Source organism: Streptomyces sp. NPDC006314, assembly GCF_040613075.1.
Classification (GTDB): domain Bacteria; phylum Actinomycetota; class Actinomycetes; order Streptomycetales; family Streptomycetaceae; genus Streptomyces.
In genome coordinates, this window is record NZ_JBEXRL010000008.1 from 1 (window position 1) to 55,241 (window position 55,241).

A 55,241-nucleotide genomic window follows, 5' to 3' on the forward strand; every position below is an offset into this window, starting at 1 on the left:
CCACCAGGACCTGCCCTTCGAGTCCCTCGTCGAGGCCGTCAACCCGCAGCGCACCCTCGCCCGCCACCCCCTCTTCCAGGTCATGCTCGCGTACCACAACACCTCGCGGGCCACCCTGGAACTGCCGGGCCTGGAACTCGAAGCCGCGTCCGGCGCCGAGGCTCCCGCGCTGGTCGACCTGGCGTTCAACATCGCCGAGTCCCACCACGACGGCACCGCGCCCGCCGGCATCAGTGGCGGCCTCCACTACGCCACCGACCTGTTCGACCGTGCGACGGCCGAGCGGATCACGACGTACCTCACCCGCCTCGTCACCGCGGCGGCGGAACACCCCGACAGCCCCCTGCACGCCCTCGGGATGGTTCCCGAGGCGGAGTTGGTCCAGCTGACCGGCCTGGGCAGCGGCCGGGCCACGCCCGCCGGTACGGCGGTGCCGCTGCTGGCGGAGGTCTTCGAGGAGCAGGTCCGGCGGACGCCCCACGCGCCGGCCGTGACCTTCGAGGGCGTCACCCTGTCCTTCGCGGAACTGAACGAGCGTGCCAACCGGCTGGCCCACTACCTGATCGGGCGGGGTGCCGCGCCCGAACGGACGGTGGCGCTGAACGTGCCGCGCTCGCTGGACATGGTGGTCGGCCTCCTGGGCACCCTGAAGTCCGGTGCGGCGTACCTGCCGATCGATCCGGACTACCCGGCCGACCGCATCGCGTACATGCTCGCCAACACCGAACCGCTGCTGACGCTGACCTCGCTGCCCGACACCGCCTGTCTGCCGTCCGGAAACCCGCGGGTCCCCGTTCACGCCGACCACCCCGTGTACACCATCTACACGTCGGGTTCGACCGGACGCCCCAAGGGCGTCGTGGTGACGCACGGCTCGCTGGCGAACGTGTTCCACAGCCATCAGGACTACCTGCACACCGAGGAGCACCACCGGCAGCCGGGGCAGGTCAACTCGGCGCTGATCGCGTCGATCTCCTTCGACGCGTCGTGGGATCCGGTGATGTGGCTGTTCAGCGGACACCGGCTGCACGTGCTGAGCACCGACGTCGCCCGGAACGCCAAGAAGCTGGTCGACTACATCGCCGAGGAGTCGGTGCACTTCATCGACGTGACCCCGTCCTACTTCGCCGAGCTGGTGGAGCACGGGTTCCTGGAGGAGGGGCGCACCGAGCTGTCGATGGTGATGGTCGGCGGAGAGGCCATCGGTGACGCCCTGTGGCAGGAGCTGCGGGACAACCCGCGGCTGTGCGGCTGCAATTACTACGCGCCGAGCGAGTGCACGGTGGACTCGCTGGGGCACCACACGTCCGAGGGCGACCGCCCGGTGCTGGGGTCGCCGCTGCGCAATACCGGCGTGTACGTCCTCGACGACCTGCTGTGCCCCGTGCCGGCCGGCGTGGCCGGTGAGCTGTACGTCGCGGGCGAGGGTCTGGCCCGCGGGTACGTGAACCAGCCCGGCCGCACGGCGGAGCGGTTCACCGCCGATCCGTTCGGCGCTCCCGGGGCCCGTATGTACCGGACCGGTGACCTGGTGCGCCGGAACACGGACGGGACCCTGGAGTTCCTGGGCCGGGTCGACGACCAGGTGAAGGTGCGGGGGTTCCGGATCGAGCTCGGTGAGATCGAGGCCGCGCTCGGTGCGCACCCGGCGGTCGCGCAGTGCTCGGTGATCATGCGGGAGGACCGTCCCGGAGACAGGCGGCTGGCCGCGTACGTCGTACCGGCGGACGAGCCGGTGCTCCCGCACCCGGAGGACCTGCGGAGCCTGCTGCGGGAGAGCCTGCCCGACTACATGGTGCCCGCGGCGTTCGTGGTCATGGACCGGCTGCCGCTGACGGCGAACGGGAAGCTGGACCGCAGGGCGCTCCCGGTGCCGGACTACGCGCCCGCGGCCGGTAGCGGCCGGGGGCCGCGGAACGCGCACGAGGAGGTCTTGTGCGGCCTGTTCGCCGAAGTCCTGGGGCTGGAGAAGGTCGGCATCGACGACGACTTCTTCGAGCTGGGCGGGCATTCGCTGCTGGCGACGCGCCTGGTCAGCCGGGTCCGCAGCCGGCTCGGTGCCGAGCTGTCCATCCGGGCCCTGTTCGATGCGCCGACCGTCGCCGGCGTCGCACCCCACACCGCGGCCGCGTCGGCCGGGGCACCGAAGCGCCCCGCGCTCACCCCCCGCCGCAGGCCCACCAACCCGAGTTAAGGAACGACATCAGATGACGACCTCGATACCCGTCCCCGCCCGCGCCGGGGTGCACGAGCTGGATCCGGCGGAGGCCGCGGCGGCGCGCGCGGTGGCGCTGCGCCTGGTCGCCACGGCCGGCGCGGTGGTGGACGATGAGAAGTGGATATCGGCCGCGGGAGCGGCCTGGGAGGAGCTGCCGCTGTCGCTGCGGCACGCCGTGCGGACGTTCCGACGGCATTCGGGGAGCCGCGGCACGCTGCTGCTGCGCGGGCTGCCGGTGGCGGTCGAGGAGCTTCCGGCGACGCCGGGCCATGGCTCGTCGGTGCAGCGGCGGGCGACTGTGCCGGCCGCGCTGGTGATGGCGGTGGCGTCGGGTCTGGGTGATCCGATCGCGTTCGTGCCGGAGAAGTCCGGTGCGATGGTGCAGGACGTCGTCCCGGTGGCCGGCCGGGAGGAGTTCCAGGGGAACGCGGGCTCGGTGCGGTTGTCGTACCACAACGAGAACGCCTTCCATCCGCACCGGCCGGACTACGTGCTGCTGATCTGCCTGCGCCCCGATCACGACCTGGTCGCGGGGACCAGCACGGCGTGTGTCCGCGAGGCGCTGCCGCTGCTGTCCGCGGCGGGCCGTGAGGCACTGCACGCGGCGGAGTTCACGACGGCCGCACCGCCGTCGTTCGGCGGCGGCGGGGAGCGGGCAGGGGCGCACGCCGTACTGACCGGTCCCGTGGAGGATCCGGACCTCCGGGTGGACCTGGCGGCGACCCGGCCGCTGACGGTTCGGGCGGAGCGGGCGCTCGCCGAACTGGCCGACGTGTTCGAGACGGTCGGGCGGACCGAGGTGCTGACCACGGGTGACCTGGTCGTCGTGGACAACCGGGTGGCCGTGCACGGGCGGTCGCGGTTCACGCCGCGGTACGACGGTTCGGACCGGTGGCTCCAGCGCACCTTCGTAGCCGCCGACCTGCGCCGTTCCCGGTCCCATCGGGCCGACGACGGGCACGTGCTGGTCTGAGCGGCCGTACGCGGCCGGGGCTGTCGGTGGCGCCGGCTGGCAGTTTGCTGTCGGCGCCACCCCCTGCCAGCAGGATCCCTTGGACGCCTGGTCGCGGCCTCGCAGAATCCAGGGAGGGGCAAGACGCGGCACGCGTCCCGCGCTCTCTCCCTTCCCCCCTTTCGATTTCCGAGTGACGGAGCATGACATGACGAACCCCTTCGAGGACGACAGCGCCGCCTTCTGCGTCCTCGTCAACGACGAGAACCAGCACTCGCTGTGGCCCGCCTTCCGCGAGGTGCCGGCCGGCTGGACGGTGGTGTTCAGCGCGGACAACCGCAAGGACTGCCTGGACTACGTGAACGAGAACTGGACCGACATGCGGCCGAAGAGCCTCGTGGAAGCGATGCGGGGCTGACGTGCCGCTGCTGCAGAGCAACGGGGTCGTCCTGGAGTACGAGGTCCAGGGCGCCGGTGAGCCGGTCCTGCTGGTCATGGGGACCGGCGCCGACCGGCGGCCGTGGCACCTGCACCAGGTGCCCGAACTCGTCGACGCGGGCTACCGGGTGATCACGTTCAACAACCGGGGCATCGCGCCGAGCAGCGGCGCCGAGGGGCCCTACTCCCTGCGCGATCTCGCCGGGGACGTGGCCGGCCTGCTGGAGCAGCTCGCTCCGGGACCCTGCCGGGTGGTCGGCTTCTCCATGGGGGCCCATGTGGTCCAGCAGCTGCTGCTGGACCGCCCGGAACTGGTGTCCCGGGCGGTGCTCATCGGCACGACGGGCCGTACGGACACGATGCGGCGGGCCATGCGCGAGGCGGAACGCCTCGTGTACGACCGGCAGGTGGACGTGCCGCCGCTGCAGCGGGCCGTCTCCACGGCGCTGGAGAACCTGTCCCGTGCGACGCTCGCCGACGAGTCGGCGGTCCGCGACTGGCTGGACGTCTTCGAGTACGCGATGCCCGCCGGCCCGGGGGTCCGCGCGCAGCTGGACCTGGAGCTGGACGGCGACCACCTCGCCCGGTGCGCCGGGATCGGTACGCCCTGCCACGTGATCGCGTTCTCCGACGACGTCATCGCCCCGCCGCACCTGGGCCGGGAGGTGGCGGAGGCGATCCCCGGCTGCACCTTCGAGGAGGTCGCCGCCTGCGGCCACTTCGGCTACCTGGAGAACCCGGCAGCGGTGAACGCCTCCCTCCTCAAGCACTTCTCCTGACCGGACCGGTCCTCTCCCACCGCCCCGGCACACCCACACACCCGCTCGCACGATTGGACGCAGAACGTGGACGACTCCGCTGCCCCGGCAACCCTCCCGGTGACGGACATACTGGTGGACGGGCACACGCTGTCCCGGGACACGGTGGCCGCCGTGGGACGGGGCGTGCCCGGCCTGCGGGCCTCCGTGCCCGAGGAGGCGGACCGGCGGATGGCTGCCTCGCGGGAGCTGAAGCGGGAGCTGATCGCCACCGGGATCCCCATCTACGGGGTGACCTCCGGGTTCGGCGACAGCAACACCCGCCAGATCTCCGAGGTCAAGACGCAGGAGCTGCAGCGCAACCTGCTGCGGTTCCTCGGCAGCGGGGTGGGCCCGGAGGCCCCGCCGGAGGTGGTGCGGGCCACCCTGCTGATCCGTGCCAACTGCCTGGCGCGGGGGCACTCGGGGGTGCGGCCGGAGGTGGTGCGGCTGCTCCTCGACTGCCTGGCTCAGGACATCCTGCCGGTGATCCCGGAACGGGGTTCGGTGGGTGCCAGTGGGGACCTGGTGCCGCTCAGCTACATCGGCCGCGTGCTGACCGGCGAGGGCGAGGTGCTCCACCGGGGTGAGCGGACGGACGCGGGCACCGCCTTGGCCGCGGCCGGGCTCCGGCCGGTGGTGCTGGAGGCGAAGGAGGGGCTGGCCCTGGTGAACGGCACCTCCTTCATGTCCGGTTTCGCGACGATGGCGATGGACCGGGCGGCGCGGATCGGCTTCGCGGCGGACCTGTGCACGGCCCTGACCAGTCAGGTGCTGCGCGGCAATCCCGCCCACTTCGCGGACTTCCTGTTCGAGCAGAAGGCGCACGCCGGGACCCGGGCCAGTGCGGCGCGGGTCCGGCGACTGCTGAAGGGTTCCCGGTCGTTCGACCAGCTGACCGAGCGGGAGGCCGTCATTCCCGGCGACGTCGACTTCCGGGAACTGGACAAGCCGATCCAGGACCGGTATTCGATCCGCTGCGCGCCGCACGTGAACGGGGTGCTCGCCGACGCGCTGGCGTGGGCGGACGGATGGATGACGACGGAGATCAACTCCTCGAACGACAATCCGCTGTTCGACGTGGACGCCGGGGTGGCCCGCAACGGCGGCAACTTCTACGGCGGCCACGTCGGTGTGGCGATGGACTCGCTGAAGACGGCCCTCGCCAGCGTGGGCGACCTGCTGGACCGCCAGCTGGAGCTCGTGGTGGACGAGAAGTTCAACAACGGGCTCACGCCGAACCTCATCCCGTGGCTCGAGCCCGGCGACGGCATGGCCGGTCTGTTCCACGGCTTCAAGGGCATGCAGATCACGGCGTCGTCACTGGTCGCCGAGGCCCTGAAGAACACCATGCCCGCGACGTCGTTCTCGCGCTCGACCGAGGCGCACAACCAGGACAAGGTCAGCATGGGCACGATCGCTGCCCGGGACGCGTACACGGTGGCCGCGCTGACCGAGCAGGTGACCGCGATCCATCTGCTGGCCCTGTGCCAGGCGGCCGACCTGCGGGGCGCGCACCTGCTGAGCCCGGCGACCCGGGCGGCGCACGACGCGGTCCGCGAGGTCTCCCCCTTCCTCGACTCCGACCGTCCGCTGGCCGGGGACGTCGAGCGGGTGGCCGGGCTGATCTCGTCCGGTCGGCTGCAGGCCGCCGTCACCGACCTTCCGTAACCCACCGGGCGGACGCCCTCGGCGGGAGCCCTCCGCCGGGTACCGCCCCCCTTCCATCGCCTCAGGAGCTCGCGTGCACATCGTCGCGTCCAGACCCGGTACCAGAGCCGATCTCAGTCCCGCCGCGGCCGTCCGCCGCCATGCCGTGCGCCGGGGCGACTCCGTCGCGCTCGCCTACCGGGGGGCCGCCCCCGGCTTCCCCGGATCCCCCACCACCACGGAGGTGTCGTACCGCGAGCTGGACGAACGCAGCGGACGCCTGGCCCGGGCGCTGCTGGACGCCGGTGTCGGGGCCGGCGACCGGGTCGCCTACCTGGGGCTGAACAGTCCGGCGCTGATCGCGACGCTGCTGGCCTGCTCGGCGGTGGGAGCGGTCTTCGTGCCCGTGAACCACCGGCTCGCCGCGGACGAGGTGGCCGACGTGCTGGCCGACTGCGATCCGCGGGTCCTGGTGGCCGAGGCGGGACAGGAGGTTCTCGCGGACGCCGTCGTACGCGGTCTCGCCGTGAAGTCGGTACTGGCCGTCGGCGAGGACGGCCGGGCGCCCGGCGCGCGGCTGCCGCTGGACACCGGGCCCGTCCCGGCCGGGGAGGACGCGCTCGCGGCGCTGCTCTACACCTCGGGCAGCACCGGCCGTCCGAAGGGCGTCATGCTCACGCACGGCAACCTGTGGTGGAACTGCGTGAACGTGTGGTCGCTGCTGGACACGCGCCCGGAGGACGTGGTGCTGGTCGCGGCGCCGATGTTCCACATCGGCGGCCTGAACGCGCTCACCGTGCCAACGCTGCTGCGGGGCGGCACCGTGGTGGTGCACCGGGCGTTCGATCCGCGTGCCTGCCTCGACGCGCTCGTCACCCACGGCGTGACCGGCTTCTTCGGGGTGCCCGCCATGTTCTCGGCGCTGGCCGACCTGCCGGAGTTCCCCGCGGCCGACCTGTCCCGGCTGCGCTGCGCGGTGGTCGCGGGAGCCCCGGTGCCGCCGCGGCTGATCCGCCGGTACGCCGGCCACGGGGTGCTGCTCCAGCAGGCCTGGGGGCTGACGGAGACGGCCCCGTTCGCCACGTACCTGCCGCCCGGGCAGACGGAGGCGCGGGCCGGCTCGGCGGGCGTCGCCATGCCCTACACACAGGTGCGGGTGGCCGACCCCGCCGACCCGGCGCAGCCGGCCGCGCCCCTGGTGCACGGGGAGATCCTGGTCCGGGGCCCGAACGTCACCCCGGGTTACTGGAACAACGCGCAGACAACGGACGCGTCGTTCACCGGGGACGGCTGGTTCCGGACGGGAGACATCGGCCACCTCGACGAGGACGGCTACCTGTGGGTCGTCGACCGGCTCAAGGAAATGATCATCAGCGGTGGCGAGAACATCTACCCCGCCGAGGTCGAACGCCACCTGGTCGAGCTCCCCGGCATCCGGGACGCCGCGGTCATCGGCGTGCCCGACCCCACCTGGGGCGAGACGGTGGCCGCGGTGGTGGTGGCCGAGGACGGCGGGCCCGGACTTGACTCCGTGCGCGAGGCGCTCGCGACCCGCCTCGCCCGCTACAAGCTCCCCCGTGTCCTGGTGACCGTTTCCGCCCTGCCCCGCAACGGCAGCGGGAAGACGGACAAGCCCGCGCTGCGCCGGTGGGCGCACGACGGCACCTGGCCGGCGGGGACCCGCACCGAGACCCCGCCCCTTCCGGCCCCCGCCGAAACCCCCCTCGCCGACGAAAGGAACCCCCATGTCCTCGCTGCGGGCTGAAACCCCCACCACGAACCCCGAGCGGACGGTGCGCGACTACTACCGGCAGGTAGACGCCGGCAACGTCCGCGAGCTCGTCCATCTGTTCGCCCCCGACGCCAGGTACCTCCGCCCCGGCTACGAGCCCATCGTCGGGCACGACGGCCTGGAACGCTTCTACACGGAGGAACGCGTCATCGAGTCCGGTCTGCACAGCCTGGACCAGCTGATCGCCTCCGGGCGGAACGTGGCCGTGCACGGCCAGTTCCGGGGCCGCCTGAAGAACGGTCGGGACGCGTCGCTGCGCTTCGCCGACTTCTTCACGCTGACGGACGGCGGGCTTATCGCGGGCCGCCAAACCTTCTTCGACTCGCCGCTGGTGTGACGCGGATGGACGACAGCGCACGTGCGGTGCTCGCCGCCGCCGAGGCCGCCCTGGGTTCCGGGCTGTCCGCCGCCCGCGACCTGGGCGGGAGTGCGCGCAGCACGGTGCTCCGGTGCCGGTCGCAGGTGCACGGCAGTGTGGTGGTCAAGGCGTACGCCGACGATCCGGCGGCCCTGGGGGCGTTCCCCGCAGAGGCCGCCGGGCTGTCACTAGGACTGGCCGGGCCGCGCCTGCTGGCCGTCGACCCCGGGCATCCGCTGATCGTGATGCGGGACCTGGGCGGCGGGCCGACGCTGGCGGACCTCCTGCTCGGTGCGGACTCCGAGGCGGCGCAGGAGGCGCTGCTCGGCTGGAGCAGGGCGCTGGGCGACCTTGCCGCGCGTTCGCCCGCGTACGCGGTGGAGTTCGGGTCCCGGGTCGAGGAGTACCGGCGCGGGCACACCACCTGGATGGAGGGGACCTCGATCCTGGGCGTCGTGGGCAGGCTGCCCGAGCTGCTGGAGCGGGCCGGGGTGGCGCCCCCGCCCGGTCTCGACGCGGACATCGCCGAGATCCAGGCGCTCGCCGACAGTCCGTACACCGGGCTCACCCCCGGCGACACCTGCCCGGACAACACCATGCTCACCGCGGACGGCATGCAGCTGCTCGACTTCGAGGGGGCCGGGTACCAGCCGGTGTTCCTGACCGCCGCGTACTGCCGGATGCCCTTCGCCACGTGCTGGTGCGCCTTCCGGCTGCCGGGAAACATCGGCCGCCGGGCGGAGGCCGCGTTCCGCCGCAGGCTGCTGCCCGTGTATCCGGGGCTCTCCGACGACGCGGTCTGGGCGCACGGCATGCGCATGGCGATCGCCGCCTGGTCCGTGATGACGCTCGGGGCGCTGCGGTACGCGGCGGAGGAGGACTACCCGCTGCACAGCACGCGCCGGCCGGCCCCCATGTCCCGGCAGCTGCTCGCCTACCGCTGGGAGAGCCTGCTGCGCGAACTCGAATCGGCCCGGGAGCTTCCCGCGTTCGCGGAGCTGCTGCGGGGGTTGCTGGCAGACCGGGCGGCAGTGTGGCGGCCGGATCCGCTGCCGGCGTTCCCGGCCCTGGTGTCGGCTCCGGCGGGCTGAGGCGCCGGAGCGTTTGGTATCAGCGTGGACCCGCCGCGGGAATCAGGGCTGGTCAGCGCCGACGCTTCACCACTTTCCCCACGAAGAAAGCCCTGTTGGAAGCGGTGCTCGTCGGCCGATCGGAGCGGCTGGCCTAAGAGGCGGCGACGGCTGGCAACGAGACCGGCCCGGCGGGCGCTCTGGTCTGCTCGGACGGCAGTGTGGGCGTGGACCACACCCTCCGGACGGCAAGTGTGGTGACGGTGGCCATGTGCCGCTGACCTGGGCGTTCCTATGGTGTGGCGACACGGAAACGTCCCCGTCCCCGTCCGGAAGTGGTACTCATGGCCGCCTCTGTCACACCGTCAGCCAGCCCCGGAAGCATCAGGAGAGTCGTCGCGGCGAGTCTCGTCGGGACCACCATCGAGTGGTACGACTTCTTCCTCTACGGCTCAGCTGCCGCTCTCGTGTTCAACAAGCTGTTCTTTCCGGACTCCGACCCGCTCGTCGGGACGCTGCTGTCCTTTCTGACGTATGCCGTCGGGTTCGCTGCGCGCCCCTTGGGCGCGCTCGTGTTCGGACACTACGGTGACCGCCTGGGGCGGAAGAAGCTTCTGGTGCTCAGCCTCGTGCTGATGGGCGGGGCCACCTTCGCCATCGGACTGCTGCCCACGCACGCGACCGTCGGCTCCGCCGCGCCGGTGCTGCTCACCGCGCTGCGGCTCGTCCAGGGGTTCGCACTCGGTGGCGAGTGGGGCGGTGCCGTCCTGCTGGTGTCGGAGCACGGAGACGCGCGACGGCGCGGCTTCTGGGCCTCGTGGCCGCAGACCGGAGCGCCGGCGGGGCAGTTGCTCGCGACCGGTGTGCTCTCGCTGCTCACCGCCGTACTGTCCGACGACGCGTTCGGCACCTGGGGCTGGCGGATTCCGTTCCTGCTCTCCGGAGTGCTCGTGCTCGTCGGTCTGTGGATTCGGCTGTCCGTCGACGAGTCGCCCGTGTTCAAGGAGGCGTTGAAGCGGGCCGAGTCCCGCCGGGCCGACGAGACGGAGAAGCTGCCGCTCGTCTCCGTGCTGCGCGACCACTGGCGGGACGTGCTCGTGGCGATGGGCGCCCGGATGGCGGAGAACATCAGCTACTACGTGATCACCGCCTTCATCCTCGTCTACGCCACCACTTCGGCGGGCGTCTCCAAGCAGACCGCGCTCAACGCCGTCCTGATCGCCTCCGCCGTGCACTTCGCGGTCATCCCGGCCTGGGGCGCGCTGTCCGACCGGGTCGGGCGGCGGCCGGTGTACCTGCTCGGCGCGGCCGGTGTCGGCCTGTGGATGTTCCCGTTCTTCGCGCTCGTGGACACCGGGTCGTTCGGCTACCTGGTGCTGGCCGTGACCGTCGGGCTCGTGCTGCACGGCGCCATGTACGCGCCCCAGGCCGCCTTCTTCGCCGAGATGTTCGCCACGCGCATGCGCTACTCGGGCGCTTCCATCGGTGCGCAGTTCGCCTCCGTGGCGGCCGGTGCCCCCGCCCCGCTCATCGCGACCGCGCTGCTGTCCGACTACGGCAGTTCCACCCCGATCGCCCTGTACGTGATCGCCGCCGCGGTGCTGACGCTGGTCGCGGTGGGGGTGTCCCGGGAGACGCGGCACCGGGACCTCGCCCGGGTCGAGGGCGAGGAGGGCGAGCTTTCCGACGCGAGCCCGGCCGCCGAGGCGCGGACGGTCTGAGCGAGGCGGCCTCCGCAGCACGCACCCGGCACGACCCCCGTACGGCACGTCCGTACGGGGGTCACCGTCTGTCCGGTGCCGCCAACCGGTGCAGCCGCAGGGCCAGTTGGATCTCCAGGGCGCGGGCAGGGCTCTGCCAGTCCTCGCCGAGCAGCCGGCCCACGCGCTCCAGCCGTTGGGCGACCGTGTTCACGTGCACGTGGAGCGCGTCCTTGGTGCGCGCCGGGCTCATCCCGCCGGCGAAGTACGCGTCCATGGTGCGCAGCAGTTCCGTGCCGCGCCGCTCGTCATAGGAGACGACCGGGCCGATGGTGCGGTCGACGAACCCGGCGACGTCCCGTTCGCCCGCGAGGAGCAGGCCGAGAAAGCCGAAGTCCTCGGCCGCGGCGCCGTCTCCGGCCCGGCCCAGCAGGTGCAGGGCGTCCAGGCAGCGCCGGCCCTCGGCATAGGCCGCGGCGACCTTCTCCGGGTGCGCGGCGAGATCGGTGACGGGGGCGGAGGCGCCGACCGTGACCGGCTGATGGACGGCCGTGCCCAGGTGATGGGCGGTGCGACGGGCCACGTCCGTGGCTATGTCACCGGCACCGAGCGGCAGCAGCAGCACGGTGCCCCCGTCGCGGGCGGCGGCCAGGCCGCGCCGGGTGGCGGCGAGATGGGACGCGGCGGACCACAGACGGCGGCGGGCCGCCGCCTCCTCGTCCGCGTCGGCCGCCGGGCCGTCGAGGCGTGCGGCGAGCACGACATGCGTGGCGTCCAGATCGGCGTGGAGCCGGGCCGCGCGTTCGCGCAGCAGCCGCGGGTCCCGGTCGCGGGCGTCCAGGAGGTCGTCGAGCAGTTCGCCCCGTACGCGCTGCTCGGCCTCGGCGGCGGAGCGGCGGGCGAGCAGGAGCAGCGAGGTCACCATGGCAGCGCGTTCCAGCGTGCGCTGGTCGACGGGGTCCAGAGCCGGATGTCCGCGCAGGACGAGGGCGCCGAGGAGTTCGCCGCCCGCGGTGACCGCCGCGAGCCAGTCGCTGCCGTGCCGTACGGCGTGCCCGTCGGCGCGGGACGCTTCCAGCGCCTCTGCCGGTGCCTCATCGGCCTCGGTGAACTCGACGGTGCCGCTCAGGACCTCGGAGACGGCTGCGGCCACGTCGTGGACTCCGCCGCCGCGCAGGACGAGTTCGGCGAGCCGGTCGTGGACGTCGGAGGCGCGTTCGATGACGGCGCTGCGGTCCCGGATGATGTCGTTGGCGCGCTCGAGCCCGGCCAGCGCCGCACGGGTCTCGGTGAGCAGGTTGGCGGTGTCGATGGCGGCCGCGGCGAGCGCGGCGAAGGAGCCGAGCAGGGCGATCTGCTCGCGCTCGAAGACACGGGCCCTGCGGTCGGCGGCGAAGAGCACGCCGATGACGTGCGGGCTGAGCATCAGGGGGACGCCGAGGATGGCGACCAGGCCCTCGTCGCGGACGCCTGCGTCGATGGACAGGGTGTGCTGGAAGCGGGCGTCCTTGAAGTAGTCGTCGGTGACGTACGGGCGCGTGGTCTGGGCGACCAGTCCGCCGAGCCCCTCCCCCATGCCGAGGCGCAGTTGCTGGAAGCGGGCGGACACGGAGCCCTCCGTCACCCGCATGTAGGTGTCGCCGCGCGCCGGGTCGTTCAGGGTGAGGTAGGCGACGTCCGTCCCGAGCAGGGAGCGTGCGCGCTGCACGATGGCCTGCAGGACGGCGTCCAGGTCCCTCAGCCCCGCGAGGTCGTGGGCTGTCTCGAAGAGTGCGGACAGCTCCGCCTCGCGTCGCCTGCGGCCTTCCAGCTCGGCGCGGACGCGCAGGGCGAGCAGCTTGGCCTGTTCCAGCGCGGCGATCCGGTCGGTGGGCCGGCCCTCGGCGCGGGCGAGCAGCACGGGCTGCTCGTAGGCCTCCACGGAGGCGTCGCGGGCCAGCAGCTCGAGGTACTCCGCCTCGGCACTGCCACCAGGTGCCGTCTGAACGTGATCGCGAGACATGGTCACAGGATTCCGCATCGGCCGCCCGGCCCGTCAGGTCTGTGGAGAACTCCCGGGCCGGAGGCCGCCGGGCCGTTCAGTGGGCCGTCCATCCGCCGTCGAGCACCAGCGAGGTTCCGGTGACGAAGGACGCCTGCGGGCCGCACAGGTAGGCGACGGCCTCGGCGACCTCCTCCGGTTCGATGAGCCGCTGGAGCGCGCTGTCCTTCAGCAGGACCTCGGACAGCACGCGCTCCTCGGGGATGCCGTGCGCCTGTGCCTGGTCGGCGATCTGCTTCTCGACCAGGGGGGTGCGCACGTAGGCCGGGTTCACACAGTTGGAGGTCACGCCATGGGGCGCGCCTTCCAGGGCCGCCGTCTTGGAGAGGCCTTCGAGGCCGTGTTTGGCGGCCACATAGGCGGACTTGAAGGCGGAGGCGCGCAGACCATGGACGGAGGACACATTGACGATCCGACCCCAGCCCTGGGCGTACATGTGCGGGAGGGCGCCGCGGATGAGGCGGAACGGCGCCTCCAGCATCACGGTCAGCACGGTGTGGAAGACCTCGGGCGGGAACTCCTCAATGGGACGCACGAGTTGCAGCCCGGCGTTGTTGACCAGCACGTCGGCCCCGGCGGCGGCGCGCTCGGCGGCGTCGAGGTCGGTGAGGTCCACGACGTGCGGTACGACGGTGCCCGCGGGGTCTCCGGCCGGCCCCGCCTTGTGGGCCAGCTCGGCCAGACCGGCCGCGTCCCGGTCGACGGCGCGTACCTCGGCCCCGGCTGCGGCGAGTCGCAGAGCGCAGGCGCGGCCGATGCCGCTGGCGGCGCCGGTGACGACGACGGTGCGGCCGGCGAGGTCGAGGGCGACGGACCGGACGTGGGGGCCGGGGCCGGGCAGGGGGTTGGGCGAGGTCATGCGCCGACCCTAAGTGGAGCCGACCCCTCACCACATATGGTGTCCACCCATACTTCAGCCGGCAGTCATAGGGTCAAACCATGTGGGTGCCTCGGACATGGCCTGCTTGATGCGGAAGAGACCGAACTCGTTGAGATCGGGCAGCGCGTCCACCGCGAACCACCCCACCTCCAGCGACTCGTCGTCGTTGACCCGGGCCTCGCCGCCCACCGCCCGGCAGCGGATGGTGATGTCCATGTACTGGCAGACGTCCCCGTTGGTGTAGGTCACCGGCTCCAGGGCCTGGACGAGGACGATCCGCTCGGCGACGCAGTGGACCGCCGTCTCCTCGAAGACCTCGCGCACGGCACAGGCTGCAGGCTGCTCGCCCGGCTCCGGGATGCCACCGATGACCGACCACTTGCGAGTGTCGGACCGCCGGCCGAGGAGCACTCTGCCCTCGCCGTCGAAGACGATCGCGGTGACCCCGGGGAGCCAGAGCAACTGCTGATCGATGGAGGCCCGGAGCGTGCGGATGAATTCGGGAGTAGCCATGGCCCGACCCTAGCGGGCCGGTCCGCGGCTCCTCGGCAGGTCCGGGTGGCGTGCGAGGGTCGTACCGCTATGCGCCGCCGGCGCGTCGGCCGCGCAGACCGGAGCCGACGGCCCAGCCGATCCCGCCCGCCGCGACCACGATCAGGGCGATCTCCGGCAGGATGCCCAGCTCGGTCGCCGGGGTCCGGGAGGTGCGCAGCGGCACCTTCTGGACGAGGTACGCGGGCACGAACATGCCGGTCTTCTGGGTGATCCTCCCGTCCGGCAGGATGAACGCGCTGACGCCGCTGGTCACGGGCACGGTCACGGTGCGGCTGTGCTCGACGGCGCGGATCCGGGACATCGCGAGCTGCTGGTAGGTCATCTCGCTGCGGTCGAAGGTCGCGTTGTTGCTCGGCACGGAGATCATCTCCGCGCCGTGCGTGACCGTGTCCCGCACGGCCCAGTCGAAGGCTGCCTCGTAGCAGGTGGCAAGGCCGACCTTGACGCCCGCGATGTCGAACTCGCCCGGCCTGCCGCCCCGGCTGAAGTCCTGGCGGACCATGCCGGTCCAGTCGTTGTTGATCGCGCCGACGAGCCCGCGCAGCGGAAGGTACTCCCCGAACGGCTGGATCTGCCGCTTGTCGTAGGTCTGCGTCGGACCCTTGACCGGGTCCCAAAGGATCTGCTCGTTGAGCAGCTTGCCGTCCTTCTCGACGACCCCGCCGACCGAGATGGGCACGCCGACCGCCTTGGCGGCACCCTCGATGACGGCGGCCGCGTCGGGGTTGGTGAACGGGTCGATGTCGGAGGAGTTCTCCGGCCACAACACGTAGTCGGGCTTCGCGGCCTTGCCCGCCCTGATGTCGGCGGCGAGTTTGAGCGTCTCGCGCACGTGGTGGTCGAGGACGGCCCGCCGCTGGGCGCTGAACTCCAGCCCGGAGCGCGGCACGTTGCCCTGGATGAGCGCCACCGTCGCGGTGCCGTTCTCGGCCTTGTCGGTCACCAGCGCGCGGGCCGCGACCGCGCCCGCCACCGGCACGGCCACGCTCAGCAGCGCGGCGGCCGCCGCCCCGCGCCGCACGGCCCGGGTACGGCGCCCCTCGACGATCAGGCGCCCGGCCTCGTACAGGCCGAATCCGCACAGCACCACTGCGAAGCCGAGCACAGGAGTGCCGCCCAGCGCGGCGAGCGGCAGGAAGACGCCGTCCGCCTGACCGAACGCGATCTTGCCCCAGGGGAATCCCCGGAAGGGCACGCGCGCGCGTACCGCTTCGCCCGCGATCCAGAGGGCGGCGGCCCACACCGGCCATGCGGGCAGCCTGGAGACGGCGGCGACGCCCACGCCGACCAGGGCGATGAAGACCGCCTCGATGGCCACCAGGGCGAGCCAGGGACCGGGACCGACCTCCACGCCGGTCCACACCAGCAGCGGCAGCAGGAAACCGAGCCCGAACAGGTAGCCGAGACCGTGGGCCGCCTTCCAGCCACGGCCGCGCAGTACCCAGCCGAAACCGGCGAAAGCGGGCAGGGCCAGCCACCACAGGGTGCGCGGCGGGAAGCTGACGTAGAGCAGCACTCCGCAGAGCGCGGAGGCGGCGGCCGGGACCAGGCGCAGCAGCCGGCCGCCCAGCGCGCCGGGCGCGGGGGACGGCTGGAGCTGATCCGGCTGGTCCACGGAGGTTGCGGTGACGGTCACCCGGGTGAGTGTACGGCGGGCGACCTGGCCGCCGACAGCGCGGTCGGCACCGGAACCGACCGCGGCGAACCACGGTCGTCGCTGGTCGGCGCCCGTTCCGGCCGACCGTGAGGGTCGCTGACACACGCCCACTCCCACCGACGCTGGTGGTCGCTGATCTACGCCCGCTCCCACCGGCCGAGGTCGTCCCTGATCCACACCCGCCCCCACCGACCGAGGTCGTCGCCGGCCGGCGCCCGCTCCGACCCGCGGCGGCCCGCTGCCCGGGTCCGTGGCTTCGGGCCACGCATCCGGGCGGCGCGGGCCGCGGCGTCCGGCCGCAAGCACGTTCGGGCGGAGGCGCCGGAACCCGGCGGATATCACGATGTTCTCCGTAGCTCGTCCACAAACAAGCCATCAGCCGTTACGGTGTGCCCAGCCTCGGCGGTGCGGCCGGACCCGGCGCACGGCCTTGGCCTGCCACAGGTCGGGGGACCGGGTGCGAGGGGCGACGGGTGGGGTCGACGGGGATGCGGTCCGCGACCGGTGTGGACGCGGAGAACGCCAGACGAAACGTTTCTGACGGTGCGGGCATGGTTCTGCTCGGGGCCTGCGCCGGATGGTCGCTGATCACCGCGGCGGCCCACGACGGGCGGCCCGAGGGCATGCTGCTCGCGGTGCTCGCGGTGGCCGCCGGCTATGCCGCGGGCCGGGTCACCGGGACGCTGCTGCCGGTGGCCGCGCCCTGCGCCGGCGCGGCGACCGGGCTCGCGCTCGCCGTAGCGCTGCCCGCCCTCTCCCCCGGCCCCCGGTACGCCGCCCCGCTCGGGCACGCCGGGGCCACGGCCGCCCTGCTGGCGCTGGCCGCAGGAGCCGCCTGCTGTGCCGCCTGGGCGACGCCCGTGCCGGCACTCCGACTGGGGCTGCGGGCGCTGGCCGTCGCGACCGTGCTGACCGGAGCCGCCCTGGGCTCGGCGGCCGGTTGCGTGGCCGGCGCGGCCGTCCTGCTGTGCTCGCTCGCCGCGGGCTCGATGCCCCACCGCGGCGTGGGTCTCGCGGCTCTGGCCGTCGCGGCCGCCCTGGTGGCGGGGGCGACCTGGGTGGTCGCCGCGGACTGGTTGCCCGACGGCCCCGCCGGGGCGCTCGCCGGCCGATTCACCCCGCACCGGGTCCGGCTGTGGCAGGACGCCCTCCGGCTGGCCGGCCGGCACAACGGCCTGGGCGTCGGCCCCGGCCGGTTCGGCGAGCTGAGCGACGCGACGCCGCGCACGCTGCTGTCCGACGGCAAACCGCACTCCGCCCCGCTGCAGCAGGCGGCGGAGCAGGGCTTCGTCGGGGTGTTCCTGTTGGCGGCCGCTTTCTGCTGGGTTCTGCACGCGCTGTGGCGCACCCCTCGTTCCACCCCGGTCGCGCTCACCGCCGGCGCCGCCCTGACGGCGCTGGCCTGCCTGGCCTCGGTGGGCAACGCGCTGAGCTTCACCACGGTGACCGTCGGCGCGGGACTGCTGGCCGGATGGGCGACGGCACGGCCGTGGGCGGGCGACGGCACGGAGCCACGGCTCTGAGCACGCCGGCACGCCCGATCCGGCGAGTGCGTCTTCACGCGGTCCGACCGCGCCCGGCCTGGGTGCCAGCCGTTTCCCGCTGTTTGCCCGCCGCTCGTCCGCCGCTTGGACACCTCATCCGGCCGGGGCGTCCGGCTCGGCGAGCCGGCCCGTGCCGGGTGTCCGGGCTCAGCGACCCGACCCCGGTGTGGTCGTTCGCAACCGGTCCCTGATGACCCGGACCGCCGTCTCCGCGTTGTCGACGGTGACCGTGAAGGTGTGGCCGTCCCACAGGCGCAGCACGATGCCCTCGCCACGGCGTACGACGACCGCGGTGCCCTTCTCGGGGCGCCAGCGGTAGCCCCATCCGCCCCAGTGCCTGGGGGTGACGAGGGCGGCGAAGTCGGCGCCCGCCACCTGGGAGAGCGGGATGCGGCGGCGCGGCAGTCCGATGTGCCCGCAGCGCACTTCGAGGCACTCCCTGTCGAGTCTGAGGTCGACGTGCACGAAGGCGAGCGTGCCGAAGAGAACCAGCAGACCGGCCGCGATGCAGCCCACGACGGACATCACCAGCGGGGCGGTGCCGGAATGCCAGGCCGAGTCCACGGCCAGCTCGATGCCGAGCGCCATGCAGGCGGCGCCGACCAGCGCCAGAAGCCACTGGACCCGGTTGGTGGCACGCCCGGTCCAGACGTCCGGGTGCGGGCTGTCGTCGGCGGGGGAATGGGGGTGGGGGTGATCCCTCATAGGCATGAGGTTACTCAGGTTTCGCTGCGCGGGTACCCGCTCGCGGAGAGTGACTGCTCCGAGCGGCTCAGACGGCTGCCGGCACCTGTGCGGGCTCGTCCAAGGGACAAGGCCGCCGTCCCGTCACCTGCGGTCGGCGAGCGGGCCGACGGCGGGCAGCAGCCGCCCTTCGGCGTAGTGCAGCGCGGGTGGGGGCAGCTCACCCTCGCGGCCGCTGAGCAGCACCGTCAGAGTCCCCTCCGCGGAGGCGTCGGGGGCAGGCTGCTCGCCGAGGCGGCGCAGGGCCTGCGCGGCCACCGCCCCGGCCGAACCGTGCAGGACGAGCGGAGCGGCGCCGGGACGCTGGAGGGCGGCGCGGATACGTTCCGTCACCAGCTCGTAGTGGGTGCAGCCCAGGACGACGGTCGTCACATCGTCCGGCGTCAGTGCGGCCGCGGCGGCTACAGCCGCTTCGATGGCCGACTCTTCCGCGTGTTCGACCGCCTCGGCGAGACCCCAGCAGGGCACCTCGGTGACCGGCACGCCGTCGGCGAAGTCCCGGATGAGACCGCGCTGGTAGGCGCTGCCGGTGGTGGCAGGGGTCGCCCAGATAGCGATCCGGCCGCCGCCCGCCGCGGCCGGCTTGATAGCCGGGACCGTGCCGATCACCGGGATACCGGGCTCCAGACGGGCACGCACAGCGGGCAGCGCGTGCACGGTGGCCGTGTTGCAGCCGATGATCAGCGCGTCGGGCCGGCGGGCCGCCGCCGCCTCGGCGACGGCCAGCGCGCGCTGGGTGAGGTCCTTGGGCGTGCGCGGCCCCCAGGGCATACCGTCGGGGTCGAGGGAGAGGACGAGATCCGCGTCGGGCCGCAGGCGCCGTACCGCGGCGGTGGCCGCCAACAGGCCGATTCCGGAGTCCATGAGCGCGATCTTCACCCGGCCACGATAGACGATGCGTTCTTGTGACCCGGTCCGGTGGGGCAGACTGCGGCCGTGAGCGCCGTCCTGTGGATCACCGCCGTATCACTTGCCGCCTGGTGCTGGCTGCTGCTGTGCCAGGGCTTCTTCTGGCGCACGGATGTCCGGCTGCCGCCGCGCCGGGATCCGGAGGCGTGGCCGTCCGTCTGCGTGGTCGTACCAGCGCGTGACGAGGCCGCCGTGCTGGCGGCGAGCCTGCCGTCGCTGCTGGCGCAGGACTATCCGGGGCGGGCGCAGGTCTTCCTGGTGGACGACGGGAGTACGGACGGCACCGGGGAGCTGGCCCGCGAGCTGTCCCGGCGGCACGGCGGGCTGCCACTCACGGTGGGCTCGCCCGGCGAGCCGCCGGCGGGCTGGACGGGCAAGCTGTGGGCGGTGCGACACGGCATCGGTCTGGCACGCGCGCGTGATCCCGAGTACCTGCTGCTGACGGACGCCGACATCGCGCACGCGCCGGACAGCCTGCGCGAGCTGGTGGCGGCGGCCCGCACCGGGGGCTTCGACGTGGTGTCGCAGATGGCGCGGCTGCGGGTGGAGAGCCTGTGGGAGCGGCTCGTGGTCCCGGCGTTCGTGTACTTCTTCGCGCAGCTGTATCCCTTCCGCCGGATCGGCCGGAAGGGATCGCGTACGGCCGCCGCGGCGGGCGGCTGCGTCCTGCTGCGCGCCGATACGGCGGAGAAGGCCCGTATCCCGGACTCCATCCGGCACGCCGTCATCGACGACGTGGCGCTCGCGCGCGCGGTGAAGGACGTCGGCGGCCAGGTGTGGCTGGGGCTGGCCGACCGGGTGGACAGCGTGCGGCCCTACCCGCGGCTGCACGACCTGTGGCGGATGGTCTCGCGCAGCGCCTACGCCCAGCTGCGGCACAACCCGCCGCTGCTCCTCGGTACGGTCGCCGGGCTCGCGCTGGTGTACCTGGTGCCGCCCGCCGCGGTGGTCGTGGGCGCGGCCGGCGGCAGCACGGCGACGGCGGTCCTCGGCGCACTGGCGTGGGCGGTGATGGCGGGCACCTACGTGCCGATGCTGCGCTACTACCGGCAGCCCCTGTGGCCGGCTCCGCTGCTGCCGTTCACCGCGTTCCTGTACCTCCTGATGACGGTCGACTCGGCCGTACAGCATTACCGGGGGCGCGGGGCGGCCTGGAAGGGCCGCACCTACGCCCGTCCCGGCGCGGTGACGGACGAGGGCTGAGCCCGGTCACTTGCGGCCGGGTGTCCAGTTCATGCCCCAGCCGTAGGCCCGGTCCATGGTCCGCTGCGGGCTCACTCCGCGCTCCGGCACCAGATACCGCGCCTCTCGCTGGACGACGAGGTCGCCGCCCGTGTTGGTGATCAGGGCGAGCGCGCACACCGTCGAGGGCACGGTGCACTCGTCGAGCGAGAAGTCGATGGGGGCGCCGTGCTGCGGCTGGAGGGTGACGGTGGCGTGCAGGTCGGCGAAGGAGCTGGCGCCTTCGTAGACGGTGACGAAGACGAGGATGCGCCGGAAGTCCTGCTTGTGGTCGAGGTTGACGGTGAGGTTCTCGCCGTCGGCGACGGCTCCGGTGCGGTCGTCGCCGTCGAGGTGGATGTACGGCGGCCGGTTCAGGGAGCCGAAGGCGTTGCCTAGGGCCTGTACGACGCCCTTGCGGCCGTCGGCGAGTTCGTACAGGGCGCCAAGGTCGAGGTCGAGGTCCGCCTGTCCGCCGCCCCACCGGCCGCCCCAGCGCGGAAGCTGCCTGCGCACCTGCCAGTTGAGGTTCACCCGCATGGTTCCGGAGGTGCCGCCCTGCTTGGCCAGCGACACGGAGGGGGCCGCCTTGGTGAGGGTGACCTTGGACAGGCGCACCGGCTGGAGCACGGGCGCCGGAGGGGCCGCGGGAGGGGGTGGCACCGTCACGGGCGGCGGCACCGGGGGCGCGGCCGGAGGCGGGGGCACGGTCGCCGGGGCGCTCGCCATGGGCGGCGCGGTGTGCTGGGGTTCGTCCACGGTGATGCCGAAGTCCGTCGCCAGGCCTTCGAGTCCGCTGCTGTAGCCCTGGCCGACGGCGCGGAACTTCCAGCCGTCCTGACGGCGGTAGAACTCGCCCAGTACGAAGGCCGTCTCCACGGTCGCGCCGGGGTTGTCGAAGCGGGCGGCCACCTGACCGGTCGCCGGGTCGGTCACCTCGATGTAGAGGTCCGGGACCTGCCCGAACGTGCCGCCGTCCGCGGAGGCGGCGAGGACGATCCGCTCGATCGTGCCCTCCACGCGCGCGAGGTCGACGAAAAGGGTGTCGGTGACGTGTCCGCCGGCATTCCGCTTGCCTTCGTGGCGGACCGCGCCGGAGGGGTGGGCGGGCTGGTTGTAGAAGACGAAGTCTCCGTCCGAGCGGACTTTCCCGGCGGCGAGCAGCAGCGCCGAGGCGTCGGCTTCGGGCACGCCGGGTCCGGGACGCCAGCCCAGTTCGACGCGCAGGGCCGTGGTCGGCACCGGCGTGTTCGATCCCTTCGGCATTGACATGTCCGCCCCCATCCCGTGTCGGTTTCCCGGCGTCCCCGGTTGGCCCGGTCCCTGCCTACCCGCACAACCTATGCGCCTGGACGGCGAACACCCATGAGCGGCACAGGAAGATCGCCGGTCAACCGCCGGTAACCCAGCAGGAACTCGGTCTTTGCACGATCGAAACGTTGATCGGCGTCCTTTTTTTGCCGAGTTCGCTCGGATTGGGGATCCCGGGTCACTGGCGACACCGAAAACAACCCTCTTATCGGTCTCCCCAACGACCACATCGTGGGCTTACCTTATGTGCCATGACCTCCCCCCGCTCCACTTATGGTGGCGGCTACTACTCCGCCTCCTTCCCGGACACCCCGATCTACGACTCGCTCGTGGCCGAGCGGGGCACCCCGCAGATCGCCCCGATCCGGGTCCCCGCCGCCTACGACACGGGCGGCGGCCTGCCCGCCCTGCCGTCGGCACTGCCCGCCCTCCCTGCAGCCCCGTCCCCGCAGGGCCACGGCTACGGCTACGGCTACCCGCAGACGCAGCAGCCCGCCCCGCTGCAGCAGGCGCCCACGGCGTACATCCCGCAGCAGGCGAGCGCCCCGCGGGGGTACCCCGGTCCACAGGCCCCGCAGCAGCAGCGCCCGATGGCGGCCGGCACAGCGTACGAGGCCATGCGCCCGGCCGCGCCGCGGCCCGCGCAGGGCCCCTACCAGGACCCGTACAACAACCAGCAGTACCGCGGGTACTGACCGGCGCTCCCCGCGCTGTCGGTGTCGCCTGGCACGATGGCGTGATGGGAAACGCCGAAGTGCAGTCGATCCACGTCCATCCGGTCAAGGCGTTCCGGGGCCTGTCGCCCCGGGAGGCGCTGGTGGAGCCCTGGGGCCTGGCCGGTGACCGGCGCTGGACACTGATCGACGACGGGGGAAAGGTCGTCACACAGCGAGAGCAGCCGCGTCTCGCGCTGGCCGCCGCCGAGCCTCTGGCCGGCGGCGGCGTTCGTCTGTCGGTACCCGGTCGGGCGCCGCTGACGGTGCCGGTGCCGGAGCCCGCGACGACGGTGCCGGTGAACGTCTTCGGCACGAAGGTCGAGGCGGTCCCGGCAGCGGCGGCCGCGCACGCCTGGTGCAGCGCCTATCTGAAGGCCGAGGTCCGCCTGGTCCACATGGACGATCCGGCCACGCGCCGCGCGGTCGACCCCGAGTACGCCCTGCCCGGCGAGACGGTGAGCTTCGCCGACGGTTATCCCCTTCTGGTCACCACGGCGGCCTCCCTCGACGCCCTGAACTCCCTGATAGCCGAGGGCGACCACGCCCACGAGGGCCCGTTGCCCATGAACCGCTTCCGGCCCAACGTCGTCGTGGCGGGCACCGAGGCCTGGGCCGAGGACCACTGGTCGAGGATCTCCATCGGCGAGGTGGTCTTCCGGGTCCCTAAGCCCAGCGGACGGTGCGTCGTGACCACCACCGACCAGGACACCGCCGTACGCGGCAGGGAACCGCTGCGCACTCTGGCACGTCATCGCAAGGTCGGCGGCAGGCTGCTCTTCGGCCAGAACCTCGTGCCTCTCTCGACCGGCACGATCAGGATCGGGGACCCGGTCCGGATGCTGGAGTAGCACGCGGCGGTGGCTCGCCCATCGGTCCGGCGACCGGCAACCCGGGGCCGGGCCCCGGTCGTTCGGAGCATGGGAGATTTCGTGAGAGGCGGCGTACGTCACCAGTCGCGGCGGACGTGATGTCGCTCTCTCTTGGCGCGGACGGGGGGTGAGCGCCTGCGCGGGGGGCTATGACGGTGCGACAGGGGGTGGTGAGATGCTGGCACTGAGGGGGCTGTGGCGCTGGCGGCACAATCCGCTGTGCCGTCCGACCGATCTGGCCGAGGCGTGGGTGGCCCTCGTGGCGCTGCTGCTGATCGCCGTGGCCGCACCGGTGACCGGTTGTCTGGTCGGTGCCGCCGCCCAGGACTCGCTGCAGCGGTCCGTGCGGGAGCAGCAGCACACCCGCCGCCTCGTCACGGCCACCGTGGTCCGTGACCTGGGCGAAGCCCCGCTGGAAACGGATCCCGACACCACCTCCGCGCACGTGGCCCGCAGCCGCGTCGTCGCCGGCTGGACCGCCCCGGACGGCACCCGGCTGCACGGCCCGGTCCTCGCGGACCTCAAGTCCCCCCGCCCCGGGGATCACTTCGGGCTCTGGACGGACCCGCACGGGCGAATAACGACCCGCCCGCTGGACTCCCCGACGGCGACGACACACGCGGTGCTCGCCGGGATCGGCGCGGCCCTCGTGACCGCGGCCCTGGTCGAGGGCGGGCGGCGCCTGACCGTCTGGCACATGGTCCGCGGCCGGTACGCACGCTGGGACCAGGCCTGGGACCGGGCAGGCCCGGACTGGGGCAAGGCGGGCACCGGCAGCTGACGGGCTTCCGGCTCTGGTCAACCCACCGTGCACGCACACGCTACGGTGGACCGGCCGAAGCGCTTTCGGCGACGACCCGCGGGTGAGCGAATTCCAGGGGCGTGCGGGTTCTCGAGGGCGCGAACGCGCCCGCGCCCTCAGAGCCGGGCACGCTCGCGGTCCCGGCACCGGCGTGACGCCCCGACGGGAGCGAGCCATCAGTACGACGAGGTGGGGGCACGGCAACGCCATGGCACAGGGCACGGTCCAGGTGACGCACACCGGTACTTCGCGGTGGCGGCGCCGCACGGGTGAGTACGCCTCGCTCGCCGCCGCCCTGGAGGCCGCCACCGACGGCGACGTCCTCACGATCGCCCCCGGCACGTACCGGGAGAACCTCATCGTCCAGCGGGCGGTGACCCTCCGTGGTCCCGAGGGCTCCCCCGGCTCGGTGCGGATCGCGCCCTTGGACGGGGTGCCGCTGACCGTGCGGGCATCGGCCGTCTTGCAGGACCTCCATGTGGAGGGCCAGGACGCGGCCGCGCCGGCGCTGTTGGTCGAGGAGGGCACCCCCGAGCTGATGGACGTACGGATCGTCACACGGTCCGCCGTCGGCATCGAGGTACGCGGCGGCGCCCGTCCGACCGTGCGCCGCTGCACCGTCGACAACCCGGCCGGCATCGGCATCGCCGTACTCGACGGCGGGGGCGGGGTGTTCGAGGAGTGCGAGGTCGTCGCGGCCGGGCAGGCGGGGGTGGCGGTCCGTGGCGGCGCCCATCCACGCCTGGAGCGTTGCCGCGTGCACCACGCCTCCGGCACCGGGCTGACCGCGACCGGCGAGAACTCCGCGCTGGAGGCGGTCGGTTGCGAGATCTACGAGGTCGGCTCCGGGGTGCAGGTCACCCAGCGGGCCACGGCGCATCTGACCGACTGCGATGTGCACCGCACCATCGCCGACGGTGTCACGCTGGACATGGACGCGGTACTCACGCTCGCCGACTGCCACATTCACGACATCCCGGAGAACGCGGTCGATCTGCGCTCCCGTTCGGTGCTCACGCTGACCCGGACGACGGTCCGTCAGTTCGGGCGCAACGGCCTGTCGGTGTGGGACCCGGGCACCCGGGTGGACGCCAACCAGTGCGAGATCTTCGACAGCACCGGCGACTACCCGGCGGTGTGGGTGAGCGACGGCGCCACCGCGGTCCTCGACTCCTGCCGGGTGCATGACGTCCCGGACGCGCTGTTCGTGCTGGACCGCGGTTCCCGCGCGGACGTCGTGGACAGCGACCTGTCCCAGGTGCGCAACACGGCCGTGTCGGTGAGCGACGGGGCGACCGCGCAGCTCGACGACTGCCGGATCAGGGACGCGGCCACCGGCGCGTGGTTCCGCGACCACGGCAGCGGCGGCACCCTCAACAACTGCACGCTGGACGGCACCCAGACGGGAGTGATCGTCACCAAGGGCGCCGACCCGATCATCGAGCGCTGCACGGTGGACTCCCCCGCCGAGGCCGGCTTCTACGTGTCGGCGGGCGGTCGCGGCAGCTTCCTGAACTGCCGGGTCAGCGGCAGCGGCGGCTACGGCTTCCATGTGATCGACGGCTGCCGTACGACGCTGCGGAAGTGCCGCACGGAGCGGTGCGCGCGCGGTGGTTACGAGTTCGCCGACGCCGGGCCGGACGCCGGGTCCGGGACGGGCCCGGTCGTGGAGGACTGCACCAGCGACGAGAGCGGCAGTCTGAGGCCTCCCGCGATCCGTGAGGCGGCCGTGCAGACGGTGACGCAGTCCCCCGGCCTGCTCGGCTCGTTCCCCGGGCAGCGCACCAGCGAGCAGGAGCCGCTGGTCACCGCCGCGGAGCCGGCGAAGCCGGTGCGGGCGTCGAAGGACGTACTGGGGGAACTCGACGCGCTCGTGGGCCTGGAGAGCGTCAAGCGCGAGGTGCGGGCGCTGACCGACATGATCGAGGTGGGCCGGCGGCGGCAGCGGGCAGGACTGAAGGCGGCCTCGGTCAAGCGGCATCTGGTCTTCACCGGCTCCCCCGGCACCGGCAAGACGACGGTCGCCCGGCTCTACGGCGAGATCCTCGCCTCTCTCGGTGTGCTGGAGAAGGGCCATCTGGTCGAGGTCTCCCGGGTCGACCTGGTCGGCGAGCACATCGGGTCCACGGCGATCCGCACCCAGGAGGCCTTCCAACGGGCGCGCGGTGGTGTGTTGTTCATCGACGAGGCGTACGCGCTGTCCCCGGAGGACGCAGGGCGTGACTTCGGCAAGGAGGCCATCGACACGCTGGTGAAGCTGATGGAGGACCAGCGGGACGCGGTGGTGGTGATCGTCGCCGGTTACACCGCGGAGATGGAGCGCTTTCTCTCCGTCAACCCGGGTGTCGCGTCCCGCTTCTCGCGCACCATCACCTTCGGCGACTACGGCCCCGAGGAGCTGCTGCGGATCGTGGAGCAGCAGGCCGACGAGCACGAGTACCGGCTGGCGCCGGGGGCGTCCGAGGGGCTGCTGAAGTACTTCACGCAGATCCCGAAGGGACCCGCGTTCGGCAACGGCCGTACCGCCCGCCAGACGTTCGAGGCGATGGTGGAACGGCACGCGAGCCGCGTCGCCCAGCTCGCCGACCCGACCACCGACGACCTGACCCTGCTGTACGCGGAAGACCTGCCGGAGCTGCCGTGAGCCGCCCGGCGGCCATGTCCGCTCCAGGAGGATTTCGCGATGAAGGCGCCGGCGACCCTCGCCCGGCTCCCGTGGACGACCTTGACGCGGCGCTGCCCGCCCTGCGCGAGCTGACGGGCCAGGACGGCCGGCGGGTTCCCGCTCGTCGCGGGAAACGAGCAGGCCCTCGCCCCGTACCGGAACGTGCGCGGCACCGATGTCGTCGGCGGCCCGGACCAGGTACCCACCGGTCGGAACGCCACGGTGCGGCAGCCGGGCCGGGTCGTCGTGGAGACGTGGCGCACGCGGCCTAGCCGCGGCCTCGCCCCGGGGCTCCCGGATCAGGGCGCTGCCCCGGCAGGTCCGGGCACAGGCGGTTCAGCAGCCGGGCCCGTTCGCGGGTGAAGGCCGGGTCCGCCTGGTAGTCGGAGTGGCCGAGGATCGGGGCCGGCAGTGGGTGGTCGGAGCTGCGGCCGTAGACGAGGGGGTCCTCGAGAGCCTCGTGGTCCACCGGCGGGGCGCTGTCGCCGGGGACACGGACGGGGCCGCCGATGGGGTCGGTCAGGCGGTGGAGGTTGCGCCAGCAGGCGACATCGCGGTGCAGCGCGGCGAGCGCCGGCGGGCCGAAGTGAGCCGGGAACCAGCGGCCGTACAGGCGCTCCAGGGGGGAGCCGTAGGTCAGCAGGGCGACGCGTCCGCGTACCGGCGGGCTCAGCTGCCAGGCCGCCGCGGCGGCGAGGACACTGCCCTGGGAGTGCCCGGAGAGAACCAGCCGGCCTCCGGTGCGCTGGGTCCAGGCCGCCATCCGCCAGGTCAGGTCCGGCACCGCGCGCTCGGCGTAGCAGGGCGGTGCGAAGGGGTGGGCGGCGCGCGGCCAGAAGGTGCCGACGTCCCAGAGGATGCCGATGGTGCGGCGGGCCGAGGCGTCCTTGTAGGCGCGCCTGCCCCAGGTGACGAACAGCAGGAAACCGAGCCCGATCAGCCAGGAGCCCAGTGCCTGCGAGGTCTCGGCCAGGGCCTGTACGGCGTCGTGGGTGCGACGGGCCGCGGCGGCGGGCGTCTTCCCGGTGGCCAGGGCACCGGCCAGCCCGGCGGCTCCCAGCAGCAGCGTGGTGGCGGTGAGCACGGCGAGGACGAGCGGGGCCCGGTCGGTGAGGGTGGCCATGGCCCGGGCGTGGGCGATGGCACGGGTGCGGGCCGGGTCCTCGGGTTCGCCGGGATGCTCACGGCGGACCCGGTCGCGTTCGGCGCGGGCGAGCCGGGCGGTGCTCAGGGCGAGCCGGGCGGCCAGGAGCAGCAGGACGGCGAGCAGGGCAGGGATCGCGGACGCCTGCCAGGTGAGCAGGACGGGTGGCCCCGGCAGCAGGGCGCGGGTGCCGTCCAGCCAGTCGGCGACGCGCTGGGCGACCCCGCCGGAGATCACTCCGCCCAGCGCACAGGCGAGCAGGGCGACGGCGGGACCGCCGAGTCCGCGCATTCCGGCGCGCGGGTCGGGGCGGCGCCGGTACAGGTACCCGGCCACGGCGGCGAGGGCGACCACGAGCAGTCCCTGGGTCAGCATCAGGGCACCGAACGCCGGGTCCCCGGGCAGCCGGCCCGCGGACCGCCAGCCCGGCCGGGCCCAGCCGGCGTACAGCAGGGTGAGGAACAGCAGGGTGAGCGCGCCGAGCGGCAGGCATCGTACGAGGTGCCGGTCGAGCCGCTGGTCGAGGCGGTTCTCGCTGCGGCCCCGGCGGCAGACCACGCCCACCGCCGCACCCGCCCAGGCCGGCAGGGCCGCGGTCAGCAGCCAGCTCAGGGCGTCCAGGGCGGCGGGGCCGCCGGGGCGGTGGTCGAAGCGGACCGCGGGGATGGCGACGGCGGCGGCCACGGTCAGCAGGCCGGCCGCGGTATGGGCGGCGCGCAGCCGGGCCACGAGGCGGCGCCCGTACCAGAAGCCGGGCCGGGCCAGGGCGCTGCCGTCGGTGGCCGGGTCGGGGTCGTGGGAGAGGGGCTGGTGGGACTCGTACGCGTTCCAGGTGCGGTGGGAGAGGTACCAGAGCAGGCCGGTGAGCGCGGCCGGGACCAGTGCGGCGAGGGCGAGCCGGCGACCGGGCGTACTCCACCATCCGCCGGCGGCCGGGCCGGGTGCCAGGAAGCCCAGCCAGGAGTGGCGGCGGGCGCAGGCACGGTCACCGGCGCACTGCCAGGCCACCAGGTCCAGGGCCACCTCGCAGGCGGCGGCCACCAGCAGCACGGTCAGGGTGAGGGCGGCCAGGCGTACGAGGAGGCCGTAGAGCCGGACGGTGCGCTGCCGGCCCGGTGCGGCGGGGCGCATCCAGTGGGCGAGGTTGACCACCATGAACGGCAGCAGTAACAGCCACAGGGCGCGGCTGCCGTCACCGGAGGTCAGCTTGCACCAGACGTACGCCTCCCGGACGGGCCGGTGCCGCGGAGGGCTCCCGGCCTCGGCGTCCGCGGCGCGGCGGAACACGGCGGCCGTGTCGTCGCCGGTGATCCGGACCGTGCGCGGATCACCGAGCATCTTCTCGGGTGTGGTGCCGCCGACTCCGTGCACGAGAAGTTCCAGGTCGGTGTCCGGCTCGTGCCGCGGCTCGGTCGGTTGCCGCCCGGCGGGGCGTTCCTGCGCACGTTCCACTGTTATCGCACTTCCCCCATGACGCCCTGAAGGACTGTGTCGGTGCGGGCTCAGGATCTCCGGTTCCGCGGCGTTGTACACATGTCGTCACGGAATCTCCCCGATCCGTGTGACGGGGCGGGACAGCCGCGACCGGAGTGGCATGTGCGCGTCGTGTCAGGCGGTGGCGCAACCGGTACCGACCCGTGAAAGGATGGGACGCCCGCGCATCTCCGGACAGCTGGTACGTCCTGGTCGTAGCAGGTGCGCCGGGCGTGTCGGACGGTTGGCGGCGAAAGGACCGGAGCGTACGTGAGCGAGAATCAGAACCTCCTCGCGGAGCAGCGCCGCGCCCTGATCCTGGACGAGGTCCGGCGCCGGGGCGGTGTGCGGGTCAACGAACTGACCCGCAAGCTCGGTGTGTCCGACATGACGGTGCGCCGCGATCTTGACGCGCTCGCCCGCCAGGGGGTGCTGGAGAAGGTGCACGGCGGCGCGGTGCCGGTGGTCGAGCCCAGCACCCACGAGCCGGGGTTCGAGGTGAAGTCGGGACTCGAACTGACCGCCAAGGAGGACATCGCGCGCGCCGCCGCGCGACTGGTCGCCCCGGGCACGGCGATCGCTCTGTCCGGCGGTACGACGACGTACGCGCTCGCGCAGCATCTGCTGGAGGTGCCCGACCTTACCGTGGTGACGAACTCGGTGCGGGTCGCGGATGTCTTCCACGCGGCGCAGCGGACCTCGGGGCAGCGGCAGGGCGCGGCCACGGTCGTGTTGACCGGAGGTGTGCGCACCCCGTCCGACTCACTGGTGGGTCCGGTGGCCGACCAGGCGATCGCCGCGCTCCATTTCGACCTGCTCTTCCTCGGGGTGCACGGCATATCGGTGGAGGCCGGACTGTCCACGCCGAACCTCGCGGAGGCCGAGACCAACCGACGGCTTGTGCACTCCGCGCGCCAGGTCGTGGTGGTCGCCGACCACACCAAGTGGGGCACGGTGGGCTTGAGTTCGTTCGCCGCGCTGGAGCAGGTGGACACGCTGGTCACGGACGCGGGGCTGCCCGCCGACGCACGCGAGGAGATCTCGGAGCGTCTGCCGCGGCTGATCGTCGCGGGCGAGCCGGAGCCGGACGACGACATCTGACGGCACGTCAACTAAGCTGATGGTCAGCGCCCCGTATACGCGGGGGACGCACGAGGGGGTCGTGGCCATGGCTCAGCGTCTGCGCCCGGTCGGTCCGGAGTTCGTGCAGACCGCGCCCCTACGACTGGCGTTCACCCGGGACATGGCCGCCGCACCGGACGTGGTCTTCCGAGCCCTCGCCGAGGACGTGGCGGGCTGGCCGGAGTGGTTCTCGGCGGTGTCCTCGGCCCGGCCGACGGAGGGCGGGCGCGAGGTCCGGCTGCGGGGCGGTACCCGCTTCGAGGAGACAGTGCTGCTGGCCGAGGGGCCCGAGGTGTACGCCTACCGGGTCGACGTGACCAACGCACCGGGAGCCCGCGCGTGGGTCGAGGAGTGGCGCCTGGCTCCGGCCGGCACCGGGACCCGTGTGCGGATGACCTTCGCGCTCGACGGTACGGCCGCGTTCCGCCTGGTGTGCCGCCTGGTCCGGCCGGGCGCCGGCCGCGCCTTCCGCGACGCGGTCGCGGCACTGGACCGGCGGCTCGGGTAGCCGGCATACAGGCTCGGCCCGCCCCGGCTCCGGCCGGCCCCAGGCGCGGTCGGCCTCCTCGGGCTTCGGCCGGACCACAGGCGTCCGACAGGTCTCGGACTTCAGCCGGCCGCGGGCTTCCGCGGCTTCAGCGGGGCCAGACGCCCGTCGCCAGCAGGGTCTCGATCGCCGTCGTGTACGGCGCGATCTCCAGGCCCTGCTCCGCGAGCCACGCGTCCGAGTAGTACTTGTCGAGGTACCGGTCGCCGGGGTCGCACAGCAGGGTGACGACGCTGCCCCGGCGCCCCTCGGCCACCATCTCGGAGACGATCTTCAGCGCGCTCCACAGCCCGGTGCCCGTCGAGCCGCCCGCCTTGCGGCCGATGACCCGCTCCAGGGCGCGTACGGCGGCCACGCTGGCCGCGTCCGGGACCTTCATCATCCGGTCGATCGCACCGGGCACGAAGCTCGGCTCCATACGCGGCCGGCCGATGCCCTCGATCCGGGAGCCGCAGTCGCAGGTGACGTCCGGATCGCCGGTGGTCCAGCCCTCGAAGAAGCAGGAGTTCTCCGGGTCGGCCACACAGATCCGGGTGTCGTACTGCATGTAGTGGACGTAGCGGGCGAGCGTCGCCGACGTACCGCCGGTGCCGGCGGTGGCGACGATCCACGTCGGCTCCGGGAACCGTTCCAGCTCCAGCTGCCGGAAGATCGATTCGGCGATGTTGTTGTTGCCGCGCCAGTCGGTGGCCCGCTCGGCGTAGGTGAACTGGTCCATGTAGTGACCGCCGGTCTCCACCGCGAGGCGGGCGGACTCCTCGTACATTTTCCGGGAGTCGTCCACGAAGTGACATCGGCCGCCGTGGAACTCGATGAGGCGGCACTTCTCGGCGCTCGTCGTGCGCGGCATGACCGCGATGAAGGGCACGCCGATCAGCTTCGCGAAGTACGCCTCGGAGACGGCGGTCGAGCCGCTGGACGCCTCGATCACGGGACGGTCCGGGCGGATCCAGCCATTGCAGAGGCCGTAGAGAAACAGGGAACGGGCGAGCCGGTGCTTGAGGCTGCCGGTGGGGTGCGTCGACTCGTCCTTCAGATAGAGGTCGATGCCCCACCGCTCGGGCAGCGGGAAGCGCAGCAGGTGTGTGTCCGCCGAGCGGTTGGCGTCGGCCTGGACCTTGCGTACGGCTTCTTTCAGCCACTCGCGGTAGGCGGCGTCACTACGGTCGACGTCGAGGGTGGCGCCGGTCCGGACCTGGGGGACGATGCTCACGGCGGTGCTCCTTACGCTGGGCGCCGACGGCGCTGCGTGCGGCCGACACCTTGAGCATAGGCATCTTTCAGACAGCTTCCCACCTGCATAAACGCATCTTTGAGCACCCCAAAGACGCCCTGGGGACCGGGCGTGCGAGGCAACCGGGGGGCGCATTGACGGGAGTGCTCCGCCCGTCCGTCGCACGCGCCCCGTGTGCGTACTGGTGCTCCAGGCCGCATCGGGGCAGACTGCACGCGTCGGGACGATCGTCCCGTACGGGGGCGCACACAGGACCACCGGAACACGCGCAAGGGGGCGGCGAAGGATGGCGGAGCCGGAGTTCACGGCCACGGGCGTGCGGATCGGCAAGCGGCTGCGTTCACTCACCCGCGCCGGGCAGGTCCGGATCAGCGGCGGCAGGCTGGAGCTGCTCACCAGCTACGGCAGCGAGATCGACAGCGCGCCGGTACAGGCGGTACGGGCGTCCAAGCCGTGGTTCGCGCCGGACGACCGGGCGCTGGCCGACCTCAACGGCAAGCGATACCTGCTGACGCTGGGCGGGCACGACCCCGCACCGGGCGAGCCGGGGCCGCCTGCGGCGCGGCGGTTCATCGAGGCGGTGCGCCGGGCGGGCGGACGCGACGGCTGACGAACGCACGGTCGCGCACTCCCCGCAGCGGCTCGTCGCGGCGAGTTGCACCAGCGCACCTGCTGCGTCACGCTGGTCTCACGTCACTCTGGGTTTACCGGCGATAACACTGCGAACCAGCCGCCGGCCACGACAGCAGGCGGACGTTTGGACGCAAGCACCCTGCTGGATCCGTTCTTCTCCGTGTTTTTCCGGTTCCTCCGGACCTCTACATCGGGGAGTCGCAGCCGTGATCAGTCACCCAAGCAGGCACTGCACGGTGGAGCTCCAAGCCCTGCCGTCGCGGATCGGCCAGGTCCGCAGAATCGTATCTGCGCAGTTGCGCTACTGGCATCTGGACCCGTTGATAGACCGGGCCGCGCTCGGCGTGACGGAGCTGCTGAGCAACGTGCACCGGCACGCCAGACCCGACAAGTCGTGCACCGTCGAGCTGGAGTTGCTGCCGGACCGGCTCACCGTCTCGGTGCGCGATCACGATCCGCGTCTTCCCGTGCTGGCCGACACCGCGTCCGTGCCGGACGCCGGCCCGCTGGCCACCTGCGGGCGGGGCCTGGCGATGGTCGCCGCGATGAGCGAGAGCTGGGGTGCGCGGCCGGACGGCGAGAACGGCAAGGTCGTGTGGTTCACGCTGCCCGCCCCGACGGTGCTCCGCACCCACGCGGCCCGCGCGCCGCACCGCGCGGCGGGGCGACAGCCCGCGGCGGCCCGACCGGCCGAGGTGCGACCCGCACCGGCCCCTGCCCCCGTCCGGGCCGGGACTCCGGTCGGTACGGGGACACCGGTCGATGCGGCGACTCCCGTCGGCGCGGGGACACCGGTCGCCGCCGGGGCACCGGTCGGCCCACGTGCGGGGACTCCGGTCACCGCGGCGGCTCCGGTCGGGGCAAGGACTCCGGTCGCCGCCGGCGCACCGGTCGGCCCACGTGCGGGGGCTTCGGTCACCACGGCGGCTCCCGCTCCGGCCGGGACTTCCACGCCCACCGCGGCCCGCGCCTCGGATTGATCACTCTTCGAGATCCACCGCAGGACGCCAGGCGGGCCGCGCGTCGGGCCGGGCTCGGGCCGACGAGGGCACCGGCCGTGACACCGGCGCCACCACCGCGAGCCGCGCGGGGTCATGCCGCACCGCCCTTGCCGAGGCCGCCGAAGCGCTCCTCCAGGACGGACAGGCGGCGCCAGCACTCGTCCTCGTCGATCTCGCCGGACGCCAAGCGGCGGCCGAGGACCGCGAGCGGCGAGTCACCCGCCGGACGGCCGCCGTCCAAGCGCCGCCAGGGTCCGCCGCGGCCGCGCCCGCCGGTGCGACGCAGGACGGTGACGGCGCCTGCGGACTGCGGACTGGCGGACTGGCGGACTGGCGGACTGGTGGACTGGTGGACTGGTGGACTGCGTGCTACTCGGACTGCCGGCCAGCGCGTTGTAACTACTAGTATGTACAGTAGCTGTATGAGCACCCCGGAACGACTGATCGAGTCCACCCGTGAGCTGCTGTGGGAGCGCGGGTACGTGGGCACCAGCCCCAAGGCGATCCTGGAGCGCGCGGGCGCCGGCCAGGGCAGCATGTACCACCACTTCAAGGGCAAGCCGGACCTCGCCCTGGCGGCGATCCGGCGGACCGCCGAGGAACTGCGGGCCACCGCCGAGCGCGCCCTGAGGGGGCCGGGCACGCCGTACGAGCGGATCGAGGCCTATCTGACGCGCGAGCGCGACGTACTGCGCGGCTGCCCGGTCGGCCGGCTGACCATGGACCCGGACGTGATCGCGAGCGACGAGCTGCGGGCACCGGTGGACGAGACCATCGCGCGGATCAGGGAGCTGATCGCCGAGATCGTCGAAGAGGGCAAACGGCAGGGTCAGTTCGCGCCGGAGCTGGACGGCGAGGAGATCGGCGCGGCCGTCGTCGCGACCGTCCAGGGCGGCTACGTCCTCGCCCGGGCGTCCGGCTCCCCCGCCGCCTTCGACGCCGGCGTCCGGGGCCTGCTCTCCCTGCTCACTCCCCGAACTCCCGGACCGGAGAACTGAGTCCGAGAACGGCACCACCACGGAGTGGGACGTCCATGTGCCGACGGCCGAATACCCCTGCTGAGCACGCCGGATACCAAGGAAGGGCTGCCTCATGCACGCCATGCAGTACGAGTTGACTCTCCCCGCCGACTACGACACGGACATCATCCGCGCGCGCGTCGCCCGCATCGGACACCTGCTCGACGACTGGGACGGCCTCGGATTCAAGACCTATCTGCTGCGCGAACGCGGGCAGTACGGCTCGCCGGTCAACCAGTACGCGCCGTTCTACCTGTGGAACACCGTGGAGGGCATGAACCGCTTCCTGTGGGGCGGCGCCTTCCAGGGGCTGGTCGACGACTTCGGGCGGCCCGCCGTGCGGCAGTGGACCGGGCTCGCCTACACCGAAGGCGCGGGCTCGCGCGCCGCGTTCGCCGTACGGCGGCGGGTGCCGGTGCCGGACGGCGTCGAACTGTCCGCGCTGATGGAGGACGCGGCCGGTACGACGGAGCGGCTGGCCGGTGAGGACGGGGCCGTGCTCGCGGCGGCGGCCGTGGATCCGCACCGCTGGGAGCTGGTGCACTTCTCCCTCTGGGAGCACGACGCCCCCAAGGCCGACGGGGACGTCTTCCAGGTGCTGCACCTGTCCGCGCCCGGCCGGGACCGGCTCCCGCGCGGCAGGCGGTGGTGAGCCGCGTCCGTACGGCCCTCGGCGACATCGACCCCGCTGAGCTGGGGGTGTGCGACGCGCACGATCATCTCTTCCTGCGTAGCCCGCAGCTGCCGGGGCGGGAACTCGACGACGTCCGCGCCGCGCGGGCCGAACTGGCCGCGTTCCGCGCGGCAGGCGGGGCGGCCGTAGTCCAGTGGACGCCGTACGGGATGGGACGGCGGGCGGCGGACCTGCCGGAGCTGTCCAGGGCCACCGGGGTGCGGGTGGTCTGCGCCACGGGGCTTCACCAAGCCGCCCATTATTCCCGGGAGTTGCTCGGCGGGCTGCGCGACCGGCTGGCGGACGTGTTCGTGTCCGAGCTGACCGAGGGCATCGGCAGGTCGGGGGTGCGGGCCGGGCTGATCAAGGTGGCGGGCGGTTTCCACGGCCTCGACGCACACGCCCGCTGGACCATGACGGCGGCGGCTGAGGCGCACCACGCCACCGGCGCCGCGATCGCCGTCCACCTGGAGCTGGGCACGGGCGCGCTCGACGTACTCGACCTGCTGTGCGGCGAGTTGGGAGTGCCCGGTGACCGGGTGATCCTGGGGCACCTGAACCGCTTTCCCGACCCGGTGGTGCAGCGGCAGGCCGCCGAGTCGGGCTGCTGGCTGGCGTTCGACGGACCGTCCCTCGCCCATCACGTCACCGACTGGCGGATGCCCGAGGCGGTCCGGGCGCTGGCGGAGGCCGGATTCGGGAACCGGCTGCTGCTCGGCGGGGACACGGTGGTCGCCGGGGCGCGCTCGGTCGACGGCGGCCCCGGGATGCCGTACCTGCTGCGCCGGGTGCGGCCGAGGCTGGCGGAGGCGGTGGGGGCGGAGCTGGTGGACCGCATCCTCACGGAGCATCCCGGGCGGGCGTTCGCGGCCGACTGGAAGTGAGGGGGCGTGGCCCGATCGTGGGGATCCCTGTCCCTCCGGACGGTTTCGGCGCCGGGCGCCGTCCGGAGGATGGGAAGGAACAACCACTGACCCGAGGCGGACACCGCCGGACCCGGCCCGAGGAGACGAGACCACATGTCCCTGGAGATGCGTGACCACTGCGAGCGCTGTACGACCACGGCCTTGCCGGCGGACGGTCCGGCCCGCATCTGCTCGTACGAGTGCACGTTCTGCGTGCCGTGCGCCGAGGTCATCGGGCAGACCTGTCCCAACTGCGGCGGCGAACTCGTCGCCCGGCCGCGCCGCGTGGCCGTCGCGCCGGCGTACCACGAGCCGGGGCGGGCCGCCCCGGCCTCACGGTCCTGATGCCGTCGGCCCCGCCCGGGGGCAGACGGCGGCGCCGCTGACAGGAACCGGCCGGCTGCCGTCAGGTGTCCGTGGAGTCCGACGGCCGGGCAGGCGATCTGCTCGCAGGTGGCCTGGCATCGGTGCCGTCGAGCGTGATGGCTCAGATGCCGGTGTAATGGCGTACGACCGGTCGCAGATAGTCGACGTGGGGTCCCTCGAGGGCCGCCAGGTCGGCGGATGAGTGGATCAGCTCGATGCGGTCGAACTCGGAGTCGGCGCCGCGTGCCGTCTCCGCCCGTACCAGCGCCGCGTACCGGTCGCGCAGCTCCCGCGTGGGACGCGGCGGGGCGACGAAGAGGACGCCGACGTTGCCTCGGTCGCCTCGGGTGGTCAGCCACCGGGTGAGGGCGTCGGCCGGGGTGTCGGACCCGGTCTCCTCGGCCAGTTCGCGGGCCGCGTGCGCGCGCAGGTCGGCCAGGGTCAACTCTCCCCCGTCCAGCGGTGGTTCCACGGTGCCGCCGGGCAGCTGCCAGCGGCCCGGAGCCGCGGTCGAGGGAGACATCCGGCCGATCAGCAGACGCCCGTCGTCGGTGGGCTGGAGCACGGAGACGAACAGGGAGGAGCACACGGCCGCGCCGGGCACCTGGCGCAGCGCCCGATACCGGTAGGTGGCCCGCGCCCAGGACAGGACCAGCCCGCCCCGCCCGTCCGCCTCCAGGCCGGTCAGTGCGGCCACCGGGCCGTCGAACAACGCCGGGTTGGCCCGGACCGCCGCCTCCCAGACGCGGTCCATCGCCGAGCGGTGCCGCGGCGCGAGTTCCGGTACGGCCGTCTCCACGAGCCGGATGCGCGTGGCGGGCAGGAGTTCCACCTCGGAAGCCTCGGAGACCGCGGGAACCTCGGCGACTGGGGAACCCTCGGCGACCGGGGAACCCTGGGGAGCCGTCACGGCAGCGCCCCCAGTGGGTCGTCCAGTACCGGCTGCCATGCCAACTCCGCCGCGCCGACCAGGCTGTTGTGGTCCAGGGTGCACGGCAGGATCGGTACGCCACCGCTCTGCCCCCACAGGCTGCGGTCGGCGACGACAGCTCGCAGACGGCCGGGGTCGGCGGCCAGGAGGGTGCGGTGCAGACCGCCGAGGATGATGCGGTCGGGGTTGAGGATGTTGACCAGCCCGGCGAGCCCGAGTCCGAGGCGGTCGATCAGTGCCTCGGCGGCCGTGCGGACGGCCGGGTCGGCGTACTGGGTGCGCAGCAGGTCGTTGGCCTGCTGGAGCAGGGACACCTCGGGGCCCGGCGCACGCCCCGCCTCGATCAGCAGGGCGAGCGGGTCGGCCTCGACGTCCAGACAGCCCCGGCTGCCGCAGTGGCAGGGGCGCCCCTCCGGGTTCACGGTGAGGTGGCCGACCTCCAGGGCGAGGCCCGAACTACCGCTGTGCAGGCGGCCGTCCAGGACCAGGGCGCCGCCGACGCCCCGGTGCCCGGTGGCCACGCACAGCAGATCCCGGGCGCCCCGGCCGGCGCCGTGCCGGTGTTCGGCGAGCGCGGCGAGATTGACGTCGTTGGCCGCGAAGGCGGGGCCGGTGATGCCGGCGGCGCGCACGCACTCCGCGAAGATCCGCCGGACGGGGGCGCCGACGGGCCAGGCCAGGTGCAGGGGGTTCAGGGCCAGGCCGTCGGGTTCGGCGACGGCCGACGGTACGGCGAGCCCGGCGCCGACACAGCGCCGGCCGGTCGTGCGCAGGAGTTCGGCACCCGCCTCCACGACCGAGCCCAACACCTTCGCCGGGTCGGCGTCGACGGTCTCACAGCCCGGCGCTGTCGCCACGATCCGCCCGCCGAGACCGACCAGCGCGGCCCGGAAGCCGTCTGCGTGGACCTGCGCCGCCAAGGCGACCGGCCCGTCGTCGGCGATCTCCAGCCGGTGCGACGGGCGGCCCTGGGAGCCGGCCGCGGCGCCCGGCCGGGCGTCCACCCGGATCAGGCCCAGCGCCTCCAGCTCGGCGGCCACCGCGCCGGCGGTGGCGCGAGTGACGCCGAGTTCGGCGGTGAGTACGGCCCGGGTCGGCGCCCGCCCGGTGTGCACCAGCTCCAGCGCAGGTCCGAGCGCACCGCGCCCCCGGTCCAGCCGCGCCCTCGAGGTGGTCCTCTCCCCCGCTGTCCGGGGATCCGCCTTGCCGCTCATGAGGGCGAGTCTCCCATGATCCGCACCCGTGGTCGCCGGCGCCGCCGGTTACAGGCCGCTGACCCGCAGGGTGATGTTCAGCCGGCCGGCGAGGCCCAGCCAGGGCGGGGCCGTACCCGGGTGCACGCGCGGTACGCCGTGGTAGGCGAGCCGGGAGGGTCCGCCGAAGACGAACAGGTCTCCGCTGCGCAGCTCCACGTCGGTGTAGGGCCTGGCGCGCGTCTCGGCGTTGCCGAAGCGGAACGCACACGTGTCGCCGAGGCTCAGCGAGACCACCGGCGCGTCCGCCTCCTCGTCGCTGTCGCGGTGCATGCCCATGCGGGCTTCGCCGTCGTAGAAGTTGATCAGGGCGATGTCGTACGGTCCGGCCGGGACGGCCTGCGGGCCGAGTGCCTCGGCCACCGCACGGCGGGCCAGCTCGGCCAGCCAGTCCGGGAACGGCTTCACGGGCGCTCCGTCGCCGTCCACGGCCGTGCGGGCGTAGGCGTACGGGTACCAGTGCCAGCCCAGGCACACCTGGCGCGCGGTCATCGTGCCGCCGCCCGGGGTACGGACCGTGCGGAGGCCGGCCGGAGGCCGCGCCCACCCCCGGCAGGCGGCGAGCAGCTCGCGCTGCCGTTCGGCGTCCAGCCAGTCCGGGACGTGCACGGCGCCCGGCGCGACCTCCGCGCGCTCCCTGGGAAACAGCTCCACGTCCACGCGCTCCATCCTGCCGCATGCCCGCCCCACCGTCCCTGATCTGCGGCTCCGCTAGCCTGGACGGACGATGAGCGACCGTATGACGACACCGTGGGGCGAGGTCGAGCTGACCCGCTTCCCCGAGGATCCGCGCGACCGGCTTCGTGCCTGGGACGCCTCCGACGCGTATCTGCTGCGCCACCTGGCCGAGCAGCAGGTGCCGCTCACGGGGACGGTCGTGGTGGTCGGGGACCGCTGGGGCGCGCTGGTCACGGCGCTGGCGGAGCACGGGCCGACGCAGATCACCGACTCCTTCCTGGGCCAGGAGGCGACCCGGGCCAACCTGGCGCGGGCCGGCGTCGAGCCCGGCGCCGTACGGCTCCTCACGACGCAGGATCCGCCCCCGGAGCGCGTGGACGTGCTGCTCGTGCGGGTGCCCAAGAGTCTGGCTCTGCTGGAGGACCAGCTGTCGCGGCTGGCGCCCGCCGTGCACGCTGGGACGGTCGTCGTCGGCACCGGGATGGTGAAGGAGATCCACACCTCCACGCTCCAGCTGTTCGAGCGGATCCTCGGCCCAACCCGGACCTCGCCGGCCCGGCAGAAGGCACGGCTGATCTTCTGCACCCCGGATCCGGCGCTGGAGCGGCCCGCCAACCCGTGGCCGTACTGCTACGCCCTCCCGGGCGGCGTCGGCGCGGTGTCGGGCCGCACGGTCGTGAATCACGCGGGTGTCTTCTGCGCCGACCGGCTCGACATCGGCACCCGCTTCTTCCTCCAGCACCTGCCCGGTCCGGGCGCGGGTCGTGTGGTGGACCTCGGGTGCGGCAACGGCGTCGTCGGTACGGCGGTGGCGCTGGCCGACCCGGCGGCCGAGGTGCTGTTCGTCGACGAGTCGTTCCAGGCGGTGGCCTCGGCGGAGGCGACGTACAAGGCGAACGGGGTGCCCGGGCACGCCGAGTTCCGGGTCGGGGACGGGTTGGCCGGGGTGGCGCCCGGCAGTGTGGACCTCGTACTGAACAACCCGCCGTTCCACTCCCACCAGGCGACGACCGATGCGACGGCCTGGCGGATGTTCACCGGGGCGAAGCGCGCGCTGCGGCCGGGCGGCGAGCTGTGGGTGATCGGCAACCGGCACCTCGGCTACCACGTCAAGCTCAAGCGGCTTTTCGGGAACAGCGAACTGGTTGCCAGTGACCCGAAGTTCGTGGTGCTGAAGGCCGTCAGGAAGAGCTAGCGCGCACGGCTCGCGGGGAGGCGCCGAGCCCGCGGTGGCAGGCTTCGCCGAAGGTCTGGGGATCGGGGATGCCGATGGCGGCCGCGATCGCCGGGACGGCCAGGGGCCGGGTGTGCAGCAGGTGGGCGCGGCCGAGTCCGCGGCGGCGGACGTAGGCGGTCAGCGTGTCCCGGTCGCCGCTCGGAAGAGGCGGATCAGGTGGTGGTGCGAGACGCTCGCCGCCCCGGGCGATCTCCGGCACGGTGAGCGGGTCGGCCGGATGTGCCTCGTTGCGGGCGACGGCCGCGCGGAACGCCGGGTGCGGGCCTGACCGTTCGCCGGCGCGGGCGTCAGCCGGGCGATGCGCCACAACGCGGCCCATACCTCGGCGCGGGTCTCCTCGGGCGAGCCGGGCACGGCGGCCACCGGCTGCCGCAACGCGGCGGTGAGGGCGAGTTCGGGTCCGGTGTCCTGCACGACGGGGAGCGTGCGGAGCGGTCCGGCGGCCGGGATGCGCAGGTGTGCGTACGGGTGCTCGGAGGACCCCGGTAGGGGTGGTGGACGGACGTGCCGGGCGGTACGAGGCTCACCCGGCCCGGCCGCAGGACGTGCGGGGTGCCGTCCACGGTCGGCTCGGCGGCGTGGCCGTACGGGTGCTGCTGCCACGGCTCGGGGAGCCGGAAGACGTCCGCCGGCTCGCGACGCCGCGCAAACCGACGCCGGCGGCGACCACGTCCGGCGGCTCCCCGAGGCGCAGGCTCGTCCGGCGCGTGATCAGCCGGTGGCGCGGGAGAGGACGTGGATGATCCGGGCCACCTCGCGGGCCATCGCCTCCCGGCCCACGCTGAGGTATTTCCGGGAGTCGACGGCCTCCGGGTGCTCGGCGAGGAACTCCCGGATCGCCGCGGTCATGGCGGCGTTGAGGGCGGTGCCGACGTTGACCTTGGCGATGCCGCCGACGACCGCCGCGGCCAGTCCGTCGTCCGGCACTCCGGAGGAACCGTGCAGCACGAGCGGGACGGCCAGCGCGGCGGCCAGCCGCTTGAGCAGGCCGTGGTCGAGGGTGGCGGTGCGGGTGGTCATGGCGTGCACGCTGCCGATGGCGACGGCCAGGGCGTCGGCTCCCGTCCTGGTGATGAAGTCCCGGGCCTGGTCGGGGTCGGTACGGGCGCCCGGGGCGTGCGCGTCCAGCGCAGGCCGTCCGTCCTTGCCGCCGACCTGGCCCAACTCGGCCTCGATCCAGAGCTCTCGGGCATGTGCCCAGTCGGCGGCGGCCCGGGTCGCGGCAAGATTTTCGGTGTAGGGGAGGCGGGCCGCGTCGTACATCACCGAGCTGAAGCCCGCGTCGGCTGCCTGGCGCAGCAGGTCGTCGCTCTGTACGTGGTCCAGGTGCAAGGCGACGGGTACGGCGGCCCGTTCCGCGGCAACGACGGCCGCGCGGGCCAGCGGCAACAGCCGACCGTAGCGGAATTTGACGGCGTTCTCGCTGACTTGGAGGACGACGGGTGCGCCCGCCGACTCGGCGCCGGCGATGACGGCTTCGATGTGTTCCAGGGTGATGACGTTGAACGCGGCGACGGCCGAGCGGGCTTCGGCGGCACGGGTGACCAGCTCGCCGGTTGACGCGAGAGGCACGTGAGGTGTCCTTTCGGGACGCGGGGTGGCAGGCTCAGGGGGCGAGGATCACGGACCGGGTGAGGTGGCGCGGCTGGTCGGGGTCGAGGCCGCGCGCGGCGGCGACGGCGACGGCGAGCCGCTGGACGCGGACGAGTTCGGCGAGCGGATCGAGCCGGCCCTCGACCCACAACCCGCCGGTGGCGCGGACCTGTTCGGCGAGCCCGTCGGGTGCCTCGCCGAGCATCCAGGTGGCCGTGCCCTCGGTGGTGACGCTGATCGGGCCGTGCCGGTACTCCATCGCCGGGTAGGCCTCGGTCCAGGACAGGGAGGCCTCGCGCATCTTCAGGCCGGCCTCGTTGGCGAGTCCGACGGTCCAGCCACGTCCCAGAAAGGTGAACTGGGCGCAGGCGACCAGCTCGTGCGGCAGAGGAGTGGAGAGGGCGGTACGCGCGTCGGTGACGACGGTGTCGGCGTGCAGGCCGAGGTGGGCGCGTAGGAGGGTGAGGGCGGTGGTCGCGAACCGGGTCTGGACGACGGAGCGTTCGTCGGCGAAGTCCAGGACGACGAGGTCGTCGGCGGCCGTCATGACGGGGGTCTCGGGGTCGGCGGTGACGGCCGTGGTGCGCGTGCTCCCCTTCAACTCGCCGAGCAGGTGAAGCACTTCGGTGGTGGTGCCGGAGCGGGTGAGGGCGAGCACCCGGTCGTACGGTCGCCCGTGCGGGAACTCGGAGGCGGCGAACGCGTCGGTCTCGCCCTGCCCGGCGCCCTCGCGCAGGGCGGCCACCGCCTGTGCCATGAAGTACGAGGTCCCGCACCCCACGACGGCGACCCGTTCCCCCGGCCGCGGCAGCGCGTCGCGGTGCCGCCCCGTCTCCTCGGCCGCCCGTATCCAGCACTCCGGCTGGCTGTTCAGCTCGTCCTCGACATGGGTCATGCCCGCACCCTCCCCTTGCTGATTGTTCCTGCAAGATATAGCGAGGTTTCGAGCACAATCAAGCATTGGGGCTAAGGCAGGGTGCGCTAGGGTCGCCGAGAGACGCTGAGAACGATCGGGGGATGATCGGAGAGCGTTCGGAGACCGACCGGAGAACGGAGGCCGCGGATGTCCCGGGACGCCCGCTGGAAGGCGCTGCTGGAACTGCTCGTCGAGCGCGGCCGGCTGGATGTCGAGGAGGCGGCCACCGAGCTGCAGGTGTCGGCGGCCACGATCCGGCGGGACTTCGACCAGCTCGCCGAACAGCAGATGCTGGTGCGCACCCGGGGCGGAGCGGTGGTGCACGGGGTGTCGTACGAACTCCCCCTGCGCTACAAGACGGCCCGCCGCGCCTCCGAGAAGCAGCGCATCGCCAAGGCGGTGGCCGACCTCGTCGCACCGGGTGAGGCGGTGGGACTGACCGGTGGTACGACCACGACGGAGGTGGCCCGCGCGCTCGCCGTACGCGGCGACCTGTCCACGGCCTCGCCGGCGCTGACCGTCGTCACCAACGCGCTCAACATCGCCAACGAGCTTGCCGTACGGCCCCAGTTCAAGATCGTGGTGACGGGCGGGGTGGCGCGTCCGCAGTCGTACGAACTCATCGGTCCGCTCGCGGACGGGGTGCTCGGCCAGATCACGCTGGATGTGGCGGTACTGGGGGTCGTCGCCTTCGACGTCACGCACGGCGCGGCGGCGCACGACGAGGCGGAGGCCGCGATCAACCGGCTGCTGTGCGAGCGCGCCGAGCGGGTGGTGGTCGCCGCCGACTCCAGCAAGCTGGGCCAGCGGGCGTTCGCCCGGATCTGCGGGGCGGAGCTGGTGAACACGCTGGTGACGGACACGGCGGTGGGGCAGGAGACGGTGCGCCGCTTCGAGGACGCGGGCGTCCGGGTCCTGGCGGTGTGACGCCCGGCGGCCTCAGAGCGCCTTGGCCCTGATGGTGTGACGGCAGCCTCAGAACGCGCCGAGGTCCGCCTTCACGAACCCCGCGCCCCGCTGATCGTTGCAGCCGGCCAAGGGCCGGTCGGCGGGGTCAGGCCAGCTCTGCTGGGCCTGAAGCGCCACGCTCACCAGGGTCAGCAGCAGGTCGACGTCGCTCGCGGCGTCGAGGCGCAGGGTCACCCACTGTGAGCCGGGCACGATCCGGATCGCCCCCGAGTCCTTGAGGTCCTTGGCGAACCGCCGGATGGCCCGGTCGGTCAGCCGTAGGTCGACATCCCGGCCCGAGTGGAAGTGGGCGATCTCGCCCTGGGCCGAACTCACCGCCTCTCCCAGGCCGCAGCTCGGGACGGCCTGTCTCAGGTCCGGCCAGGTCGCCAGTTGCGCGAGCGCGCGCGAGGCCAACGTCATGGGCCCATCATGGCGCGCTCACCCGCCCGCAACCAGCTCGTGGGCCAGCATTAACCGACCTGTATCCGCCACGGACTCCCGGCCCACAGACGCGTACACCCTCCGAACAGGCAAGTCCTTCCCTGCGGCCGAAGTCCGACGGCGCTCGCGGGAAACAAGTCCTCGGCCCGCCGGGGCCCGGACCGGGAACCGCCCTGACAGTCAACGGTCCTGAGACCCCACCTCGGGGCGTGGTCGTCGTCTTCGGACTGGTCGCGTTGTGCACCGCCTACGGCGAAGGCGCCATGGCCGACTGGGGTGCGCTCCACCTCCGGCAGGACCTGGCCGCGTCCTCGGGCACGGCGGCCGCCGGGTACGCGTCTTTCGCGCTGGCCATGACCATCGGCCGGCTGACGGGGTCGGCTCCGCTGGCGCGCCTCGGCCGGGCACGTACCGTGATCGCCGGCACGGACATGCTCGGTGCCCTACGCGCCGAGGACGTTCCCGTACACGCCGGTGGTGTACTGCCACGGGGCGCCGGCGAACAGCCCTCCCTGGAGCGCACTCCATCCGGCACACTCACCCTATGGAGACTGCCGAGTTGCTCAAGACCCTGGACCGGGAGGGCCGGTCGCTGGCCGCGGCCGCCGCGGAGGCCGGACCCGACGCCAAGGTGCCGACCTGCCCGGAGTGGCAGGTGCGCGACCTGCTGCGGCACACCGGGGCGGTGCACCGGTGGGCCGCCGCGTTCGTCGCCGACGCGCACACCGCGCCCCGGCCCCTGGGCGATCCGCCGGACCTGGACGGCGCCGAGCTGGTGGCCTGGTACCGGGACAGCCACCGCCTCCTGGTCGACACCCTGGCCGATGCGCCGGCCGACGTGGAGTGCTGGACCTTCCTTCCGGAGTCCAGCCCCTCACCGCTGGCGTTCTGGACCCGGCGGCAGGCACACGAGACGACCGTGCACCGCTACGACGCGGAGGCGGCGCGCGGCGGTACGGCCTCCCCGATCGCACCGGACTTCGCGGCGGACGGCATCGACGAGTTGCTGCGCGGCTTCCACGCCCGCTCCAGGAGCCGGGTCCGCACCGAGGAGCCGCGCGTGCTGCGCGTGCGGGCGGTGGACGCGGGGGCGGACGCGGTGTGGACCGTACGGCTCACCTCCGAGCCGCCGGTGACCGTGCGGGAGGCGGCCGGGGAGGCCGAGGCCGAACTGTCCGGCCCCGCCGACCAGTTGTACCTGGCGCTGTGGAACCGGGCGCCGGTGCCGAGCGTGACCGGTGATCGCTCTCTCGCCGACCTGTGGCGGGACACGTCCGTGATCTGACGCCCGGTCAATCGATCTCGTCCAGCATCCGGGACAACACCGCGCGCTGCACCGGCCGCACCTCGCCGTGCAGCGCGCGCCCCTTCGCCGTGAGGGCCACGCGCACCCCGCGCCGATCCTCGGAGCACATGGCCCGCTCGACGAGGCCGTCCTTCTCCAGGCGGCCGATGAGCCGGGACAGCGCGCTCTGACTGAGATGGACCCGGTCGGAGATCTCCTGCACGCGATAGGCGCAGCCGCCGTCGGCCGCCGTTCCCTCGGACAGCAGGTCGAGGACCTCGAAGTCGCTGGCACACAGGCCGTGTCCGTGCAGCGCCCGGTCCAGCTCGCACTGGGTGCGGGCGTGCAGGGCCAGGATGTCCCGCCATTGCTCCACGAGTGCCTGCTCGGCCTTCTTCGCCGCCATGAGCGCACCGTAGCAGAGAACACGGTTTGTTGCATCGTAATTAAATGCATTTGCATTGGATGCGTGCGCATGTAGTGTCGTCGGCATGACCTCTCCGCTCACCACCCCCGCGGCGCCGTCCTCCGCTGTTCGCTGGACTCCCCGGCTGTGGGGCACCCTGCTGGTGCTGTGCGCCGCGATGTTCCTGGATGCGCTGGACGTGTCGATGGTCGGCGTCGCGCTGCCGTCCATCGGCTCCGATCTCCACCTGTCCACGTCGACGCTGCAATGGATCGTCAGCGGCTACATCCTGGGATACGGCGGGCTGCTCCTCCTCGGCGGCCGCACCGCCGACCTGCTCGGCCGGCGCCGGGTATTCCTGGTGGCGCTCGGCGTCTTCGCACTCGCCTCGCTGCTCGGCGGGCTCGTGGACTCGGGCCCGCTGCTGATCGCCAGCCGCTTCATCAAGGGCCTGAGCGCGGCCTTCACCGCGCCGGCGGGCCTGTCGATCATCACCACCACGTTCCCCGAGGGCCCGTTGCGCAACCGCGCGCTCTCCATCTACACCACCTGCGCGGCCACCGGCTTCTCCATGGGCCTGGTGCTGTCCGGTCTGCTCACCGAGGCCAGCTGGCGCCTCACGATGCTGCTGCCCGCACCGATCGCGCTGATGGCCCTCGCGGCCGGCCTCAGGCTGCTGCCGCACAGCGCCCGCGAGGAGAACCATGACGGCTACGACATTCCCGGCGCCGTCCTGGGCACCGCGTCGATGCTGCTGCTGGTCTTCACCGTCGTCCAGGCACCCGAGGCGGGCTGGGTCTCGGCCCGCACACTGCTGTCCTTCCTGGCCGTCGCCGTGCTGCTGACCGTCTTCGTCCTGGTCGAGCGGCGCGCCCCGAGCCCGCTGATCCGGCTTGGGGTGCTGCGGTCGGGCAGCCAGGTCCGGGCCCAGCTCGGCGCGGTGGCCTTCTTCGGGTCGTACGTCGGTTTCCAGTTCCTGACCACGCTCTACATGCAGTCGCTGCTCGGCTGGTCGGCGCTGCACACGGCGCTCGCGTTCCTGCCGGCGGGCGCGCTGGTGGCGGTGTCCTCGACCAAGGTCGGCGCGATCGTCGACCGGTTCGGCACCCCGCGGTTGATCGCGACCGGCTTCGCGCTGATGGTCCTCGGGTACGCGCTGTTCCTGCGCGTCGACCTGGACCCGGTGTACGCGGCCGTCATCCTGCCGTCGATGCTGCTGATCGGCGCGGCCTGCGCACTGGTCTTCCCCTCGCTCAACATCCAGGCCACCAACGGCGTCGAGGACCACGAACAGGGCATGGTCTCCGGGCTGCTCAACACCTCGGTGCAGGTGGGCGGGGCGATCTTCCTGGCCGTCGTGACGGCCGTGGTGACAGCGGCCGCTCCCGTCCACGCCACCCCGCAGGCCGTTCTCGACAGCTACCGGCCCGGGTTCGCGGTCGTCACGTGCGTCGCCCTGGCCGGCCTGCTGATCACCCTCACCGGGCTCCGGGGCCGTCGTACCCAGCCGTCGATCGTGGTCGCCGGGTCCACCGTGGAGGAGGCGTACGCGGAGCGCGTGGCGGTCCGCGACTAGGGGGTACGCCTCCACCTGCGCCCGGCGGGAGTTGTTGCCCCGCCGGGCGCAGGCTGTGACACTGGCCGGATGGACGAGCATGGGGGCCGACGCAACAAGGCCGAGCAGGACGCGGCCACGGTGGAGATCGGATATGCGCTGGTCAGCGCCGCCTTCGCCGCGGCCGTGCTGTTCGGGGCCGTTGCCGGCCCCGCGCTCCTCTTCGATCTTCCGCCGCTACTCCGGACCCTGTCGCTGCGGCTCGGGCTGACGGTCGCTCCGGTGGTCTTCGCGGCCCGGGTGGTGAGCGTGCTGGTGCGCTTCCGGCGTGCGGCTCAGCCCAGCCAGCCCGGCCGTACCAGCCACGACTCATAGGCCAGCGCGACGAGTTGCGCGGTCGCGGATGCCCGGTTTCACCATTGTGCGGCTCACATGGGTTTTGGCCGTGAGTGGGCTGGCCACCAGGCGGCGGGCGATCTCCTCGTTCGGGAGGCCGATGCCGACCAGCGCTTCACCTCCGCTCCCGCTCGGTGAGCCGGGAGAGCGCGTCGGCGGCGGCCGGCTCCTCGGAGCGGGCCGCGAACTCGGCGATCAGGCGGCGGGTGACGCCCGGCGACAGCAGCGCGTCACCCTCGACCACCGCCCGTACGGCGCGCACGAGTTCGTCGGGCTGGGTGCCCTTCACCAGGAACCCGGAGGCGTCCGCGCGGATCGCCTCGAAGACGTACTCGTCCAGTTCGAAGGTGGTGAGCATGACCACCTTCACGTCCTTCGTCTCCGCGTTCCCGGTGATGCGCCGGGTCGCGGCCTGGCCGTCAAGGACGGGGCATGCGGATGTCCATCAGCACGGCGTCCGGCCGGAGTTCGCGTACCAGCCGCAGCGCCTCCTCCCCGTCGGCCGCCTCTCCGGCCACCCCGATGTCCGGCTGGGCGTCGAGCAGCGCCCTGAAACCGGCCCGCACCAGAGACTGGTCGTCGGCGAGCAGTACCCGGATCACCGGTCCCCCCTGAGGTCCGTCGGCGGTACGGCGAGCACCCGGAAACCGCCGTCCGGGCGCGGGCCCGCCTCGATGGCGCCACCCAGCGCGGCCGCCCCCTCCCGCATGCCGGGGCCAGCCCGTTCCCGCCACCCCCGGCGTCCGCGCCGGTCACGGGGTCGTCGTCGTCGACGCGACTCAGGCCCGTCCCAGACCCACCCCGCCCGCCAGCTGCGCGACCGCGTGCCGGAAGAACGGTTCACGGTCCTCCACCACCCGGTTGAACTGCCCGAACAGTTCGAATCCGATCAGCCCGAACAGCTGCGCCCAGGCCGCCACCAGCGGCGCGGCCACCGCGGGCGGCAGCTCGGGAGCGAGGTCGGCGGCCATCCGCTCGGCCTCGGGGAGCAGGTCGGTGGGGAGCGGCGGTGCGGTGAGCCCGGGGCCCTGGTGGGCGTCGCGGACGATACCGATGAGGACCAGGCCGACGCGGGACGCGGCCCGGACGGTGGTCTCGGGGGCGGAGTAGCCGGGCACGGGCGAGCCGTAGATCAGCGCGTACTCGTGCGGGTGGGAGAGCGCCCAGCCGCGCACCGCCTCGCAGACGGCCGTCCAGCGCTCCACGGGCGCGGCGTCGGATGCGGTGTCCCGCGCCTGCTCCGCCGCCTCCCCGAGGGAGTCGTAGGCGTCGATGATCAGCGCGGTCAGCAGCTCGTCACGGCTCGGGAAGTAGCGGTACACGGCCGACGACACCATGCCCAGCTCGCGGGCGACGGCCCGCAGCGAGAGCTTGGCCGCGCCTTCGGCCGCCAGCTGCCTGCGGGCGGCCTCCTTGATGGCCGCGGTGACTTCGGCCCTGGCCCGCGCGCGGGCGCCCTGTGCGGTGCTCATACCAGCAGTGTGCCACGACCGAGAGCGGTGCACACGATGGTGAGCTGCGCCCCGAAAAGTGAGCGGCGCACAAAAAGGAGAGCGCCGCTCTTGCTATGGAGCACCCGTCTGCTCCACACTGAAGATCGAGCGAGAGCACCGCTCTCCCGAATCATGGAGGTCACCATGCCGGCGTCTTCGTACTACCTCAAAGCCAGCCCGCTGACCGTCCGTGTGAACAGCATGATCGGCTGGCTCGCCCGGCACGGACTCAGCCTCGCGGGCGCCGCCGAGATGTCCGTGCCCGGCCGCAAGAGCGGCAAGATGCAGCGCGTCCCGGTCAACCCGCACATCTATGGCGGCGGGCAGTACCTGGTCTCGGCGCGCGGTCACTCCCAGTGGGTGCGCAACATGCGGGCTGCCGGTGGCGGCGAACTACGCATCGGGCGCAAGGTGCGCACCTTCACCGCGGTGGAGCTTCCCGACGCCGAGAAGCTCCCCGTCCTGCGGACCTACCTGGAGAAGTGGGGCTGGGAGGTCAACCAGTACTTCGACGGGGTCACCGCCGAGTCCTCCGACGAGGAGATCGTCGCCTGCGCCGGCGACCACCCCGTCTTCCGGATCACCGTCACGAACTGACGGGCTCCTCCGCCGGGGCGGCCTGCCCCCGGTCCAGTGCGGTCAGGGCGCGCTGGGCGAGTGGGTGGGCACGGACGATCTCACCCAGCGAGGTAGAGCCCCGCGTGATGTCCCTGAACACCCGCCACGCCGGACGGAAGCCGGTGAGGGCCGCGTGGAAGAACCCGGGACGCTTCTCGAACGCGGCCAGCATCCGCTTGCCGACGCTCATCTCGACGCCGAGTCCCGCCTTGATCGCGAACGCGTAGTTCAGGGCCTGGCGCCGGGTGTCGACGGCGTCGTGGGCCTCGGCGATGCGGACCGCCCACTCCCCCGCCAGCCGGCCGGAACGCAGCGCGAAGGAGATGCCCTCACGGGTCCACGGCTCCAGCAGGCCGGCCGCGTCCCCGCAGACCAGCACCCGGCCGCGGGAGAGCGGCGAGTCGTCGGCGCGGCAGCGGGTCAAGTGGCCGGAGGAGATGGCCGGTTCGAAGCCGGCCAGGCCGAGGCGGGCGATGAAGTCCTCCAAGTAGCGCTTGGTGGCGGCGCCTTCACCGCGCGCGGAGATCACCCCGACTGTCAGCGTGTCACCCTTCGGGAACACCCAGCCGTAACTGCCGGGCATCGGGCCCCAGTCGATCAGGACCCGCCCCTTCCAGTCCGTGGCGACCGGCTCCGGCACCGGGATCTCCGCCTCCAGGCCGAGGTCCACCTGGTCCAGCTTCACACCGACGTGGGCTCCTATGCGGCTGGCACTCCCGTCGGCGCCGACGACCGCGCGGGCCAGCACCGTCTCCCCGCCCTGCAGGACGACCGCGACCGTGCGCCGGTCCGGCACCGCCGAGCCGTGCTGCTCGACCCGCTGCACCGTGACGCCGGTACGCAGTTCGGCACCCGCCTTCTGGGCGTGCTCGACCAGCTGCTGGTCGAACTCGGGCCGGTTGATCAGCCCGAACAGCATCTGCTTGGAGCGGCGGGTGCGGGTGAAGCGGCCGTTGTTCGAGAAGGTGACCGCGTGCACCCGGTCCCGGAAGGGCAGTTCGAAGCCGGGCGGCAGCGCGTCACGCGAGGGTCCGATGATGCCGCCGCCACATGTTTTGTAGCGGGGCAGCTCGGCCTTCTCCAGCAACAGCACGCGCCGCCCCGCGACCGCCGCCGCATAGGCGGCCGAGGCCCCCGCGGGTCCCGCGCCCACCACGACGACGTCCCACACCCGCTGCACGTCGTCCGCCGAAGAGTTCTCGCCGCTCACGATGGTCTACCGCTCCGATCAAGCCGCTGCCGTGGTGTCCCTCGCATCCTACGGCGGCCGTCGTCGCAGGCCGCTGTGGGAGTATCGGGGGTACTCACCCTGTTCAACGTCGCACCCACGAGGAGCGTGCCCATGTCGTCGAATCCGGTCGCCGAGACCGTAGCCTCGCTGCTGCCCCGGGCGAAGGCGGAGCTGACCGAGCTGGTCGCCTTCAAGTCGGTGGCGGACTTCGCGCAGTTCCCGAAGAGCGAGAGCGAGGCCGCCGCGAGCTGGATCGCCGACGCGCTGCGCGCCGAGGGCTTCGTCGACGTGGCCCTGCTGGACACCCCGGACGGCACGCAGTCGGTGTACGGCCACCTGCCGGGTCCGGAGGGCGCGAAAACGGTTCTCCTCTACGCACACTACGACGTGCAGCCGCCGCTGGACGAGGCCGGCTGGACCACCCCGCCGTTCGAACTGACCGAGCGCGACGGCCGCTGGTACGGCCGCGGGACCGCCGACTGCAAGGGCGGCCTGATCATGCACCTGCTCGCACTGCGCGCCCTGAAGGCGAACGGCGGCGTCCCGGTGCACGTGAAGGTGATCGTGGAGGGCTCGGAGGAGCAGGGCACGGGCGGCCTGGAGCGGTACGCCGAGGAGCACCCCGAGCTGCTGGCGGCCGACACGATCGTCATCGGCGACGCGGGCAACTTCCGTGTCGGCCTGCCGACGGTCACGACCACCCTGCGCGGCATGACCCTGGTCCGGGTGCAACTCGACACCCTGGGCGGCAACCTGCACTCCGGCCAGTTCGGCGGTGCCGCCCCGGACGCGCTCGCCGCGCTGATCCGCGTCCTCGACTCGCTGCGCGCCGAGGACGGCTCGACCACGGTCGACGGGCTGGACGCCACGGCGAAGTGGGACGGTCTGGAGTACACCGAGGAGCAGTTCCGTACGGACGCCAAGGTGCTGGACGGCGTCGAGCTGATCGGTGACGGCTCGGTCGCCGACCGGATCTGGGCCCGCCCGGCGGTCACCGTCCTCGGCATCGACTGCCCGCCGGTCGTCGGCGCCACCCCCTCCGTGCAGTCCACCGCCCGCGCTCTGATCAGCCTGCGGGTGCCGCCGGGCGTGGACGCGGTGGAGGCGACCAAGCTGCTGCAGGCGCACCTCGAGGCGCACACCCCGTGGGGCGCCCGGGTCACCACCGAGCAGACCGGCCAGGGCCAGGCGTTCCGCGCCGACACCTCCAGCCCGGCCTACCAGGCGATGGCCGACGCGATGGCGGTGGCCTACCCGGGCGAGACGATGCAGTACGCCGGTCAGGGCGGCTCCATCCCGCTGTGCAACACGCTCGCCGGCCTGTATCCGCAGGCGGAGATCCTGCTCATCGGCCTGAGCGAGCCGGAGGCGCAGATCCACGCGGTCGACGAGAGCGTGTCGCCCGAGGAGCTGGAGCGGCTGTCGGTCGCCGAGGCGCACTTCCTGCGCAACTACGCGGCGGGCTGACTCCTTCTGCCGATGGCAGAGGGGCCTCGTCTCCTGGCGGGGCACCGCCTACGGTCGGCGCATGGACGTCATCGCACTGCTCCCCCGCCTCCACCTCCTTCGCTTCCCGGTCGGCCAGGCCTATCTCTGGCGGGACGACGACGAGCTGACGCTGATCGACGCGGGCGCGCTCGGCGCCGGCCGGGCGATCGCTCAGGCGGTCACGGCGTTGGGGCGCGCCCCCGAGGACGTACGGCGGATCGTGCTGACCCATTTCCACGAGGACCACGCGGGCGGGGCGGGCGAGTTGGCCGCCCTGAGCGGGGCGGAGGTGCTGGCGCACCAGCTGGACGCGCCGTTCGTCATCGGTGAACTCCCGGGTCCGCCGCCGCGCTTCGAGGAGTGGGAGCTGCCGGTCCACGCGGAGGCGGCCAGGCACCTGCCCAAGGGCACGCCCTTCCCCCCGGCCGTGGTCACCGGCCTGTCGGACGGCGACGTGCTGGACTTCGGCGGCGGCGCCCGGGTGCTCCACGTCCCCGGCCACACGGACGGCAGTATCGCGCTGTTCCTGCCCGCCGAGGGCGTGCTGTTCACCGGGGACACGGTGGCGGCCTCACCGGTCGACGGGTCGGTGATGCCCGGGGTGTTCAACCTCGATCGCCCCCGACTCCTCGCCTCGGTCGGCCGGTTGGCGGAACTCGACGCGGAGGTGGCCTGCTTCGGGCACGGCGACCCGGTGATGGGCGATGCCGCAGCCGTTCTTCGCAGCGCGACGGCCGCACCCTGACCGCGCCGCCTCGCCCCGGCAGGTCAGCCGAGCGGCACACCGGCCTCCAGATAGAGCGCGGTCCCCCGCTCGCGGGCCCGCAGGGCCCAGCGGAGCCGCTCGTAGCGGACCGGTGGGAGCATCCCGGCGGCCTCCTGCTCGGTGGCGAAGCGCCAGGCCCGCAGCTCCGGCCCCGGCAGCAGCACCCTGGACGCCTCGCCGGGTTCCAGCCGGCCGCCGTCGAACAGCAGCCGCAGCCCGCCGAAGCCGGGCGGCGCGGGCCGCTCCCAGTCCACGACGAGCAGCCGGGGCACCTCCCGCAGCTGTATCCCGGTCTCCTCGGCGACCTCGCGCATGCCGGCCCGGGCCGGGGCCTCACCGCGCTCCACCACACCGCCGGGGAACTCCCAGCCGGGCTTGTAGGTGGGGTCCACGAGGAGCACCCGGTCCTGCTCGTCGAAGAGCAGAACCCCGGCGGCGAGGGTCTCGGCGGTCGGCTCGGGGGTCTGCACGATGTCACAGGCGGGTACGGCACCGCTGCCGACGGACTCGGCGATGTGCGCGGCGGTCTCGTACGGGGTGAGGGCGCTGGTGTCCACGAGGTGGGCGTCGGCGGTGAGCCAGGAGGCGAGGGCGGAGCGGTAGGGCTCGATGTGGTCGTACGCCCACTGGCGTACCCGCAGGTCGCCGTCGGGCAGGTCCGGTGGGACCTCCCGATCGGCCATGCGCGCGCGCAGGATCGTTTCGGCCGGGGCGAGGAGCATGTGGTGCACGCGGATTCTGCGGGCGGCGAGACCACCGAAGATCTCGTCGCGGTACTCCTGGCGGAGCAGGGTCATGGGCACCACGAGGGTGCCGCCCAGCTCGGCGAGCATCCCGGCCGCCGTGTCGACCACGAGCCGGCGCCACATCGGCAGGTCCTGGAGGTCACCGACCTCGGCCAGGCGTTTGGCCGGCAGCAGGTGCGTGAGCGCCGCGCCGACGACCTCGGGGTCGAAGAGCGTGCTGTTCGGGATCAGTTCGATCAGTTCCCGTGCGG

General features: G+C 73.0%; 50 protein-coding genes and 5 pseudogenes (1 of these 55 running past the window's edge). 32 read left to right on the forward strand and 23 right to left on the reverse strand.

Features of this window, described 5'->3' with window-relative positions:
• The 9 genes from ABZ079_RS16225 to ABZ079_RS16265 form a co-directional block, all read left to right on the forward strand.
• Nucleotides 1–2,194: amino acid adenylation domain-containing protein (locus ABZ079_RS16225; protein WP_356940085.1), on the forward strand; the 2,194-nt coding region annotated here is incomplete at its 5' end.
• A gap of 13 nt (nt 2,195–2,207) precedes the next feature.
• On the forward strand, nt 2,208–3,191 hold the full coding sequence (locus ABZ079_RS16230) for a TauD/TfdA family dioxygenase (RefSeq protein ID WP_356940086.1): 984 nt from the start codon (nt 2,208–2,210) through the stop codon (nt 3,189–3,191).
• 187 nt (nt 3,192–3,378) lie between these two features.
• Entirely contained in the window at nt 3,379–3,588 is a 210-nt protein-coding gene (locus ABZ079_RS16235) for an MbtH family protein (protein ID WP_356940087.1), read from the forward strand.
• A gap of 1 nt (nt 3,589) precedes the next feature.
• Nucleotides 3,590–4,387, forward strand: a complete 798-nt coding sequence (locus ABZ079_RS16240) for an alpha/beta hydrolase (RefSeq protein WP_356940088.1) — start codon at nt 3,590–3,592, stop codon at nt 4,385–4,387.
• Nucleotides 4,388–4,486: 99 nt separating this feature from the next.
• Nucleotides 4,487–6,076 carry an aromatic amino acid ammonia-lyase gene (locus tag ABZ079_RS16245; protein ID WP_356940089.1) on the forward strand — a complete coding sequence of 530 codons (1,590 nt, stop codon included), beginning with the start codon at nt 4,487–4,489 and terminating at the stop codon, nt 6,074–6,076.
• Nucleotides 6,077–6,149: 73 nt separating this feature from the next.
• Nucleotides 6,150–7,820 (forward strand): long-chain fatty acid--CoA ligase, encoded by a 1,671-nt coding sequence (locus tag ABZ079_RS16250; RefSeq protein ID WP_356940090.1) that lies wholly within the window; start codon nt 6,150–6,152, stop codon nt 7,818–7,820.
• The gene (locus ABZ079_RS16255) at nt 7,801–8,184 is read left to right on the forward strand and encodes a nuclear transport factor 2 family protein (protein ID WP_356940091.1); all 384 of its coding nucleotides are present in this window, start codon (nt 7,801–7,803) and stop codon (nt 8,182–8,184) included. The genes ABZ079_RS16250 and ABZ079_RS16255 overlap by 20 nt, the downstream gene beginning before the upstream one ends.
• A 5-nt stretch (nt 8,185–8,189) precedes the next feature.
• Nucleotides 8,190–9,296, forward strand: a complete 1,107-nt coding sequence (locus tag ABZ079_RS16260; RefSeq protein ID WP_356940092.1) for a hypothetical protein — start codon at nt 8,190–8,192, stop codon at nt 9,294–9,296.
• Nucleotides 9,297–9,619: 323 nt separating this feature from the next.
• Entirely contained in the window at nt 9,620–10,996 is a 1,377-nt protein-coding gene (locus tag ABZ079_RS16265) for an MFS transporter (protein WP_356940093.1), read from the forward strand.
• A gap of 61 nt (nt 10,997–11,057) precedes the next feature.
• Here ABZ079_RS16265 and ABZ079_RS16270 read toward each other — a convergent pair whose 3' ends face one another.
• From ABZ079_RS16270 to lnt, 4 genes are all read right to left on the reverse strand, one after another.
• Complete coding sequence (locus tag ABZ079_RS16270) at nt 11,058–12,977, reverse strand: GAF domain-containing protein (RefSeq protein WP_356940094.1); 1,920 nt, start codon at nt 12,975–12,977, stop codon at nt 11,058–11,060.
• Between the two features lie 76 nt (nt 12,978–13,053).
• Complete coding sequence (locus ABZ079_RS16275) at nt 13,054–13,875, reverse strand: 3-hydroxybutyrate dehydrogenase (protein ID WP_356940095.1); 822 nt, start codon at nt 13,873–13,875, stop codon at nt 13,054–13,056.
• A 54-nt stretch (nt 13,876–13,929) separates the two neighbouring features.
• A complete protein-coding gene (locus ABZ079_RS16280) occupies nt 13,930–14,409 on the reverse strand; it encodes an NUDIX domain-containing protein (RefSeq protein WP_356940096.1) in 480 nt (159 codons plus the stop codon).
• A 67-nt stretch (nt 14,410–14,476) separates the two neighbouring features.
• A complete protein-coding gene (gene lnt, locus ABZ079_RS16285; protein WP_356940097.1) occupies nt 14,477–16,087 on the reverse strand; it encodes an apolipoprotein N-acyltransferase in 1,611 nt (536 codons plus the stop codon).
• 572 nt (nt 16,088–16,659) lie between these two features.
• On the opposite strand from lnt, the gene ABZ079_RS16290 reads away from it, so the two are divergent.
• Nucleotides 16,660–17,631, forward strand: a complete 972-nt coding sequence (locus ABZ079_RS16290) for an O-antigen polymerase (RefSeq protein WP_356940098.1) — start codon at nt 16,660–16,662, stop codon at nt 17,629–17,631.
• 168 nt (nt 17,632–17,799) lie between these two features.
• On the opposite strand, the gene ABZ079_RS16295 is transcribed toward ABZ079_RS16290, so the two are convergent.
• Complete coding sequence (locus tag ABZ079_RS16295; protein WP_356940099.1) at nt 17,800–18,357, reverse strand: hypothetical protein; 558 nt, start codon at nt 18,355–18,357, stop codon at nt 17,800–17,802.
• A 123-nt stretch (nt 18,358–18,480) separates the two neighbouring features.
• The gene (locus tag ABZ079_RS16300) at nt 18,481–19,275 is read right to left on the reverse strand and encodes an aspartate/glutamate racemase family protein (RefSeq protein ID WP_356940100.1); all 795 of its coding nucleotides are present in this window, start codon (nt 19,273–19,275) and stop codon (nt 18,481–18,483) included.
• Nucleotides 19,276–19,314: 39 nt separating this feature from the next.
• Here ABZ079_RS16300 and ABZ079_RS16305 point away from each other — a divergent pair, with 39 nt between their 5' ends.
• Nucleotides 19,315–20,508: a glycosyltransferase gene (locus ABZ079_RS16305; protein WP_356940101.1), complete on the forward strand. Its 1,194-nt coding sequence runs from the start codon at nt 19,315–19,317 to the stop codon at nt 20,506–20,508.
• 6 nt (nt 20,509–20,514) lie between these two features.
• Here ABZ079_RS16305 and ABZ079_RS16310 read toward each other — a convergent pair whose 3' ends face one another.
• Nucleotides 20,515–21,792 (reverse strand): TerD family protein, encoded by a 1,278-nt coding sequence (locus ABZ079_RS16310; RefSeq protein ID WP_356940102.1) that lies wholly within the window; start codon nt 21,790–21,792, stop codon nt 20,515–20,517.
• 296 nt (nt 21,793–22,088) lie between these two features.
• On the opposite strand from ABZ079_RS16310, the gene ABZ079_RS16315 reads away from it, so the two are divergent.
• From ABZ079_RS16315 to ABZ079_RS16330, 4 genes are all read left to right on the forward strand, one after another.
• A complete protein-coding gene (locus tag ABZ079_RS16315; protein ID WP_356940103.1) occupies nt 22,089–22,532 on the forward strand; it encodes a DUF6643 family protein in 444 nt (147 codons plus the stop codon).
• A gap of 44 nt (nt 22,533–22,576) precedes the next feature.
• Nucleotides 22,577–23,401, forward strand: coding sequence for an MOSC N-terminal beta barrel domain-containing protein (locus ABZ079_RS16320; RefSeq protein ID WP_356940104.1), 825 nt, complete (start codon nt 22,577–22,579; stop codon nt 23,399–23,401).
• 196 nt (nt 23,402–23,597) lie between these two features.
• Nucleotides 23,598–24,203: a hypothetical protein gene (locus ABZ079_RS16325; RefSeq protein ID WP_356940105.1), complete on the forward strand. Its 606-nt coding sequence runs from the start codon at nt 23,598–23,600 to the stop codon at nt 24,201–24,203.
• A gap of 229 nt (nt 24,204–24,432) precedes the next feature.
• The gene (locus ABZ079_RS16330; protein WP_356940106.1) at nt 24,433–26,868 is read left to right on the forward strand and encodes a right-handed parallel beta-helix repeat-containing protein; all 2,436 of its coding nucleotides are present in this window, start codon (nt 24,433–24,435) and stop codon (nt 26,866–26,868) included.
• 289 nt (nt 26,869–27,157) lie between these two features.
• Here ABZ079_RS16330 and ABZ079_RS16335 read toward each other — a convergent pair whose 3' ends face one another.
• Nucleotides 27,158–29,485 (reverse strand): hypothetical protein, encoded by a 2,328-nt coding sequence (locus ABZ079_RS16335; protein WP_356940107.1) that lies wholly within the window; start codon nt 29,483–29,485, stop codon nt 27,158–27,160.
• A 291-nt stretch (nt 29,486–29,776) separates the two neighbouring features.
• On the opposite strand from ABZ079_RS16335, the gene ABZ079_RS16340 reads away from it, so the two are divergent.
• Entirely contained in the window at nt 29,777–30,607 is an 831-nt protein-coding gene (locus tag ABZ079_RS16340; protein ID WP_356940108.1) for a DeoR/GlpR family DNA-binding transcription regulator, read from the forward strand.
• Between the two features lie 67 nt (nt 30,608–30,674).
• On the forward strand, nt 30,675–31,136 hold the full coding sequence (locus tag ABZ079_RS16345) for an SRPBCC family protein (RefSeq protein WP_356940109.1): 462 nt from the start codon (nt 30,675–30,677) through the stop codon (nt 31,134–31,136).
• Between the two features lie 127 nt (nt 31,137–31,263).
• Here the strand turns inward: ABZ079_RS16345 and ABZ079_RS16350 are convergent, their stop codons facing one another.
• The gene (locus tag ABZ079_RS16350) at nt 31,264–32,388 is read right to left on the reverse strand and encodes a PLP-dependent cysteine synthase family protein (protein ID WP_356940110.1); all 1,125 of its coding nucleotides are present in this window, start codon (nt 32,386–32,388) and stop codon (nt 31,264–31,266) included.
• A 307-nt stretch (nt 32,389–32,695) separates the two neighbouring features.
• On the opposite strand from ABZ079_RS16350, the gene ABZ079_RS16355 reads away from it, so the two are divergent.
• Nucleotides 32,696–33,019 carry a hypothetical protein gene (locus ABZ079_RS16355; RefSeq protein WP_356940111.1) on the forward strand — a complete coding sequence of 108 codons (324 nt, stop codon included), beginning with the start codon at nt 32,696–32,698 and terminating at the stop codon, nt 33,017–33,019.
• Nucleotides 33,020–33,248: 229 nt separating this feature from the next.
• A pseudogene (locus ABZ079_RS16360) lies at nt 33,249–33,659 on the forward strand (ATP-binding protein); the annotation flags it as partial.
• 475 nt (nt 33,660–34,134) lie between these two features.
• On the opposite strand, the pseudogene ABZ079_RS16365 reads toward ABZ079_RS16360, so the two are convergent.
• Nucleotides 34,135–34,344, reverse strand: a pseudogene (locus ABZ079_RS16365) (SHOCT domain-containing protein); the annotation flags it as partial.
• A 121-nt stretch (nt 34,345–34,465) separates the two neighbouring features.
• Between ABZ079_RS16365 and ABZ079_RS16370 the strand changes: the two are divergent.
• The 4 genes from ABZ079_RS16370 (at nt 34,466) to ABZ079_RS16385 (ending at nt 36,985) form a co-directional block, all read left to right on the forward strand.
• Nucleotides 34,466–35,041 carry a TetR/AcrR family transcriptional regulator gene (locus tag ABZ079_RS16370; protein WP_356940112.1) on the forward strand — a complete coding sequence of 192 codons (576 nt, stop codon included), beginning with the start codon at nt 34,466–34,468 and terminating at the stop codon, nt 35,039–35,041.
• A 94-nt stretch (nt 35,042–35,135) separates the two neighbouring features.
• Nucleotides 35,136–35,714 carry a DUF4865 family protein gene (locus tag ABZ079_RS16375; RefSeq protein ID WP_356940113.1) on the forward strand — a complete coding sequence of 193 codons (579 nt, stop codon included), beginning with the start codon at nt 35,136–35,138 and terminating at the stop codon, nt 35,712–35,714.
• Nucleotides 35,711–36,619, forward strand: a complete 909-nt coding sequence (locus ABZ079_RS16380; protein WP_356940114.1) for a phosphotriesterase — start codon at nt 35,711–35,713, stop codon at nt 36,617–36,619. Before ABZ079_RS16375 ends, ABZ079_RS16380 begins: the two co-directional genes overlap by 4 nt.
• Nucleotides 36,620–36,754: 135 nt before the next feature.
• The gene (locus tag ABZ079_RS16385) at nt 36,755–36,985 is read left to right on the forward strand and encodes a DUF1272 domain-containing protein (RefSeq protein WP_356940115.1); all 231 of its coding nucleotides are present in this window, start codon (nt 36,755–36,757) and stop codon (nt 36,983–36,985) included.
• A gap of 142 nt (nt 36,986–37,127) precedes the next feature.
• On the opposite strand, the gene ABZ079_RS16390 is transcribed toward ABZ079_RS16385, so the two are convergent.
• The 3 genes from ABZ079_RS16390 to ABZ079_RS16400 all read right to left on the reverse strand — a co-directional run bounded on the left by ABZ079_RS16390 (nt 37,128) and on the right by ABZ079_RS16400 (nt 39,850).
• Nucleotides 37,128–37,838, reverse strand: a complete 711-nt coding sequence (locus ABZ079_RS16390; protein WP_356940392.1) for an NUDIX hydrolase — start codon at nt 37,836–37,838, stop codon at nt 37,128–37,130.
• A 74-nt stretch (nt 37,839–37,912) separates the two neighbouring features.
• Nucleotides 37,913–39,151, reverse strand: coding sequence for an ROK family protein (locus ABZ079_RS16395; protein ID WP_356940116.1), 1,239 nt, complete (start codon nt 39,149–39,151; stop codon nt 37,913–37,915).
• A gap of 48 nt (nt 39,152–39,199) precedes the next feature.
• On the reverse strand, nt 39,200–39,850 hold the full coding sequence (locus ABZ079_RS16400) for an alpha-ketoglutarate-dependent dioxygenase AlkB (RefSeq protein WP_356940117.1): 651 nt from the start codon (nt 39,848–39,850) through the stop codon (nt 39,200–39,202).
• 79 nt (nt 39,851–39,929) lie between these two features.
• Here ABZ079_RS16400 and ABZ079_RS16405 point away from each other — a divergent pair, with 79 nt between their 5' ends.
• Nucleotides 39,930–41,063 carry a methyltransferase gene (locus tag ABZ079_RS16405; protein ID WP_356940118.1) on the forward strand — a complete coding sequence of 378 codons (1,134 nt, stop codon included), beginning with the start codon at nt 39,930–39,932 and terminating at the stop codon, nt 41,061–41,063.
• On the opposite strand, the gene ABZ079_RS16410 is transcribed toward ABZ079_RS16405, so the two are convergent.
• The 3 genes from ABZ079_RS16410 to ABZ079_RS16420 form a co-directional block, all read right to left on the reverse strand.
• On the reverse strand, nt 41,050–41,424 hold the full coding sequence (locus ABZ079_RS16410) for a hypothetical protein (protein ID WP_356940119.1): 375 nt from the start codon (nt 41,422–41,424) through the stop codon (nt 41,050–41,052). The genes ABZ079_RS16405 and ABZ079_RS16410 overlap by 14 nt on opposite strands.
• Before the next feature lie 392 nt (nt 41,425–41,816).
• Nucleotides 41,817–42,677, reverse strand: a complete 861-nt coding sequence (locus ABZ079_RS16415) for a ketose-bisphosphate aldolase (protein ID WP_356940120.1) — start codon at nt 42,675–42,677, stop codon at nt 41,817–41,819.
• A gap of 34 nt (nt 42,678–42,711) precedes the next feature.
• Nucleotides 42,712–43,593: a sugar isomerase gene (locus ABZ079_RS16420; RefSeq protein WP_356940121.1), complete on the reverse strand. Its 882-nt coding sequence runs from the start codon at nt 43,591–43,593 to the stop codon at nt 42,712–42,714.
• Nucleotides 43,594–43,761: 168 nt separating this feature from the next.
• On the opposite strand from ABZ079_RS16420, the gene ABZ079_RS16425 reads away from it, so the two are divergent.
• Nucleotides 43,762–44,541, forward strand: a complete 780-nt coding sequence (locus ABZ079_RS16425; protein WP_356940122.1) for a DeoR/GlpR family DNA-binding transcription regulator — start codon at nt 43,762–43,764, stop codon at nt 44,539–44,541.
• A 48-nt stretch (nt 44,542–44,589) separates the two neighbouring features.
• Here the strand turns inward: ABZ079_RS16425 and ABZ079_RS16430 are convergent, their stop codons facing one another.
• Complete coding sequence (locus tag ABZ079_RS16430) at nt 44,590–44,985, reverse strand: luciferase family protein (RefSeq protein ID WP_356940123.1); 396 nt, start codon at nt 44,983–44,985, stop codon at nt 44,590–44,592.
• A gap of 224 nt (nt 44,986–45,209) precedes the next feature.
• Here ABZ079_RS16430 and ABZ079_RS16435 point away from each other — a divergent pair.
• Together ABZ079_RS16435 and ABZ079_RS16440 are read left to right on the forward strand one after the other, a co-directional pair.
• Nucleotides 45,210–45,431, forward strand: a pseudogene (locus ABZ079_RS16435) (MFS transporter); the annotation flags it as partial.
• Between the two features lie 119 nt (nt 45,432–45,550).
• Complete coding sequence (locus ABZ079_RS16440) at nt 45,551–46,291, forward strand: maleylpyruvate isomerase family mycothiol-dependent enzyme (RefSeq protein WP_356940124.1); 741 nt, start codon at nt 45,551–45,553, stop codon at nt 46,289–46,291.
• Nucleotides 46,292–46,298: 7 nt separating this feature from the next.
• Here ABZ079_RS16440 and ABZ079_RS16445 read toward each other — a convergent pair whose 3' ends face one another.
• Complete coding sequence (locus ABZ079_RS16445; RefSeq protein WP_356940125.1) at nt 46,299–46,697, reverse strand: MarR family transcriptional regulator; 399 nt, start codon at nt 46,695–46,697, stop codon at nt 46,299–46,301.
• An 85-nt stretch (nt 46,698–46,782) separates the two neighbouring features.
• Between ABZ079_RS16445 and ABZ079_RS16450 the strand changes: the two genes are divergently transcribed.
• Both ABZ079_RS16450 and ABZ079_RS16455 read left to right on the forward strand, forming a co-directional pair.
• The gene (locus tag ABZ079_RS16450; protein WP_356940126.1) at nt 46,783–48,273 is read left to right on the forward strand and encodes an MFS transporter; all 1,491 of its coding nucleotides are present in this window, start codon (nt 46,783–46,785) and stop codon (nt 48,271–48,273) included.
• A gap of 69 nt (nt 48,274–48,342) precedes the next feature.
• Complete coding sequence (locus ABZ079_RS16455; protein WP_356940127.1) at nt 48,343–48,627, forward strand: DUF6332 family protein; 285 nt, start codon at nt 48,343–48,345, stop codon at nt 48,625–48,627.
• Here ABZ079_RS16455 and ABZ079_RS16460 read toward each other — a convergent pair.
• From ABZ079_RS16460 to ABZ079_RS16470, 3 genes and pseudogenes are all read right to left on the reverse strand, one after another.
• Nucleotides 48,588–49,250, reverse strand: a pseudogene (locus ABZ079_RS16460) (response regulator transcription factor). The gene ABZ079_RS16455 and the pseudogene ABZ079_RS16460 overlap by 40 nt on opposite strands.
• Nucleotides 49,247–49,425, reverse strand: a pseudogene (locus ABZ079_RS16465) (sensor histidine kinase); the annotation flags it as partial. The pseudogenes ABZ079_RS16460 and ABZ079_RS16465, both read right to left, overlap by 4 nt.
• A 2-nt stretch (nt 49,426–49,427) precedes the next feature.
• A complete protein-coding gene (locus ABZ079_RS16470) occupies nt 49,428–50,120 on the reverse strand; it encodes a TetR/AcrR family transcriptional regulator (RefSeq protein WP_356940128.1) in 693 nt (230 codons plus the stop codon).
• Nucleotides 50,121–50,285: 165 nt separating this feature from the next.
• Here ABZ079_RS16470 and ABZ079_RS16475 point away from each other — a divergent pair, with 165 nt between their 5' ends.
• Nucleotides 50,286–50,738 carry a nitroreductase family deazaflavin-dependent oxidoreductase gene (locus ABZ079_RS16475; RefSeq protein ID WP_356940129.1) on the forward strand — a complete coding sequence of 151 codons (453 nt, stop codon included), beginning with the start codon at nt 50,286–50,288 and terminating at the stop codon, nt 50,736–50,738.
• Here the strand turns inward: ABZ079_RS16475 and ABZ079_RS16480 are convergent.
• Entirely contained in the window at nt 50,728–51,969 is a 1,242-nt protein-coding gene (locus ABZ079_RS16480; RefSeq protein ID WP_356940130.1) for a geranylgeranyl reductase family protein, read from the reverse strand. The two genes, ABZ079_RS16475 and ABZ079_RS16480, sit on opposite strands and share 11 nt — an antisense overlap.
• Nucleotides 51,970–52,101: 132 nt before the next feature.
• Between ABZ079_RS16480 and ABZ079_RS16485 the strand changes: the two genes are divergently transcribed.
• Both ABZ079_RS16485 and ABZ079_RS16490 read left to right on the forward strand, forming a co-directional pair.
• Entirely contained in the window at nt 52,102–53,457 is a 1,356-nt protein-coding gene (locus ABZ079_RS16485) for a dipeptidase (protein WP_356940131.1), read from the forward strand.
• A gap of 61 nt (nt 53,458–53,518) precedes the next feature.
• Nucleotides 53,519–54,223: an MBL fold metallo-hydrolase gene (locus tag ABZ079_RS16490; RefSeq protein WP_356940132.1), complete on the forward strand. Its 705-nt coding sequence runs from the start codon at nt 53,519–53,521 to the stop codon at nt 54,221–54,223.
• Nucleotides 54,224–54,246: 23 nt separating this feature from the next.
• Here ABZ079_RS16490 and ABZ079_RS16495 read toward each other — a convergent pair whose 3' ends face one another.
• On the reverse strand, nt 54,247–55,241 hold the 3' portion of the coding sequence (locus tag ABZ079_RS16495) for an NUDIX domain-containing protein (protein WP_356940133.1). Its footprint extends 49 nt past the window's final position; the window shows 995 of its 1,044 coding nt (coding positions 50–1,044); its start codon lies beyond the right edge, outside the window; the stop codon is at nt 54,247–54,249.

What these genes read in the sequence shown, in the direction of transcription:
- ABZ079_RS16230 (WP_356940086.1), top strand. Translation starts at nt 2,208, where the DNA reads ATGACGACCTCGATACCCGTCCCCGCCCGCGCCGGGGTGCACGAGCTG.
- ABZ079_RS16235 (WP_356940087.1), top strand. Translation starts at nt 3,379, where the DNA reads ATGACGAACCCCTTCGAGGACGACAGCGCCGCCTTCTGCGTCCTCGTC.
- ABZ079_RS16255 (WP_356940091.1), top strand. Translation starts at nt 7,801, where the DNA reads ATGTCCTCGCTGCGGGCTGAAACCCCCACCACGAACCCCGAGCGGACG.
- ABZ079_RS16260 (WP_356940092.1), top strand. Translation starts at nt 8,190, where the DNA reads ATGGACGACAGCGCACGTGCGGTGCTCGCCGCCGCCGAGGCCGCCCTG.
- ABZ079_RS16265 (WP_356940093.1), top strand. Translation starts at nt 9,620, where the DNA reads ATGGCCGCCTCTGTCACACCGTCAGCCAGCCCCGGAAGCATCAGGAGA.
- ABZ079_RS16270 (WP_356940094.1), bottom strand. Translation starts at nt 12,977, where the DNA reads ATGTCTCGCGATCACGTTCAGACGGCACCTGGTGGCAGTGCCGAGGCG.
- ABZ079_RS16275 (WP_356940095.1), bottom strand. Translation starts at nt 13,875, where the DNA reads ATGACCTCGCCCAACCCCCTGCCCGGCCCCGGCCCCCACGTCCGGTCC.
- ABZ079_RS16280 (WP_356940096.1), bottom strand. Translation starts at nt 14,409, where the DNA reads ATGGCTACTCCCGAATTCATCCGCACGCTCCGGGCCTCCATCGATCAG.
- ABZ079_RS16290 (WP_356940098.1), top strand. Translation starts at nt 16,660, where the DNA reads ATGGTTCTGCTCGGGGCCTGCGCCGGATGGTCGCTGATCACCGCGGCG.
- ABZ079_RS16295 (WP_356940099.1), bottom strand. Translation starts at nt 18,357, where the DNA reads ATGAGGGATCACCCCCACCCCCATTCCCCCGCCGACGACAGCCCGCAC.
- ABZ079_RS16310 (WP_356940102.1), bottom strand. Translation starts at nt 21,792, where the DNA reads ATGCCGAAGGGATCGAACACGCCGGTGCCGACCACGGCCCTGCGCGTC.
- ABZ079_RS16315 (WP_356940103.1), top strand. Translation starts at nt 22,089, where the DNA reads ATGACCTCCCCCCGCTCCACTTATGGTGGCGGCTACTACTCCGCCTCC.
- ABZ079_RS16320 (WP_356940104.1), top strand. Translation starts at nt 22,577, where the DNA reads ATGGGAAACGCCGAAGTGCAGTCGATCCACGTCCATCCGGTCAAGGCG.
- ABZ079_RS16325 (WP_356940105.1), top strand. Translation starts at nt 23,598, where the DNA reads ATGCTGGCACTGAGGGGGCTGTGGCGCTGGCGGCACAATCCGCTGTGC.
- ABZ079_RS16330 (WP_356940106.1), top strand. Translation starts at nt 24,433, where the DNA reads ATGGCACAGGGCACGGTCCAGGTGACGCACACCGGTACTTCGCGGTGG.
- ABZ079_RS16345 (WP_356940109.1), top strand. Translation starts at nt 30,675, where the DNA reads ATGGCTCAGCGTCTGCGCCCGGTCGGTCCGGAGTTCGTGCAGACCGCG.
- ABZ079_RS16355 (WP_356940111.1), top strand. Translation starts at nt 32,696, where the DNA reads ATGGCGGAGCCGGAGTTCACGGCCACGGGCGTGCGGATCGGCAAGCGG.
- ABZ079_RS16370 (WP_356940112.1), top strand. Translation starts at nt 34,466, where the DNA reads ATGAGCACCCCGGAACGACTGATCGAGTCCACCCGTGAGCTGCTGTGG.
- ABZ079_RS16375 (WP_356940113.1), top strand. Translation starts at nt 35,136, where the DNA reads ATGCACGCCATGCAGTACGAGTTGACTCTCCCCGCCGACTACGACACG.
- ABZ079_RS16385 (WP_356940115.1), top strand. Translation starts at nt 36,755, where the DNA reads ATGTCCCTGGAGATGCGTGACCACTGCGAGCGCTGTACGACCACGGCC.
- ABZ079_RS16395 (WP_356940116.1), bottom strand. Translation starts at nt 39,151, where the DNA reads ATGAGCGGCAAGGCGGATCCCCGGACAGCGGGGGAGAGGACCACCTCG.
- ABZ079_RS16405 (WP_356940118.1), top strand. Translation starts at nt 39,930, where the DNA reads ATGACGACACCGTGGGGCGAGGTCGAGCTGACCCGCTTCCCCGAGGAT.
- ABZ079_RS16410 (WP_356940119.1), bottom strand. Translation starts at nt 41,424, where the DNA reads ATGGGCCGCGTTGTGGCGCATCGCCCGGCTGACGCCCGCGCCGGCGAA.
- ABZ079_RS16420 (WP_356940121.1), bottom strand. Translation starts at nt 43,593, where the DNA reads ATGACCCATGTCGAGGACGAGCTGAACAGCCAGCCGGAGTGCTGGATA.
- ABZ079_RS16425 (WP_356940122.1), top strand. Translation starts at nt 43,762, where the DNA reads ATGTCCCGGGACGCCCGCTGGAAGGCGCTGCTGGAACTGCTCGTCGAG.
- ABZ079_RS16430 (WP_356940123.1), bottom strand. Translation starts at nt 44,985, where the DNA reads ATGACGTTGGCCTCGCGCGCGCTCGCGCAACTGGCGACCTGGCCGGAC.
- ABZ079_RS16440 (WP_356940124.1), top strand. Translation starts at nt 45,551, where the DNA reads ATGGAGACTGCCGAGTTGCTCAAGACCCTGGACCGGGAGGGCCGGTCG.
- ABZ079_RS16445 (WP_356940125.1), bottom strand. Translation starts at nt 46,697, where the DNA reads ATGGCGGCGAAGAAGGCCGAGCAGGCACTCGTGGAGCAATGGCGGGAC.
- ABZ079_RS16450 (WP_356940126.1), top strand. Translation starts at nt 46,783, where the DNA reads ATGACCTCTCCGCTCACCACCCCCGCGGCGCCGTCCTCCGCTGTTCGC.
- ABZ079_RS16455 (WP_356940127.1), top strand. Translation starts at nt 48,343, where the DNA reads ATGGACGAGCATGGGGGCCGACGCAACAAGGCCGAGCAGGACGCGGCC.
- ABZ079_RS16470 (WP_356940128.1), bottom strand. Translation starts at nt 50,120, where the DNA reads ATGAGCACCGCACAGGGCGCCCGCGCGCGGGCCAGGGCCGAAGTCACC.
- ABZ079_RS16475 (WP_356940129.1), top strand. Translation starts at nt 50,286, where the DNA reads ATGCCGGCGTCTTCGTACTACCTCAAAGCCAGCCCGCTGACCGTCCGT.
- ABZ079_RS16485 (WP_356940131.1), top strand. Translation starts at nt 52,102, where the DNA reads ATGTCGTCGAATCCGGTCGCCGAGACCGTAGCCTCGCTGCTGCCCCGG.
- ABZ079_RS16490 (WP_356940132.1), top strand. Translation starts at nt 53,519, where the DNA reads ATGGACGTCATCGCACTGCTCCCCCGCCTCCACCTCCTTCGCTTCCCG.